The sequence below is a fragment of the Mycolicibacterium rhodesiae genome (assembly GCF_002086695.1).
Lineage (GTDB): Bacteria > Actinomycetota > Actinomycetes > Mycobacteriales > Mycobacteriaceae > Mycobacterium > Mycobacterium rhodesiae.
Map to the genome: position 1 here is coordinate 1 of NZ_MVIH01000018.1, position 56837 is coordinate 56837.

General features: G+C 67.5%; 56 protein-coding genes and 1 tRNA gene (1 of these 57 running past the window's edge). 30 read left to right on the forward strand and 27 right to left on the reverse strand.

Annotation, left to right across the window (positions count from 1 at the left end; all coding sequences use genetic code 11):
- Nucleotides 1–132: 132 nt before the first annotated feature.
- The 3 genes from BST42_RS24690 to BST42_RS24700 form a co-directional block, all read right to left on the reverse strand.
- A complete protein-coding gene (locus tag BST42_RS24690) occupies nucleotides 133–630 on the reverse strand; it encodes a methylated-DNA--[protein]-cysteine S-methyltransferase (RefSeq protein WP_083122144.1) in 498 nt (165 codons plus the stop codon).
- Between the two features lie 8 nt (nucleotides 631–638).
- Nucleotides 639–2129, reverse strand: a complete 1491-nt coding sequence (locus tag BST42_RS24695; protein WP_083121966.1) for a DNA-3-methyladenine glycosylase 2 family protein — start codon at nucleotides 2127–2129, stop codon at nucleotides 639–641.
- Between the two features lie 75 nt (nucleotides 2130–2204).
- A complete protein-coding gene (locus BST42_RS24700) occupies nucleotides 2205–3809 on the reverse strand; it encodes an adenylate/guanylate cyclase domain-containing protein (RefSeq protein WP_083121968.1) in 1605 nt (534 codons plus the stop codon).
- 49 nt (nucleotides 3810–3858) lie between these two features.
- Here BST42_RS24700 and nucS point away from each other — a divergent pair, with 49 nt between their 5' ends.
- Nucleotides 3859–4533 carry an endonuclease NucS gene (nucS, locus tag BST42_RS24705; RefSeq protein ID WP_083121970.1) on the forward strand — a complete coding sequence of 225 codons (675 nt, stop codon included), beginning with the start codon at nucleotides 3859–3861 and terminating at the stop codon, nucleotides 4531–4533.
- Nucleotides 4533–4829 (forward strand): Rv1322 family protein, encoded by a 297-nt coding sequence (locus BST42_RS30190; RefSeq protein WP_083121972.1) that lies wholly within the window; start codon nucleotides 4533–4535, stop codon nucleotides 4827–4829. Before nucS ends, BST42_RS30190 begins: the two co-directional genes overlap by 1 nt.
- 3 nt (nucleotides 4830–4832) lie before the next feature.
- On the opposite strand, the gene mce is transcribed toward BST42_RS30190, so the two are convergent.
- Nucleotides 4833–5303 carry a methylmalonyl-CoA epimerase gene (mce, locus tag BST42_RS24715; RefSeq protein ID WP_083121974.1) on the reverse strand — a complete coding sequence of 157 codons (471 nt, stop codon included), beginning with the start codon at nucleotides 5301–5303 and terminating at the stop codon, nucleotides 4833–4835.
- Nucleotides 5304–5395: 92 nt separating this feature from the next.
- Here mce and BST42_RS24720 point away from each other — a divergent pair, with 92 nt between their 5' ends.
- The 3 genes from BST42_RS24720 (at nucleotide 5396) to BST42_RS24730 (ending at nucleotide 8048) form a co-directional block, all read left to right on the forward strand.
- The gene (locus tag BST42_RS24720) at nucleotides 5396–6577 is read left to right on the forward strand and encodes an acetyl-CoA C-acetyltransferase (RefSeq protein ID WP_083121976.1); all 1182 of its coding nucleotides are present in this window, start codon (nucleotides 5396–5398) and stop codon (nucleotides 6575–6577) included.
- 189 nt (nucleotides 6578–6766) lie between these two features.
- On the forward strand, nucleotides 6767–7141 hold the full coding sequence (locus BST42_RS24725; RefSeq protein WP_083121978.1) for a DUF3817 domain-containing protein: 375 nt from the start codon (nucleotides 6767–6769) through the stop codon (nucleotides 7139–7141).
- Nucleotides 7142–7154: 13 nt separating this feature from the next.
- Nucleotides 7155–8048 carry a tetratricopeptide repeat protein gene (locus BST42_RS24730; protein WP_083121980.1) on the forward strand — a complete coding sequence of 298 codons (894 nt, stop codon included), beginning with the start codon at nucleotides 7155–7157 and terminating at the stop codon, nucleotides 8046–8048.
- Here BST42_RS24730 and glgB read toward each other — a convergent pair.
- Together glgB and BST42_RS24740 are read right to left on the reverse strand one after the other, a co-directional pair.
- Nucleotides 8045–10252, reverse strand: coding sequence for a 1,4-alpha-glucan branching protein GlgB (gene glgB / locus BST42_RS24735; RefSeq protein WP_083121982.1), 2208 nt, complete (start codon nucleotides 10250–10252; stop codon nucleotides 8045–8047). The genes BST42_RS24730 and glgB overlap by 4 nt on opposite strands.
- 25 nt (nucleotides 10253–10277) lie before the next feature.
- Nucleotides 10278–12365 (reverse strand): alpha-1,4-glucan--maltose-1-phosphate maltosyltransferase, encoded by a 2088-nt coding sequence (locus BST42_RS24740; protein ID WP_083121984.1) that lies wholly within the window; start codon nucleotides 12363–12365, stop codon nucleotides 10278–10280.
- Between the two features lie 231 nt (nucleotides 12366–12596).
- Between BST42_RS24740 and BST42_RS24745 the strand changes: the two genes are divergently transcribed.
- Nucleotides 12597–15185 carry a glycosyltransferase family 1 protein gene (locus BST42_RS24745; protein WP_083121986.1) on the forward strand — a complete coding sequence of 863 codons (2589 nt, stop codon included), beginning with the start codon at nucleotides 12597–12599 and terminating at the stop codon, nucleotides 15183–15185.
- Nucleotides 15186–15303: 118 nt separating this feature from the next.
- Nucleotides 15304–16026 carry an MspA family porin gene (locus tag BST42_RS24750; RefSeq protein ID WP_083122148.1) on the forward strand — a complete coding sequence of 241 codons (723 nt, stop codon included), beginning with the start codon at nucleotides 15304–15306 and terminating at the stop codon, nucleotides 16024–16026.
- Nucleotides 16027–16102: 76 nt separating this feature from the next.
- Here the strand turns inward: BST42_RS24750 and BST42_RS24755 are convergent, their stop codons facing one another.
- From BST42_RS24755 to BST42_RS24765, 3 genes are all read right to left on the reverse strand, one after another.
- The gene (locus BST42_RS24755; protein WP_083121987.1) at nucleotides 16103–17545 is read right to left on the reverse strand and encodes a neutral zinc metallopeptidase; all 1443 of its coding nucleotides are present in this window, start codon (nucleotides 17543–17545) and stop codon (nucleotides 16103–16105) included.
- 74 nt (nucleotides 17546–17619) lie between these two features.
- Nucleotides 17620–19608, reverse strand: a complete 1989-nt coding sequence (locus tag BST42_RS24760; protein WP_237159586.1) for an ATP-dependent DNA helicase — start codon at nucleotides 19606–19608, stop codon at nucleotides 17620–17622.
- A complete protein-coding gene (locus BST42_RS24765; protein ID WP_083121989.1) occupies nucleotides 19605–20900 on the reverse strand; it encodes a nicotinate phosphoribosyltransferase in 1296 nt (431 codons plus the stop codon). The genes BST42_RS24760 and BST42_RS24765 overlap by 4 nt, the downstream gene beginning before the upstream one ends.
- 66 nt (nucleotides 20901–20966) lie before the next feature.
- Between BST42_RS24765 and clpS the strand changes: the two genes are divergently transcribed.
- The 9 genes from clpS to BST42_RS24810 all read left to right on the forward strand — a co-directional run bounded on the left by clpS (nucleotide 20967) and on the right by BST42_RS24810 (nucleotide 28266).
- Nucleotides 20967–21272, forward strand: coding sequence for an ATP-dependent Clp protease adapter ClpS (gene clpS, locus BST42_RS24770; RefSeq protein ID WP_083121990.1), 306 nt, complete (start codon nucleotides 20967–20969; stop codon nucleotides 21270–21272).
- A 4-nt stretch (nucleotides 21273–21276) separates the two neighbouring features.
- Complete coding sequence (gene aosR / locus BST42_RS24775) at nucleotides 21277–21864, forward strand: oxidative stress transcriptional regulator AosR (RefSeq protein ID WP_083121991.1); 588 nt, start codon at nucleotides 21277–21279, stop codon at nucleotides 21862–21864.
- Nucleotides 21865–21889: 25 nt separating this feature from the next.
- Nucleotides 21890–22918: a P1 family peptidase gene (locus BST42_RS24780; RefSeq protein ID WP_083122156.1), complete on the forward strand. Its 1029-nt coding sequence runs from the start codon at nucleotides 21890–21892 to the stop codon at nucleotides 22916–22918.
- Between the two features lie 102 nt (nucleotides 22919–23020).
- Nucleotides 23021–23689, forward strand: a complete 669-nt coding sequence (locus BST42_RS24785; protein WP_083121993.1) for a rhomboid family intramembrane serine protease — start codon at nucleotides 23021–23023, stop codon at nucleotides 23687–23689.
- The gene (gene murI, locus BST42_RS24790; protein ID WP_083121995.1) at nucleotides 23686–24507 is read left to right on the forward strand and encodes a glutamate racemase; all 822 of its coding nucleotides are present in this window, start codon (nucleotides 23686–23688) and stop codon (nucleotides 24505–24507) included. The genes BST42_RS24785 and murI overlap by 4 nt, the downstream gene beginning before the upstream one ends.
- A gap of 57 nt (nucleotides 24508–24564) precedes the next feature.
- Nucleotides 24565–25338: a cyclic nucleotide-degrading phosphodiesterase gene (locus BST42_RS24795; protein ID WP_083122159.1), complete on the forward strand. Its 774-nt coding sequence runs from the start codon at nucleotides 24565–24567 to the stop codon at nucleotides 25336–25338.
- Between the two features lie 29 nt (nucleotides 25339–25367).
- On the forward strand, nucleotides 25368–26147 hold the full coding sequence (rph, locus tag BST42_RS24800; RefSeq protein ID WP_083121997.1) for a ribonuclease PH: 780 nt from the start codon (nucleotides 25368–25370) through the stop codon (nucleotides 26145–26147).
- 1 nt (nucleotide 26148) lies between these two features.
- Nucleotides 26149–26760 (forward strand): RdgB/HAM1 family non-canonical purine NTP pyrophosphatase, encoded by a 612-nt coding sequence (gene rdgB / locus BST42_RS24805; RefSeq protein ID WP_083122162.1) that lies wholly within the window; start codon nucleotides 26149–26151, stop codon nucleotides 26758–26760.
- 48 nt (nucleotides 26761–26808) lie between these two features.
- Nucleotides 26809–28266, forward strand: coding sequence for an MFS transporter (locus BST42_RS24810; protein WP_083121999.1), 1458 nt, complete (start codon nucleotides 26809–26811; stop codon nucleotides 28264–28266).
- On the opposite strand, the gene BST42_RS24815 is transcribed toward BST42_RS24810, so the two are convergent.
- Nucleotides 28256–28615, reverse strand: coding sequence for a DUF3817 domain-containing protein (locus tag BST42_RS24815; RefSeq protein WP_083122001.1), 360 nt, complete (start codon nucleotides 28613–28615; stop codon nucleotides 28256–28258). The two genes, BST42_RS24810 and BST42_RS24815, sit on opposite strands and share 11 nt — an antisense overlap.
- The gene (locus tag BST42_RS24820) at nucleotides 28612–29007 is read right to left on the reverse strand and encodes a hypothetical protein (protein ID WP_083122003.1); all 396 of its coding nucleotides are present in this window, start codon (nucleotides 29005–29007) and stop codon (nucleotides 28612–28614) included. The genes BST42_RS24815 and BST42_RS24820 overlap by 4 nt, the downstream gene beginning before the upstream one ends.
- A gap of 118 nt (nucleotides 29008–29125) precedes the next feature.
- On the opposite strand from BST42_RS24820, the gene BST42_RS24825 reads away from it, so the two are divergent.
- Both BST42_RS24825 and BST42_RS29715 read left to right on the forward strand, forming a co-directional pair.
- Nucleotides 29126–29208: transfer RNA gene (locus BST42_RS24825), tRNA-Leu, on the forward strand.
- Nucleotides 29209–29452: 244 nt separating this feature from the next.
- Nucleotides 29453–29617, forward strand: a complete 165-nt coding sequence (locus tag BST42_RS29715) for a hypothetical protein (RefSeq protein WP_165760920.1) — start codon at nucleotides 29453–29455, stop codon at nucleotides 29615–29617.
- A 97-nt stretch (nucleotides 29618–29714) separates the two neighbouring features.
- Here the strand turns inward: BST42_RS29715 and BST42_RS24830 are convergent, their stop codons facing one another.
- The 9 genes from BST42_RS24830 to BST42_RS24870 form a co-directional block, all read right to left on the reverse strand.
- Nucleotides 29715–31442 (reverse strand): CocE/NonD family hydrolase, encoded by a 1728-nt coding sequence (locus BST42_RS24830; RefSeq protein ID WP_110918767.1) that lies wholly within the window; start codon nucleotides 31440–31442, stop codon nucleotides 29715–29717.
- 179 nt (nucleotides 31443–31621) lie between these two features.
- Nucleotides 31622–33994 (reverse strand): lysylphosphatidylglycerol synthase transmembrane domain-containing protein, encoded by a 2373-nt coding sequence (locus BST42_RS24835; protein ID WP_083122007.1) that lies wholly within the window; start codon nucleotides 33992–33994, stop codon nucleotides 31622–31624.
- Between the two features lie 49 nt (nucleotides 33995–34043).
- Complete coding sequence (locus BST42_RS24840) at nucleotides 34044–34589, reverse strand: chromate transporter (protein WP_083122009.1); 546 nt, start codon at nucleotides 34587–34589, stop codon at nucleotides 34044–34046.
- The gene (locus tag BST42_RS24845) at nucleotides 34586–35161 is read right to left on the reverse strand and encodes a chromate transporter (RefSeq protein WP_083122011.1); all 576 of its coding nucleotides are present in this window, start codon (nucleotides 35159–35161) and stop codon (nucleotides 34586–34588) included. The genes BST42_RS24840 and BST42_RS24845 overlap by 4 nt, the downstream gene beginning before the upstream one ends.
- The gene (locus BST42_RS24850) at nucleotides 35154–36143 is read right to left on the reverse strand and encodes a phospholipase D-like domain-containing protein (RefSeq protein WP_083122013.1); all 990 of its coding nucleotides are present in this window, start codon (nucleotides 36141–36143) and stop codon (nucleotides 35154–35156) included. Before BST42_RS24850 ends, BST42_RS24845 begins: the two co-directional genes overlap by 8 nt.
- Before the next feature lie 91 nt (nucleotides 36144–36234).
- On the reverse strand, nucleotides 36235–36825 hold the full coding sequence (locus BST42_RS29430) for a hypothetical protein (protein ID WP_083122015.1): 591 nt from the start codon (nucleotides 36823–36825) through the stop codon (nucleotides 36235–36237).
- Nucleotides 36826–36911: 86 nt separating this feature from the next.
- Complete coding sequence (locus tag BST42_RS29435) at nucleotides 36912–37550, reverse strand: hypothetical protein (protein ID WP_083122017.1); 639 nt, start codon at nucleotides 37548–37550, stop codon at nucleotides 36912–36914.
- Nucleotides 37551–37564: 14 nt separating this feature from the next.
- The gene (locus BST42_RS24865) at nucleotides 37565–38251 is read right to left on the reverse strand and encodes an MspA family porin (RefSeq protein WP_083122019.1); all 687 of its coding nucleotides are present in this window, start codon (nucleotides 38249–38251) and stop codon (nucleotides 37565–37567) included.
- Nucleotides 38252–38408: 157 nt separating this feature from the next.
- The gene (locus tag BST42_RS24870) at nucleotides 38409–39107 is read right to left on the reverse strand and encodes an MspA family porin (protein ID WP_083122165.1); all 699 of its coding nucleotides are present in this window, start codon (nucleotides 39105–39107) and stop codon (nucleotides 38409–38411) included.
- Between the two features lie 385 nt (nucleotides 39108–39492).
- On the opposite strand from BST42_RS24870, the gene BST42_RS24875 reads away from it, so the two are divergent.
- Nucleotides 39493–40062 carry an Rv2240c family protein gene (locus tag BST42_RS24875; RefSeq protein WP_083122021.1) on the forward strand — a complete coding sequence of 190 codons (570 nt, stop codon included), beginning with the start codon at nucleotides 39493–39495 and terminating at the stop codon, nucleotides 40060–40062.
- Nucleotides 40063–40134: 72 nt separating this feature from the next.
- Here the strand turns inward: BST42_RS24875 and BST42_RS29720 are convergent, their stop codons facing one another.
- Together BST42_RS29720 and BST42_RS24885 are read right to left on the reverse strand one after the other, a co-directional pair.
- Complete coding sequence (locus tag BST42_RS29720) at nucleotides 40135–41598, reverse strand: hypothetical protein (RefSeq protein WP_165760921.1); 1464 nt, start codon at nucleotides 41596–41598, stop codon at nucleotides 40135–40137.
- A gap of 198 nt (nucleotides 41599–41796) precedes the next feature.
- Nucleotides 41797–42315: a hypothetical protein gene (locus BST42_RS24885; protein WP_083122023.1), complete on the reverse strand. Its 519-nt coding sequence runs from the start codon at nucleotides 42313–42315 to the stop codon at nucleotides 41797–41799.
- A 78-nt stretch (nucleotides 42316–42393) separates the two neighbouring features.
- Here BST42_RS24885 and BST42_RS24890 point away from each other — a divergent pair, with 78 nt between their 5' ends.
- Nucleotides 42394–42657, forward strand: coding sequence for a hypothetical protein (locus BST42_RS24890; RefSeq protein WP_133057513.1), 264 nt, complete (start codon nucleotides 42394–42396; stop codon nucleotides 42655–42657).
- On the opposite strand, the gene BST42_RS24895 is transcribed toward BST42_RS24890, so the two are convergent.
- From BST42_RS24895 to BST42_RS24905, 3 genes are all read right to left on the reverse strand, one after another.
- The gene (locus BST42_RS24895; protein ID WP_083122030.1) at nucleotides 42654–43436 is read right to left on the reverse strand and encodes an SDR family oxidoreductase; all 783 of its coding nucleotides are present in this window, start codon (nucleotides 43434–43436) and stop codon (nucleotides 42654–42656) included. The genes BST42_RS24890 and BST42_RS24895 overlap by 4 nt on opposite strands.
- Nucleotide 43437: 1 nt before the next feature.
- Nucleotides 43438–43698: a hypothetical protein gene (locus BST42_RS24900; protein ID WP_083122032.1), complete on the reverse strand. Its 261-nt coding sequence runs from the start codon at nucleotides 43696–43698 to the stop codon at nucleotides 43438–43440.
- Nucleotides 43699–43762: 64 nt separating this feature from the next.
- A complete protein-coding gene (locus BST42_RS24905) occupies nucleotides 43763–45247 on the reverse strand; it encodes an aldehyde dehydrogenase family protein (protein ID WP_083122034.1) in 1485 nt (494 codons plus the stop codon).
- A 74-nt stretch (nucleotides 45248–45321) separates the two neighbouring features.
- On the opposite strand from BST42_RS24905, the gene BST42_RS24910 reads away from it, so the two are divergent.
- On the forward strand, nucleotides 45322–45615 hold the full coding sequence (locus BST42_RS24910; RefSeq protein ID WP_165760925.1) for a DUF1330 domain-containing protein: 294 nt from the start codon (nucleotides 45322–45324) through the stop codon (nucleotides 45613–45615).
- Here BST42_RS24910 and BST42_RS24915 read toward each other — a convergent pair.
- Nucleotides 45612–47531, reverse strand: coding sequence for an acetoacetate--CoA ligase (locus tag BST42_RS24915; RefSeq protein WP_083122038.1), 1920 nt, complete (start codon nucleotides 47529–47531; stop codon nucleotides 45612–45614). The genes BST42_RS24910 and BST42_RS24915 overlap by 4 nt on opposite strands.
- Nucleotides 47532–47696: 165 nt before the next feature.
- On the opposite strand from BST42_RS24915, the gene BST42_RS24920 reads away from it, so the two are divergent.
- The 5 genes from BST42_RS24920 (at nucleotide 47697) to BST42_RS24940 (ending at nucleotide 52527) form a co-directional block, all read left to right on the forward strand.
- Nucleotides 47697–48455, forward strand: coding sequence for an IclR family transcriptional regulator (locus BST42_RS24920; RefSeq protein WP_083122040.1), 759 nt, complete (start codon nucleotides 47697–47699; stop codon nucleotides 48453–48455).
- A gap of 96 nt (nucleotides 48456–48551) precedes the next feature.
- The gene (locus BST42_RS24925) at nucleotides 48552–50129 is read left to right on the forward strand and encodes a methylmalonyl-CoA mutase family protein (protein WP_083122042.1); all 1578 of its coding nucleotides are present in this window, start codon (nucleotides 48552–48554) and stop codon (nucleotides 50127–50129) included.
- A complete protein-coding gene (locus BST42_RS24930) occupies nucleotides 50129–50527 on the forward strand; it encodes a cobalamin B12-binding domain-containing protein (RefSeq protein WP_083122044.1) in 399 nt (132 codons plus the stop codon). Before BST42_RS24925 ends, BST42_RS24930 begins: the two co-directional genes overlap by 1 nt.
- Before the next feature lie 3 nt (nucleotides 50528–50530).
- Nucleotides 50531–51487, forward strand: a complete 957-nt coding sequence (locus BST42_RS24935) for an LLM class F420-dependent oxidoreductase (protein ID WP_083122046.1) — start codon at nucleotides 50531–50533, stop codon at nucleotides 51485–51487.
- Nucleotides 51484–52527, forward strand: a complete 1044-nt coding sequence (locus tag BST42_RS24940) for a CaiB/BaiF CoA transferase family protein (protein ID WP_083122048.1) — start codon at nucleotides 51484–51486, stop codon at nucleotides 52525–52527. The genes BST42_RS24935 and BST42_RS24940 overlap by 4 nt, the downstream gene beginning before the upstream one ends.
- On the opposite strand, the gene BST42_RS24945 is transcribed toward BST42_RS24940, so the two are convergent.
- The gene (locus BST42_RS24945; protein WP_083122050.1) at nucleotides 52515–52787 is read right to left on the reverse strand and encodes a 2Fe-2S iron-sulfur cluster-binding protein; all 273 of its coding nucleotides are present in this window, start codon (nucleotides 52785–52787) and stop codon (nucleotides 52515–52517) included. The two genes, BST42_RS24940 and BST42_RS24945, sit on opposite strands and share 13 nt — an antisense overlap.
- Before the next feature lie 130 nt (nucleotides 52788–52917).
- On the opposite strand from BST42_RS24945, the gene BST42_RS24950 reads away from it, so the two are divergent.
- The 4 genes in view from BST42_RS24950 to BST42_RS24965 are tightly spaced (at most 4 nt apart) and all read left to right on the forward strand, a layout consistent with a single transcriptional unit that may run on beyond the window.
- Nucleotides 52918–54312, forward strand: coding sequence for a class I adenylate-forming enzyme family protein (locus BST42_RS24950; protein ID WP_083122168.1), 1395 nt, complete (start codon nucleotides 52918–52920; stop codon nucleotides 54310–54312).
- Complete coding sequence (locus BST42_RS24955; RefSeq protein ID WP_083122052.1) at nucleotides 54290–55195, forward strand: acyl-CoA dehydrogenase family protein; 906 nt, start codon at nucleotides 54290–54292, stop codon at nucleotides 55193–55195. Before BST42_RS24950 ends, BST42_RS24955 begins: the two co-directional genes overlap by 23 nt.
- Entirely contained in the window at nucleotides 55182–56270 is a 1089-nt protein-coding gene (locus tag BST42_RS24960; RefSeq protein ID WP_083122054.1) for an acyl-CoA dehydrogenase family protein, read from the forward strand. Before BST42_RS24955 ends, BST42_RS24960 begins: the two co-directional genes overlap by 14 nt.
- A 4-nt stretch (nucleotides 56271–56274) precedes the next feature.
- A protein-coding gene (locus BST42_RS24965) for an enoyl-CoA hydratase/isomerase family protein (RefSeq protein ID WP_083122056.1) crosses the window boundary here: on the forward strand, nucleotides 56275–56837 show its 5' portion. It continues 202 nt past the right edge of the window; only the first 563 of its 765 coding nucleotides appear in the window; it begins with the start codon at nucleotides 56275–56277; its stop codon lies beyond the right edge, outside the window.

A 56837-nucleotide genomic window follows, 5' to 3' on the forward strand; every position in this document is an offset into this window, starting at 1 on the left:
CCCGGAAGCTAAGCCTACCAGCGCCGATGATACTACCCAACAGGGTGGAAAAGTAGGACACCGCCGAACACAATTTAAGTCCTGTGCCCCCTAATTTCGATTAGGGGGCACAGGCATTTGTGTATGTGGAGATCAATCGAATAGCGAGAGATCGGCCGGCATTCGGCTTTTCTCTAGCGCCAGTAGTGCGCGCTTTCGATCAATTCCTCCGCCATATCCGGTCAATCCGCCGGTAGAACCGATTACGCGATGGCACGGCACGATTATGCCGATCGGATTCCGGCCATTCGCCAGTCCCACCGCACGCGATGCTCCCGGAGATCCGATTTGCATCGCAATTTCGCCATAGGAACGCGTCTCGCCGTACGGAATGGTGCGCAACGCCGACCAGACTTTGCGTTGGAATTCGGTTCCGCCGAGATCCAGATCCAGGTCGAATTCCGTGAGTTCACCGGCGAAGTAGGCCGCCAGCTGCTCGACCGCGTCGGCGAATATCTCGTCGTCGGACTGCGCCCAGTCGGACCGATCCGGCTCATGGGTCTGGTCCACCATCCGCAGATGTCGCAACGTCGATCCCGTGCCGGCCAGCGTGAGTGGCCCTACCGGGCTGTCGATGATTCGGTACCGCATGGTCGTCGTCACGGTGTCTCCTTCGGTGGCCAGTGATTCACGGAATGGTCCAGGGTCGTCCACAGGTGCTGCACGGCATATGACCGCCATGGTCGCCAGCGTGCACTGTGGGCGGTCAGCGCCCGTACATCGGCGGGCAGACCGAGTTTTTCGGCCGCAAGCCGCACACCGAGATCGCTGGCCGGAAAGGCATCGGGATCCCCGAGCCCCCGCATCGCGACGATCTCCGCCGTCCACGGCCCGATTCCGGGCAGCGCCAGCAGCTGCTGACGGGCCCGCTGCCAGTCACAGCCGGGATTGAGTGTCAGCTCACCGTCACCCAGGGCCGCGATCAGCGTGGCTATCGAGCGTCGGCGGGTGGCCGGCACGGCAAGGTACGCCGGGTCGATATCGGCCAGCTGGGCAGTGCTGGGAAAGGTGTGCGTCAGCCCGCCGTGCGGATCGGCAACCGGTGTGCCGTACGCGGCGACAAGCCGGCCCGCGTGGGTTCGTGCCGCTTTGGTCGACACCTGCTGCCCGAGTACGGCACGCACTGTCAGTTCTTCTTCGTCGACCGTGCGCGGAATCCGCTGGCCGGGCGCCTTGCTCACCACTGCGCTCAGGTCGGCATCAGCACCCAGCACATCGAGGACAGCTTCCGGGTCGGCGTCGAGGTCCAACAATCGCCGGCAGCGGGCGATCGCCGTCGCCAGATCCCTGACATGCTCGAGCACCAGCGTGCAGCGCACGTGGTCGGGCTGCGGCGTCAGGCTCACCACGCCGTAGCCCGAGGGCAGGCGAAGGGTGCGGCGGAAGGCACCGTCGCGCACCTCTTCACAGCCGGGGACAGCAGTGCCCGCCAGGTGCCCGAACACGCCTTCGTAGGCGAACGGGGTGCGTACCGGCAGCCGCAGTGACAATGCTTGTCCGTCAGGCGCGCCGGCCGCCCAGTCTCGGCGGGAGGCCTTGGCCCGCAACGCTGTTGGTGTGCTGTCGCAGGCCGCCCGCAGGGTGTCGTTGAACTGGCGGATGCTCGCGAAACACGCCGCGAACGCGATATCACTGAACGGCATGTCGGTGGTCTCGATGAGCACCCGCGCCGTCTGCACCCGCTGCGCCCGGGCCAGTGCCAAGGGTCCGGCACCGACCTCGGCCTGCAGCATCCGCTCGAGCTGGCGCGCGGTGTAGCCGACCCGTCTGGCCAGCCCGGTCACGCCCTCGCGGTCCACGGCGCCGTCGCCGATCAAACGCATCGCCCGCGCCACCGCGTCACTGCGAATGTTCCATTCCGGCGAACCAGGCGAGGCATCCGGTCGGCAGCGTTTGCAGGCCCGGAAGCCCGCTCGCTGCGCGGCGGCCGAGCTGGGGTAGAAGCGCACGTTGCGGGCCAGCGGCAGCCGTACCGGGCAGCTGGGGCGGCAGTAGATGCCGGTGGTCTTGACCGCGGTGACGAACCAACCGTCGAACCGCGAGTCCTTGGACTGGACGGCGCGGTAGCAGCGGTCGAAATCGTCATGCACGTCTTGACTTTTACACGTCGGGACTGACAGCACTAGCGGAAAACCGACATCGTGGTCGAGCCCCGGCGAGCCGATTCAGGCGGGAACGGCCAGCCGAGTCGGCTCGTCATGGCCGCGCAGCGTCACCGCGTCGGTCAGGACCCAGTGGGCGCGCTCGGAATCGCCGGCCCGCTCGACGGTCGATGCGGTCACCAGCAGGCGGCTCTCGGTGGACTTCGCGAGCTCGGACAGGCGCGCGGCCTCATTGACCGGTCCGCCGATCACCGTGTATTCGAATCGCTCGTTGGCGCCGACGTTGCCGGCCACCACCTCACCGGCGGCCACTCCGAGGCCGGCGGGGCATTCGGGTACCTCTCGTGCGAGCCGCCGCATGATCGTGCGGGCTGCGGCGAGCGCGTCGTCTTCGGGGTTGTCGAGGGTGACCGGCGCACCGAACACCGCGAGCGTGGCGTCGCCTTCGAACTTGTTGAGCAGACCGTTGTGCCGGTTGACCTCTTCGACGATCACGGCGAAGAACCGGTTGAGCAGGTCGACCACCTCGATCGGGGGCAGCGTCGCGACCAATTGCGTGGAGCCGACTATGTCGACGAAAAGCACTGCCACGTGGCGCTCTTCACCGCCGAGCTGCGGCTTCTGCATCTCGGCGGCCGCAGCTACCTCGCGGCCGACGTGCCGGCCGAACAAGTCGCGCACCCGTTCGCGCTCCCGCAGGCCGGCGACCATCGAGTTGAATCCCCGTTGTAGCTCCCCGAGTTCGGTGCCGTCGAACACCACGACGCTGGCCTTGAGGTCGCCGTCCTCGACGCGTTTGAGCGCCGAGCGCACCACCCGCACCGGAGTCGCGGTGATCCAGGCCAGCACCCACATCAAGGCGAACCCGAACACCAGCGTGGCCGACGAGGTGATCAGGATGGCGACCTCGAGCTGCGTCTTGGTCATGTTGTCCAAAACCAGCGAGATCAGGGCGCTGAGCCCGATGCCGATCACCGGCACGCCGGAGCCCAGCATCCAGACCGTCATCGTGCGGCCCATGATCCCCGGCGCCAGCCGGTGCGGCGGCGGCCCGGCCGCCAGCGCCAGCGCCGCCACGGGCCGCAGCGCGAACTCGGTGGCCAGGTAGGCGCCGGTGGAGACCATCACCCCGGCGAAGCCCGTCACGAGCAGGATGCGGGGAATGAAGTCGGTGTCGAACAGCCCGTAGAGCACGGTGAACACCACTGTGCCGACCACCCAGAGCGACAGCTGGGCCAGCGCGACGCGCCACGGGGTGAAGAACGCGTTGCGCTGGTCGACGCGGGTCGGCACCCGCCCCTCGGCTGCCCACCGGAGGTGCTTGACCGTGCGCGTGGTGATCCACCAGCTGCCGAACGCGAGCGCGGCGGCCGCATACGCGGGGGCCACTCCAAAGGTGAGCCACGCCGGCACATCGGTGAACACACTGGGTACCGGATAGGCCACGCTGACCAACAGGGCCGCGACCACAATGCCCAGGACGTTCACCGCCAGCAGCGAGACCGTGACCAACGTCTGGATCCGGACTCGGCGGCGCGCCGGGCTTTCGTTGACCCGCCCCAGGATCAACGAGCCGTAGGCCGGTGTGCCGGCCAGCCGGCCGCTCTGGCGCGTGACCCGTTCCAGAACCCGGCCCAACCGCTGCGCGAGGCTCGGAGGGGACGTCATGGTGGTGTCAGCCTAATTCGCCGGGACCCCCAGACCCTAAGCTTGTGCGGTGCGCCTCGTGATCGCCCAATGCACCGTCGACTACCTCGGTCGCCTCACCGCCCACCTGCCGTCAGCTCGCCGGCTGCTGCTGATCAAGGCCGACGGCTCGGTCAGCATCCACGCCGACGACCGTGCCTACAAGCCGTTGAACTGGATGAGCCCGCCGTGCTGGCTGACCGAGGAGGCAAAGGACGACGCGTTGCCGGTGTGGGTGGTGGAGAACAAGGCCGGAGAGCAGTTACGGATCACCATCGAAAGCGTCGAGCACGACTCCAGCCACGAACTCGGGATCGATCCCGGACTGGTGAAGGACGGCGTCGAAGCGCACCTGCAGAAGCTGCTGGCCGAGCACATCGAGCTGCTGGGTGACGGCTACACCCTGGTTCGCCGGGAGTTCATGACCGCCATCGGCCCGGTGGACATCCTCTGCCGCGACGACGAGGGCCGCACGGTGGCGGTGGAGATCAAGCGCCGCGGGGAGATCGACGGTGTCGAGCAGCTGACGCGCTACCTCGAGTTGCTCAACCGGGACAGTCTGCTGGCGCCGGTGACCGGCGTGTTCGCCGCGCAGCAAATCAAGCCGCAGGCCAGAACATTGGCTACCGACCGCGGAATTCGTTGTCTGACTTTGGATTACGACGTCATGCGGGGGATGGACAGCGACGAGTTCCGGCTCTTCTGATGCCGCGGCGCCGGCCACCTCGCCGTAAGGACAGTGGCATTGCGCCGCTACCCCTGCAGCGCCGCGTCGAGTCGGGCGCCGACGGATTCGACTACGAAGTGCAATCGATACCCGGAGCGCGGGCGGTCAAGACCTACCGGTGCCCCGGCTGCGATCACGAAATCCGCCCGGGCACAGCCCATGTCGCTGTCTGGCGAGCCGACGATGGCGAAGCCGCCGTCGACGATCGCCGGCACTGGCACACTGCCTGCTGGGCCAACCGCGCCAATCGCGGCCCGACCCGGAAGTGGTCGTAAAACCTAGTGCGCCGCGGCCGGTTCGACGAGTTCCACCAGGACGCCGCCGGCATCCTTCGGGTGGATGAAGTTGATCCGCGAGTTCGCGGTTCCGCGGCGCGGTGCGTCGTAGATCAACCGGACACCCTGGTTGCGCAACTGTTCGGAGATGGCGTCCAGGTCGCTGACCCGATAAGCCATCTGCTGGATGCCGGGGCCGCGCTTGTCGATGAACTTGGCGATCGTCGAGGTCTCGTCCAGGGGGGCCATCAACTGGATCTGGGCGCAGTCCGGGGCCGCGTTCTTCAGCGACAGCATGGCCTCACGAATGCCCTGGTCGGTGTTGATTTCCTCGTGCACCAGGATCATCCCGAGGTGCTCGTGGTACCACTGGATGGCCGCATCGAGATCCGGCACCGCGATGCCGACATGGTCGACAGCGGTGACGAGAGCACTGGCCAGGACTGGACGGGCGTCAACTTGCTCAGCGGTCATAACGCAAAGGTAACCTAACCACATCGGATTCAACACTGGGGGATCCGTGGATAGCCGCCTCGGGGCGGCGCGAAACGCTCTTGGAGGCAGGTATGACGACGTCGGTGATCGTTGCTGGGGCACGCACTCCCATCGGCAAGCTGATGGGCTCGCTCAAGGATTTCTCGGGCAGCGATCTGGGCGGGATCGCGATCAAGGGCGCACTGGAGAAGGCCGGAGTCCCGGCCTCGCTGGTCGACTACGTGATCATGGGTCAGGTGCTGACCGCCGGCGCCGGCCAGATGCCGGCCCGCCAGGCCGCCGTGGCCGGCGGTATCGGGTGGGACGTGCCCGCGCTGAGCATCAACAAGATGTGCCTGTCCGGGATCGATTCGATCGCCCTGGCCGATCAGCTGATCCGGGCCGGCGAGTTCGACGTGGTGGTGGCCGGCGGCCAGGAGTCCATGACCAAGGCCCCGCACCTGTTGATGAACAGCCGTGAGGGCTACAAGTACGGCGACGTCACCGTGCTGGACTCAATGGCGTACGACGGCCTGCACGACGTCTTCACCGACCAGCCGATGGGTGCGCTCACCGAGCAGCGCAACGACACCGACAAGTTCACCCGCGCCGAACAGGACGAGTTCGCCGCCCTGTCGCATCAGAAGGCGGCCGCGGCCTGGAAGGACGGGGTGTTCGCCGACGAGGTGGTGCCGGTGGCGATCCCGCAGCGCAAGGGCGACCCGATCGAGTTCAGCGAGGACGAGGGCATTCGGGCCAACACCACGGCCGAATCGCTGTCCGGGCTGCGGCCCGCGTTCCGCAAGGACGGCACCATTACCGCCGGTTCGGCGTCCCAGATCTCTGACGGCGGTTGCGCCGTCGTGGTGATGAATAAGGCCAAGGCCCAGGAACTCGGCTTGACGTGGCTCTGTGAAATCGGCGCACACGGCGTCGTCGCGGGCCCGGATTCCACGTTGCAGTCGCAGCCGGCCAATGCGATCAAGAAGGCCATCGCCCGCGAGGGCATCACCCTGGACCAGCTGGACGTGATCGAGATCAACGAGGCGTTCTCCGCCGTCGCGCTGGCCTCGACCAAGGAACTGGGCGTGGACCCCGAGCGGGTCAACCGCAACGGCGGCGCTATCGCGGTCGGCCATCCGATCGGTATGTCGGGTGCGCGGATCACGCTGCACGCGGCTCTGGAGCTTTCGCGGCGCGGATCGGGCTACGCCGTGGCCGCGCTCTGCGGAGCGGGCGGCCAGGGTGACGCGTTGGTCCTGCGCGCCGGCTGAGGCGGGTAGCCGAGTCGACCGATGCCGCCGAGGGACGAGGCGGAGGAGGAGCGAGGCAGTCGGGCGTAGCCGAGTCGACCGATGCCGCCGAGGGACGAGGCGGAGGAGGAGCGAGGCAGTCGGGCGTAGCCCGGGCCGCGTCAACGACGAGGCGTAGTAGCTGGCCTGCCGCTGCGGCACAATGGCTGCATGACGAGCACTTTTGACATCCGAAGCACGGCGGGCCGGTTCCGGTTGGTGGCGCTGGCCGAAGCGGTGAGCTGGGTCGGACTGCTGGTCGGGATGTACTTCAAGTACCTGGGGAGTCCGCGCACCGAGATCGGCGTCAAGGTTTTCGGCATGGCCCACGGGCTGGTGTTCATCGCGTTCGTGATCACTGCTCTCATGGCGGGCCTCGCCTACAAGTGGGGCGTGATCACGTGGTTGCTGGCGTTGCTGGGCAGCATCGTGCCGCTCGGCAGTGTGATTTTCCTCATATGGGCTGATCGGACGGCGAAACTGGGACCGGCCGCGGCTTCAGCGGCTTCTGGTCAGCCACTCGATTCGGCACCGTCGACGACGTGACAGACTTGGGAACGTGACGCGTCCACGCCCCCAGATCGGCCCGGCTCTGGCCGGCGCCGTCGACCTGTCCGGCCTCAAACAGCGGGCTCAGCAGCCCGCGGACGGTGCGACCACCCCCAGTGGTGGTGTCGAGGTCACCGAGGTCAATTTCGAAGCTGAAGTCCTGGTCCGCTCCGGCCAACTGCCGGTCGTCGTGCTGCTGTGGTCGCCCCGCAGCGACGCCTCGGTGCAGCTGGGTGAAGTCTTGGCCGCACTGGCCGCCGACGACAACGGAAAGTGGTCGTTGGCGACGGTCAATGTGGACGTGGTCCCGCGGGTGGCCCAGATGTTCGGCATCGAAGCGGTGCCGACCGTGGTGGCCCTGGCCGGCGGGCAGCCGCTGGCCAGCTTCCAGGGCATGCAACCCCCCGAGCAGTTGCGGCGGTGGGTGGACTCGCTGCTGCAGGCAACCGCAGGAAAGCTGTCCGGCTCCGGCGATGCCGAGGAAGACGCAGCCGTCGACCCGGCCCTGGAGCAGGCGCGGGAACTGCTCGAGTCCGGCGACTTCGCGGCCGCGGCCGCGGCGTACCAGGCCATCCTCGACGCCGATCCGCAGCACGCGGAGGCCAAGGGGGCGCTGCGGCAGATGACGTTCCTGCAGCGCGCCACCGAGCAGAGCCCGGATGCGGTGGCGGTGGCCGACGCCGCACCCGACGACATCGAGGCGGCCTTCGCCGCAGCCGACGTCCAGATCCTCAATCAGGATGTGGTACCGGCCTTCGATCGACTGATCGCGCTGGTGCGCAAGACATCCGACGATGAGCGCACCAAGGTGCGCACTCGGTTGATCGAACTGTTCGAGCTGTTCGATCCCGCCGACCCCGACGTCATCACCGGCCGGCGGAACCTCGCCAACGCGCTGTACTAGTCCGAGGCCGGCGCAGGTTCCAGCCAGATCGCGGAGTTCGGCGGGAGCACCAACGTCGCCGATGCCGGTCGGCCGTGCCAGGGCTCGTCGGTGGCCTCGACGGCACCGAAGTTGCCCGCGCCCGCGCCGTTGTAGACCGTCGCGTCGCTGTTGAGCACCTCGCGCCAGGTTCCGGTGTGCGGCAGGCCAAGCCGGTAACGGCTGTGCTCCGCTCCGGAGAAGTTGAACACGCACGCCAGCACCGAGCCGTCGCTGCCGTATCGCAGGAAGCTCAGCACGTTGTTGGCCGAGTCGTTGGCGTCGATCCAGGAGTAGCCCTCCGGCTTGGTGTCCTGGCTCCACAGCGAAGGGCGGCTGCGGTAGAGCTCGTTGAGGTCGGCGACGAAACGCTGAATTCCGGTGGAATAGCTGTTCTCGTCGAGCTGGTACCAGTCGACCCCGCGTTCCTCGGACCATTCCGCGCGCTGACCGAACTCCTGGCCCATGAACAGCAGCTGCTTGCCGGGGTGGGCCCACTGGTAAGCCAGCAGGCTGCGCAGCCCGGCCGCCTTGACGTGGTCGTTGCCCGGCATCCGGCCCCACAGCGTGCCCTTGCCGTGCACCACCTCGTCGTGGCTGATCGGCAACACGAAGTTCTCGCTGAACGCGTAGAGCAACGAGAATGTCAACTCGCCGTGGTGGTAGGTGCGATAGATCGGGTCACGGCTGATGTAGTCCAGGGTGTCGTGCATCCACCCCATGTTCCACTTCATCGAAAAGCCAAGTCCGCCAAGGTTGGTGGCTCGGGTCACCCCTGGCCATGAGGTGGACTCCTCGGCGATCGTGACGATGCCGGGATGGCTCTTGTGGACGGTGGCGTTCATCTCCTGCAGGAACTGCACCGCCTCGAGATTCTCGCGGCCGCCGTAGACGTTGGGCGTCCAGCCGCCCTCTGGCCGCGAATAGTCCAGGTAGAGCATGGAGGCGACGGCATCCACCCGCAGACCGTCGATGTGGAACTCCTGCAGCCAGTACAGCGCGTTGGCCACCAGGAAGTTGCGCACCTCGGCGCGACCGAAATCGAAGACGTACGTGCCCCAGTCGAGTTGCTCGCCGCGGCGCGGGTCGGAATGCTCATACAGAGGTGTGCCGTCGAAGCGGCCCAACGCCCACGCATCTTTGGGGAAGTGCGCGGGCACCCAGTCGACGATCACTCCGATGCCGGCCCGGTGCAAGGTGTCCACCAGGTGCCGGAACTCGTCGGGGGTGCCGAACCGTGACGTCGGCGCGTAGTAGGACGTCACCTGGTAACCCCACGATCCACCGAACGGGTGCTCGGCGACCGGAAGGAATTCGATGTGGGTGAATCCTTGGGCCAGAACGTATTCGGTGAGTTGCTCGGCAAGCTCGCGATAGCCCAGGCCGGGCCGCCAGGAGCCCAGGTGTACTTCGATGGTGCTCATCGGCTCGAACACCGGGTTCTGCGCGGCCCGCTGCGTCAGCCAGTCGGCGTCGTCCCAGGTGTAGTCCGAGGTGAACACGCGCGACGCGGTGTGCGGCGGGACCTCCGTCGCGAACGCGAACGGATCGGCACGATCGGCCACCGACCCGTCGACCCCGTGAACCCGGAACTTGTAGAGCCCGTCGGTGGGGAAGCCGGGCCAGAACAGCTCCCAGACGCCGGAGGAGCCCAGCACTCGCATCGGGGCGTCGTTGCCGTCCCAGTGATTGAACTCGCCGATCAGGTTGATGCCCTTGGCATTCGGAGCCCAGACCGCGAAGGACACCCCCTCCACGACGCCGTCGGCGGTCTCGAAGGACCGCGGGTGCGCACCCAGAATCTCCCACAGCTGCTCGTGGCGTCCCTCGCCGAACAGGTAGAGGTCCATCTCGCCGAGCGTGGGCAGGAAGCGGTAGCCGTCGGCGACGGTGATGGTGTGCCCACCCGGGTAGGAGATCTCGAGCCGGTAGTCGACCAGGTCGGTGAACGGCAACGCTACCGCGAAGACCCCGGAGTCGATGTGCGCCATGGGGTGTCGCTCGCCGCCGACGAGGGCGACCACCTGCTCCGCGTGCGGCTTGAGGGCCCGGATCACCGTGTGGTCGTCGTACTCGTGCGCGCCAAGAATGCTGTGCGGGCTGTGGTGGACTCCGGACACCAACCGGGCCAGCTCGCCGGGATCCGGTGCCAGATGCGGACTGGCGAGTTTGTTGGTTCTCGTCATAGCGAAGGCTCCTTGTTCGTTCCCGTCATTCCCGGCGCAGCAGAACTGCCCTCTGCTCCTGCGGGACCAACGGCATGTTCAGGATGTGCGCGACGGCCCGGGCCGGTTCCAGTCGCACATAGTTCGACTGCCCCCATTGGTATTCCTCCCCGGTGATCTCGTCGCGCACCCAGAAACGGTCATAGGGCTGCATACCCAAAGCGGCCATGTCTAGCCACAAGGTGCCTTCCTCAGGGCCGAATGGGTTCAACGTCACCACCACCAGCACGGTGTCACCGGATACCGGGTCGAACTTGCTGTAGGCCAGCAGCGCATCGTTGTCGATGTGATGGAACGTGATGGTGCGCATCTCGCAGAGCGCGGGGTGGAGGTGACGAATCTCGTTGAGCCGCCTCAGGAATGGCTCCAGCGATTGGCCGTTGGCCAGCGCCGCTTCGAAGTCACGGGGCCGCAGCTCGTATTTCTCGGAGTCCAGGTACTCCTCGCTGCCCTCTCGCACCGGCAGATGCTCGAAGAGTTCGAAGCCGGAGTACACGCCCCACGAGCTGCCCATCGTCGAGGCCAGCACGGCCCGGATCGCGAACATGCCCGGCCCGCCGTGTTGCAGACTCTCGTGCAGGATGTCGGGGGTGTTCACGAACAGGTTCGGCCGGGTGTAGTCGGCGTGTTCGGCGATCTGGCGGCCGAATTCCTCGATCTCCCACTTGGCGGTACGCCAGGTGAAGTACGAATACGACTGTGTGAAGCCAAGTTTCGCGAGCCCGTTCAGTCGCGCCGGGCGGGTGAACGCCTCGGCGAGGAACAGCACGTCGGGATCGATGGCCTTGACCTGACTGATCAGCCACGCCCAGAAGTTCGGCGGCTTGGTGTGCGGGTTGTCGACCCGAAAGATCTTGATGCCGTGGTCCATCCAGTGCCGCACCACCCGCAGCACCTCGTCGTAGAGGCCGCCGGGATCATTGTCGAAGTTCAGCGGATAGATGTCCTGGTACTTCTTCGGCGGGTTCTCCGCGTACGCGATGGTGCCGTCGGGCAGCTCGGTGAACCATTCCCGGTGATTCTTCGCCCACGGGTGATCAGGGGCGCACTGCAGTGCCAGGTCCAGTGCCACCTCAAGCCCGTTGTCACGGGCCGCGGCGACGAATCGGTCGAAGTCCTCGATCGTGCCGAGCTCGGGGTGGATGGCGTCGTGGCCACCCTCGTCGCTGCCGATGGCCCACGGTGAGCCCACATCGCCCGGTTCGGCTGTCACGGTGTTGTTGCGGCCCTTGCGGTGGACCTTGCCGATCGGGTGGATCGGCGGGAGATAGACGACGTTGAAGCCCATCGACGCAACCCGGGGCAGCGCCGCGGCCGCCGTCTCGAAGGTGCCGTGTACCGGGCGGCCTTCCTCGTCGCGCCCCCCGGTGGACCGGGGGAACAACTCGTACCAGGCGCTGCAGCGGGCCAGCGGTCGATCCACCCAGATTCCGTAGGTGGACCCTCGGGTGACCAGTTCGCGAAGCGGATACTTCGCCAGCAGATCGGTGACCTCGTGCGACAGTGCCAGGGACGCCCGGGTCAGCGGATCCCCGGGCTCGCGCAGAGCCGCCGCGGCCTGCAGCAGCGGCGCGCGGCGGTCACGCGGCACTCCGGTGGCGGCGCGGGCCAGCAGATTGCCTCCGACGATCAGATCGTTGTTGAGTTCCGATTCGCCCTGCCCGGCGTTGAGTTTGACGGTGACGTTGTGCCGCCACGTGGTGAGTGGATCGCCCCAGCCGTCGATCCGGAATGTCCACAGCCCCACCCGGTCGGGCACGAACTGGCCGTGGAAGAGATCGGGGGTGCGGCCCATCTCCATCGGGTACAGCTGGGGCTTGACCCGGCTGACCGCGGGGGAGGCCTCGGTCAGTTCAGCACCCTCGAGAGCTTTGACGCGCCGGGCCGGATTCTGCCCGAGCTGAGGGTGAGCAGTTCCGAGGTAGCGCACCACCAACGTCGCCGCCACCGCGTCATGCCCCTCGCGCCACACTGTCGCGGCGACCGGCACGACTTCGCCGACGACCGCCTTGGCCGGATAGGTACCGCAGGACACAACGGGCGCGACGTCATCGATCTCGATACGACCGGGCACCCAACCACTCCATTCCTGACCTGTGCGACGTGGTCTGCCCCGCGTCGGCTTGAGTCGGTTTCTCGTTGTCGTGGCGCAGCGACGCTCGCCGCCGCACCGGTCGTGAGTCTTCTTGACCCTCGGGGTAACCGCATCGCGCCCTCTTCACACCGTAGTGCGAAGAATGACCGGCTGGGGAAGAAGCGCATGCTCGCGCCAATTGCACCGGCGTTCTCAGTAAGGTGGGAACGCGTGAAGGCCCTCCGCAGGTTCACGGTCCGTGCCCATTTGCCCGAGCGGCTCGCAGCCCTCGGCCGGTTGTCCACCAACCTGCGCTGGTCGTGGGACAAGCCGACACAGGATCTCTTCGCCTCGATCGATCCACGGCTGTGGCTGCAGACCGGCCAGGATCCGGTGGCGCTGCTCGGCGCGGTTGCCCCGGCGCGGCTCGACGAATTGGCCGAGGACGAGCAGTTCCTCAACGTTCTCGATCAGCTCGCGGCCGATCTGGACGACTACCTGAGCCGGCCGATGTGGTTTCAGGAGCAGGAGCAGGGTTCCTCGGTCATGCCGACGGGCATCGCGTACTTCTCGATGGAGTTCGGCGTGGCCGAAGTGTTGCCGAACTATTCGGGCGGCCTGGGCATTCTGGCCGGCGACCATCTGAAGTCGGCATCGGATCTGGGTCTGCCGCTGATCGCTGTCGGCTTGTACTACCGGTCCGGGTATTTCCGGCAGTCATTGACTGCCGACGGCTGGCAACACGAGAACTATCCCTCGCTGGACCCGCAGGGGCTGCCGCTCCGGTTGCTCGCCGACGCCGCGGGCGCGCCGGTGCTCGTCGAGCTGGCGATGCCGGAGGCGAAGGTGCTGCGCGCCAGGGTGTGGGTGGCGCAGGTGGGCCGGATCCCGCTGCTGCTCTTGGATTCCGACATCCCCGAGAACGAGCACGACTTGCGCAACGTCACCGACCGGCTCTACGGCGGCGACCAGGAGCACCGCATCAAGCAGGAGTTGCTCGCCGGCATCGGCGGCATTCGGGCCATCCGTGCGTTCACCGCGATCGAGGGCCGGCCCGCCCCGGACGTGTACCACATGAACGAGGGCCACGCTGGGTTCCTGGGGGTGGAACGGATCCGCGAATACATCTCCGAGCAGAAGCTGGATTTCGACACCGCGCTGACGCTCGTGCGGGCCAGCACAGTGTTCACCACCCACACGCCGGTACCGGCGGGAATCGACCGCTTCCCGGTGGACATGGTGCAGAGGTACTTCGGTGACGATTCGAAAGATGGCTTGCTGCCCGAGGTTCCGGTCGGACGGGTGCTGGCGTTCGGCGCCGAGGACGACCCGTCGAAGTTCAACATGGCGCACATGGGCCTACGGCTGGCGCAGCGCGCAAACGGGGTGTCCCTGCTGCACGGGCGCGTCAGCCGCACGATGTTCGACGAGCTGTGGCCTGGTTTCGACCCGGCCGAGGTGCCGATCGGCTCGATCACCAATGGTGTGCACGGCCCCACCTGGGCGGCCCCGCAGTGGTTGGAGCTCGGCAGGGAACTCGCCGGTTCCACCGAGGCGCTGCGCGAGCCCAACATCTGGGCGCGGCTGCAACAGGTCGACACCGGTCACATCTGGTGGATCCGCTCTCAGCTGCGCGCGCTGCTGGTCGAAGACGTGCGCCAGCGGCTGCGCCGGTCGTGGTTGGAGCGCGGCGCGTCCGAGGCCGAACTCGGCTGGATTGCAACGGCTTTCGACCCTGAGGTACTAACCATCGGTTTCGCGCGCCGGGTGCCCACCTACAAGCGCCTGACCCTGATGCTGCGTGATCCGCAGCGCCTCGAGGCGTTGCTGCTCGATAAAGACAAGCCGTTGCAGCTGATCGTCGCAGGCAAGTCACACCCCGCCGACGATGCGGGCAAGGCCCTGATCCAGCAGATCGTGAAGTTCGCCGACCGGCCGGAAGTGCGCCACCGCATCGCCTTCCTGCCCGACTACGACATGTCGATGGCCCGCCAGTTGTACTGGGGCTGCGATGTGTGGCTGAACAACCCGCTTCGTCCGCTGGAAGCCTGCGGCACGTCAGGCATGAAGAGTGCGCTGAACGGCGGGCTGAACCTGTCCATCCGTGACGGATGGTGGGACGAGTGGTATGACGGCGAAAACGGTTGGGAGATACCGACAGCCGACGGGCTGGCCGACGAGAGCCGCCGCGACGACATCGAGTCCTCGGCGCTCTACAACCTGCTCGAGCAGTCGGTGACGCCGACGTTCTACGACCGGGACGACAAGGGTGTGCCGACCCGCTGGGTGGAGATGGTTCGGCACACCCTGCAGGGGCTCGGGCCCAAGGTGCTGGCGTCCCGGATGGTGCGCGACTACACCGAGAAGTACTACGCGCCTGCCGCCCAGTCGTTCCGCCGCACCAGTGCTCCGATCGACGGCCTGCCGTTCGGGGCGGCACGTGAGCTGTCGGCCTACCGGCAGCGCGTCCGGGAGGCCTGGCCGCAGATCGAGATCACCGACGTCGACAGCACCGGGCTGCCCGACACCCCGCTGCTCGGGTCGGAGCTGACCCTGACCGCGACGGTCGCGCTGGCCGGGCTGAAACCGGACGAGGTCGACGTGCAGGCTGTGCTCGGCCGGGTCGATGCCGCCGACGCCCTGCAGGACCCCGTCACCGTGGACATGGTGCACTCGGGTTCGGGCGACGGAGGTACCGACATCTTCTCGACGACGACCCCGCTGCCGGTGGCAGGTTCGGTGGGCTACACCGTTCGCGTGCTGCCGCATCATCCGCTGCTGGCCGGTGACAACGAGCTCGGTCTCGTCACGCTGGCGTAACGCCGGGACTTGCCCAACCGGTTAGCAGGGCAGGGGAGCCACCTGTAGGTTCCCAACAGGATGTCGAGGGGTGCCGCATCGGGGCGGACCGTCGGGATCCGGGAAGGTGTTCGGGGCAGTGTTCGTTCGTCGCGCAGCGCTGATGGCGCTGGTGGGCACCTTGTTGGCCGCGCCGGTGCCGGCATCCGCCGATCCTGATCCCGGCGGCCCCGAGCTGGGTCAGCCCGTCGCCGCCGCCGACCCGGCCGCCCCGCCGGTCGATGACGGGAAGGTGGCCTCGACGCCGCCGGCCATCACGACATCGCCGGATGGATGGACGCTGACGATCTCGGCGAAGGACGAGGTGCAGATGCCGATCGCACCGCTGACCACCGCCATCTCCTCACGGGAGTACTCCGTCAGCGGTGTCTTCAACGGCGCGCTCGACGGCCCCGGCGAGAACCCGAGGGGTGTGTTCGAGGTGGGCTACCAGATCGGCTGCGGCATCGACATGAGCACCTCCAACGGCGTCGCCCTTGGCGGCACGATCGGGGTGAACTCATCGATCGGAATCATCGGGCTGGACTTCCCGAACAACGCGGCCGAGGGCCTGCTGCCGGGTGTCGGCGGCAATATCGGCGGGGCGATCACCGTGGGCCTCAAGCCCGGCATCATCAACATCGTCCCGGTGACCAAGAAGCAGTACAAGGGCGACCGGCCGTGGGTGTCGATCAGTAACTTCCACGTGAAAATCGATGGTTGCGTTGGGGAGTCGTTCATCCGCTCCTATGCGACGCTGAGCAAGTCCACCGACGAAGGTGACGCGATCCTGTCCTGGTACGGAGTGACCAAAAAGATCTAATTCACCTCATCGAGTGTGCGCTCAGATCGCGAATGCCGTCCACATCACGATCTCCACGCACACTCGGCGGGCCGTCTTACGGGAAGCGTTTGATGCAGCGGTCCTGATCGCCGAGTACCCCGATGCGGAACGCGTCGATGCGGTTGAAGCCGGCAGGCACCGACTCACCGTTGACGTCGCCGGCGACCAGACCGTTGGTCAGTAGGCCTGACACCGCCTCGTCGATGTCGCCTGCCGTCAGCGCCACGGTGTTGCCGTCGGGGGTGGTCACCTCTTTGGACAGCTTGGTGGTCGCGACGCCGGTCAGGCACGCGGTGCGCAAGCCGGCTTCGGCGTTGTCGAGCACCAGTCCGCCCCGCTCGTGCTGCAGCGCCAGCATGTAGCGCGATACCAGCACGGAGTAGGCGGTGTTGTCGCCGGTGACCAGGACGTTGTCCTGACCTTCGTTGGAGGCGCCCATCTTTTCCAGTCCGGGCAGGTCGATGGCGATCGTGTTGCTGGCCGGGCAGTAGGACACCGGCGGGCTGGGCCGGGCGTCGGGGCACGTCGACCCTGACGCGGCGTCCAGGTTCAGGGTGGGTGGGTTCTTCGGCGTGAACAGGATGTTCATCGCCTCGATGATCGAGCGGACCGACTCCTCGGTGACCGGCCACTCACCGGTCTGGTCGCGCTGCAGTTCGATCGGCAAGTCTCCGCGTCGCTGGCCGATCTCCTGGGCGTCGATGGTCGCACAGGAGGACGGTCCGTCGGTGAAGCCGAACTGGAAGGCCGAGATCCGCTCGAACGCCGACCCGTGCTCGTCGCCGCTGTCGGCGTAGTCGTCCTGACTCAGCAGCGGGTCGCGAAACGAAATCATCGCGGCCAGAAGGTTGTTCAGCCCGTCACCGGTGCTCAGAGTGAACCGCTTCGAGTTGCCTTCGGCCACCCAACGCATGTAAGCGCCTGCGAGGCAGTCGGCCTGCTGCTCGGCCACCAGCGTGGGGGTCCCCTTCTTGTTGAGCTTGGCCATCTTCTGAATGGCGTGCCCGTACTCGTGGGCCAGCACCATCGTGATCGCCATGTCGCCGTTGGCCTGTCGCAGTGCGGGCAGCAGTACGCCGCGATCCCAGCCGATGGTGTTGTCGTCCTCGCAGAAGCCGGCGTTGATCAGGTCGGAGGTGGTGTCGCCGCAGAATTCGCCGTCGTATTCGTTGGAGTCCCAGGAGATCAGGTCCTTGACGGGCCGGAACTCCCCGTCGAACGAGGCCTTGTAGTTGTCCTTCCAGAACGACTCCAGATCGCTGATCGACTGCGCGCCGATCTCGTCGTCCTTGCCGCCGTCAGTGTGGGAGACCTTGCGCGTGGGCTTCTCCGCATCCGAACGCAAGCCGCTGGGACCGTCCACCGCCTGCAGGCCGCCGACCTTGAACGGATCGTCGAAGACCGACACGGCCTTTCCGGAGATGGTGGTGCCGCAGCCGGCCAGCACCGCAGCGGCGCTCGCGACCGCGAGCAGGCGTGCGAGGTGTCGTCGGCGCATGGGGGCCACCCTCTCCGAGGCATCGAAATTTGCTCTCACCATTGTGCCGCCCGCCTGCCGCTACCGATGCCAACTCACGGCGAGGCCCCGTCGCGTAGCCGCTGAAGTGCTTGTTTGACGCGCTCGGGGTCGGTGGTCGGCCAGAACGGCGGCAACGACGCGCGCAGGTAGCCGCCGTACCGCGCGGTCGCCATCCGCGAGTCCAGCACTGCGACGACGCCCCGATCGTCGGCTCGGCGCAGGAGCCGGCCCGCTCCCTGAGCGAGGAGCAGCGCGGCGTGGGCGGCGGCGACCGTCATGAACCCGTTGCCGCCCCGCGCGGCGACCGCTCGCTGCCGCGCCGTCAGCAGCGGGTCGTCGGGGCGGGGGAACGGGATGCGGTCGATGAGCACCAGCGACAGCGACGGCCCCGGCACGTCCACGCCCTGCCACAGCGACAGCGTGCCGAACAGCGATGTCTCGGCGTCGCCGGCGAACTTCTCGACCAGCGCCGCGGTGTTGTCGTCGCCCTGACACAGGATCGGGGTGTCGATCCGGGCCCGCAACGCCTCGGTCGCCGCCTTGGCGGCCCGCATCGACGAGAACAGCCCCAGGGTGCGTCCGCCGGCTGCCTCGATGAGCCCGGCGATCTCGTCGACCTGTTCGGGGGAGCCTGCGGAGTCCCGGCCCGGCGGTGGCAGATGCGCGGCGACGTACAGGATGCCGGACTTGGCGTGCTCGAACGGGGAGCCGACGTCCAGTCCGGTCCACTTCGGCCCGCCGCCAAGACCCCAGGCGCCGGCCATCGCGTCGAACGAGCCGCCGACGGTCAGCGTCGCTGAGGTCAAAATCGTTGTCGCACTGTCGAACAGGCGGGTGCGCAGCAGGCCGGCCACCGACAGCGGCGCCACCCGCAACACCGGCCGTCGATTCCCGCGAATCTCCTCGTGGTCGAGCCACACCACTTCGGTGCGGTCCGGGATGGCCGGGACGAACGAGTCCAGCACCCGCGAGGCCGCGTCGCCGATCTCGGTCAGCGCCGCGATCGCCTCGTTGCGGGCCGCGGCGGCCTTCGGGTCCTTGGGCGCCGGGTCGATGTCGCCTCGGGCGGCGGTGGCAGCATCCCGCAATGCGGTCAGGTAGGTGGCCAGCTCGTCGTCGAGGTAATCGAGCCGGCCCGGCTGCGCGTCATGGATCGCCGAGGAGAACGTCGCCACCGCCGCCTCCATTCGCTGAACCAGCGCCGGGCTGACCAGGCGGGAGATCCGCCGGACGGCCACCCCCAGCGGGGCGGGGGTCAGTTCACCGGTGGCCACCGACGTCACCCGGTCCACCAGTTCATGGGCCTCGTCGACCACCAGATACTCGTGTTCGGGCAGCACCGCGGCGTCGGCGATCGCGTCGATCGCCAGCAGCGCGTGGTTGGTGACGATGACCTCGGCGCGGCCGGCCTCGCCGCGCGCCCGTTCGGAGAAGCAGTCGGTGCCGTACGGGCAGCGCGCCATGCCGAGGCATTCCCGGGCCGAGACGCTGACCTGCGACCAGGACCGGTCGGGCACACCCGGCGTCAGCTCGTCACGATCGCCGGTCTCGGTGGACGACGCCCATGCCGTCAGCCGGGCGACGTCACGGCCCAGCGCGCTCGCCGCGACCGGCTCGAACAGTTCCTCCTGCGATGCGTCACCGGACTCGTCTGCGCTTCCGTTGTGAATCTTGTTCAGGCACAGATAATTTCGCCGCCCTTTGAGCAACGCGAACTTGGGCCGCCGAGGCAGGGCGGGTGCCAGCGCGTCGACCAGCCTGGGCAGATCGCGGTCGACGAGCTGGCGTTGCAGTGCGATCGTCGCCGTGGACACCACAACGGGCGACCCCTCCGACACCGCCCGGGCGATCGACGGGATCAGGTAGGCCAGCGACTTGCCGGTTCCGGTGCCGGCCTGCACCGCCAGATGCTCGCCCTCGGCGAAGGCGTTCGCGACCGCCTCGGCCATCTGCACCTGGCCGGGACGCTCGGCACCGCCCAGCGCGGACACCGCCAACGCCAGCAACTCGGTGACCGGCGGCACCTCGCTGTCGTCGCTCACCGTGACCGCACCGGCACCTGTCGGGTCGGGATCGCCGGCTCGCCCTGCGAGAGCGCCAGGCCTTCCCAGGGCAGGCTGCGCAGCCCGCGCACCACCAACTCACGTGCGGCGGCCAGATCGGCTGATGCCAGCGGCCGGCCGGCGCGCACCAGCGGCACGGTCAGCACCCGCGCCGGCTCGGTCACCTCGGGTGCGGCGGCCACCGGATGAATCACTTCCTCGGTGATCGTGCCCGTCGGCCGGGACAGCCGCAGCGCCGCCTTGCGTCCGCCGTGAGACTCCTTGCGGCTGCTGCGTTTCTGAACGGGGATGCCGTCGACCTCGACGAGCTTGTAGACCATGCTCGCGGTCGGGGCACCCGAGCCGGTGACCACCGAGGTCCCGACACCGTAGGTGTTGACCGGGTCGGCGCGCAGCGCGGCGATCGAGAATTCGTCGAGGTCACCCGACACCACGATCTCGGTGCCGGTGGCGCCCAGGTCGTCGAGCTGTGCGCGCACCCGGCGGGCCAGCACCCCCAGGTCGCCGGAGTCGACGCGCACCGCGCCGAGGCCCGTTCCGGCGACCTCGATCGCGTTGGCCACGCCCGCCGTCACGTCGTAGGTGTCGACCAGCAGGGTCGTCCCGACGCCCAGCGCGTCGACCTGCGCCCGGAACGCGGCCTTCTCGTCCGGTCCGCCGGCCGTCGTGTGCAGCATCGTGAACGCGTGCGCGCTGGTGCCCATCGCCGGGATGCCGTAGCGGCGGTTGGCTTCGAGGTTGGACGTGCCGGCAAAGCCGGCGATGTAGGCCGCACGGGCCGCCGCCACCGCCGCCTGCTCGTGGGTACGGCGCGATCCCATCTCGATCAGCGTGCGGCCGGCCGCCGCGCTGACCATCCGCGCGGCCGCCGAGGCGATAGCGGTGTCGTGGTTGAAGATCGACAGCGCCAGCGTCTCCAGCAACACGCACTCGGCGAAGGTGCCGGTGACCGACAGCACCGGGGAGCCGGGGAAGTACAGCTCGCCCTCGGCATAGCCGTCGACATCACCGGTGAACCGGAAATCCCGCAGATACGCCAGTGTCGCGTCATCGAGGAACGACCGCAGGGGGGCCAGGGCGTCGTCGTCGAAGACAAACTCGCCCAACGCTTCCAGGAACCGCCCGGTACCCGCGACCACGCCGTACCGGCGGCCGTCCGGCAAGCGACGGGCAAACACCTCGAAGGTGGTCCGGCGGTCGGCGGAGCCGTCGCGCAGCGCGGCGGCGAGCATCGTCAACTCGTACTTGTCCGTCAGCAGGGCGGCTGTCACAGCGCAACCGTATCGGCCACCCGGCGGGCTGGATAGCCGTGTAGGCGGCTCGCTATCCTTGGTCGCATGGGTTCGCAAGCAGCTCCGACCCGGCCGGACGCCAGCGGAGCGCAACGCACTGAATCCGTCGCTGCTGTCGACACCCCCTGGGTGACGATCGTGTGGGATGACCCGGTGAACCTGATGAACTATGTGACCTACGTGTTCCAGAAGCTGTTCGGCTACAGCGAACCGCACGCCACCAAGCTCATGCTGCAGGTTCACAACGAAGGCAAGGCGGTGGTCTCCGCCGGGAGCCGCGAATCCATGGAGGTCGACGTGTCCAAACTGCATGCCGCCGGTTTGTGGGCGACCATGCAGCAGGACCGCTGACCGCGTGCGCAAATGGAAGCGGGTCGACACCGCTGAGGGCCCACGGTTCCGCTCGGCGCTGGCCCCGCACGAGGCGGCGCTGTTGAAGAACATGGTCGCCTCGGTGCAGGGCATGCTCGACGAGCGGGAGGCCGCGACGCCGTCGGATCCGTTGGAACAGATCACCGGAATCCGGGCAGGCAACCCGCAGGCTCCCGACGACACGACGATGCGGCGCCTGTTGCCCGACTTCTTCAAGCCCCAGCGTGATCACCCGGCCGGGTCCGCAGCCGCCGAAAGCCTCAACGGTGCGCTGCGCAGCCTGCACGAGCCGGACATCATCGATGCCAAAAGATCTGCGGCGCAACGCCTTTTGGACACCCTTCCGGATGGCGGGGGAAGGTTCGAGATCACCGAAGACGACGCAAACGCGTGGGTCTCCGCGGTGAACGACGTCCGGCTGGCGTTGGGCGCCATGCTCGAGATCGGCCCGGAGGGTCCCGACCGTCTGCCGACCGACCATCCACTGGCGGGTCACCTCGACGTCTATCAGTGGCTCACGGTGCTGCAGGAGTATCTGGTGCTCGGCCTGATGGGCAAGCCCATCCGATGACAGAGGGCAAGCCCATCCGATGAACATCGGGTCGATCACCGACGTCGCAGGCATCCTGGTCGGGCACCACCACCGCCTGGACGACGATGCGAGCCTCGGCTCCGGCTGGGCCTGCGGCACCACCGTGATCGTCACGCCACCGGGCACGGTGGGCGCCGTCGACGTTCGCGGCGGCGCGCCAGGCAGCCGCGAGACCGACCTGCTCGACCCGGCCAACAGCGTCCGCCACGTCGACGCCGTCGTGCTCACCGGCGGCAGTGCCTACGGTCTGGCCGCCGCCGACGGCGTGATGACCTGGCTGGAGGAGCAGGGCCGCGGGGTGGCGATGGACGGCGGCGTCGTCCCGATCGTTCCGGCAGCGGTGATCTTCGATCTCCCGGTCGGCGCCTGGGCATGCAGGCCCAACGCCGAGTTCGGGTACGCGGCGGCAAGCTCAGCCGGTGCGGAGGTGGCGGTGGGCACCGTCGGAGCCGGTGTCGGTGCCCGTGCCGCCGTGCTCAAGGGCGGCGTCGGCACCGCGTCGATCACCCTCGAATCCGGGGTGACCGTCGGGGCGATCGTCGTCGTCAACAGTGCGGGCAACGTCGTCGACCCGGCCACCGGGCTGCCGTGGATGAGCCACCTCGTCGCGGAGTTCGGGCTGGCTGCGCCGCCCGCCGAGCAGATCGCCGCACTCGCCGCGCTCGACGCGGAGTCCAGCCCGCTCAACACCACCATCGCCGTCGTCGCCACCGACGCGGCGCTGTCGCCGGCCGGCTGCCGACGCTTCGCGGTCGCTGCCCAGGACGGCCTGGCGCACACCATTCGTCCCGCGCACACCCCGCTGGACGGCGACACCGTCTTCGCGCTGGCCACCGGCGCCATTGAGCTGGCGCCCGATCCCGAGACGCCGGTGTCGATGGCGCCGGAGACCAAGGCGCTCGCGGCGCTCGGCGCGGCCGGGGCGGATTGTCTGGCGCGCGCCGTGCTGGTCGCGGTGCTGGCAGCTGAGTCGGCCGCCGGTGTGCCGACCTACCGCGACGTGGTGCCCGGGGCGTTCGGCTCCGGTGCGTAGCCCGCGCTCAACCCCCGCCGGAGTGCTCCACCGGTAGCCTGGACGAAGCCGCAGAGGCGCTGGCAAGGCCAGCGCTGGGCGTAGAAGAGGTATGAGGCACAGATGAACCAGCCGTTGGGTTACTCGGCGACTCCGCCGCAGCCCAAGAAGCCCCCGGCGTGGAAGGTCGGCGGCGCCACCATCTTGTCGTTCGTTGCGCTGCTCTACGTCATCGAGATCGTCGATCAGCTCTCGGGGCATTCGCTGGATCGCAACGGCATCCGGCCGCTGGAAACCGACGGCCTGTTGGGCATCGTGTTCTCGCCGCTGCTGCACGCCAATTGGCAGCACCTGGCCGCCAACACCGTGCCGGCCCTGGTGCTCGGCTTCCTGGTGACGCTGACCGGCATGGCCCGATTCGTCTGGGCCACCGCGATCATCTGGATCGTCGGCGGATTCGGAACCTGGCTGATCGGAAACGTCGGCTGCGGGTTGGAGACCAACCACATCGGCGCCTCCGGGCTGATCTTCGGGTGGCTGACCTTTCTGTTGGTCTTCGGCTTCTTCACCCGGCACATCTGGTGGATCGTCACCGGCATCGTGGTGCTGTTCGTCTACGGCGGCGTGCTGTGGGGGGCGCTGCCCGAGTTGACCACCTGCGGCGGGGTGTCCTGGCAGGGCCACCTGTGCGGCGCGGTCGCCGGGGTGCTGGCCGCCTACTGGCTGTCCGGTCCGGAACGCAAAGCGCGGGAACGCAAGAAGGCCGGCCAGTTTCCCGGCCTGACGTCATGAGCGACCGCTTAGCGCCGGTCGGCATCTTCGATTCGGGCGTGGGCGGTCTGACCGTCGCCCGCTCGATCATCGATCAGCTGCCCGACGAGGACATCATCTACGTCGGTGACACCGGCAACGGTCCGTACGGTCCGCTGACCATTCCCGAGGTTCGGGCGCACGCACTGGCGATCGGCGACGACCTCGTCGAGCGCGGGGTCAAAGCCCTCGTCATCGCCTGCAACACCGCGTCGTCGGCCTGCCTTCGTGACGCGCGGGAACGCTACGACGTTCCGGTCGTCGAGGTGATTCTGCCCGCCGTGCGCCGTGCGGTGGCCACCACACGCACGGGACGCATCGGGGTCATCGGAACCCAGGCGACGATCGCGTCCGGGGCCTACCAGGACGCATTCGCGGCGGCGCGCGACGTCGAGGTCGCGGCAGTCGCATGCCCGCGGTTCGTCGACTTCGTCGAGCGCGGTGTCACCAGCGGCCGCCAGGTGCTCAACCTGGCCGAGGGATATCTGGAGCCGCTCCAACGCGCACAGGTCGACACCTTGGTGTTGGGCTGCACGCACTATCCGTTGCTGTCCGGGCTGATCCAGCTGGCGATGGGGGATTCGGTCACGCTGGTGTCCAGTGCCGAGGAGACCGCCAAAGACTTGCTGAAAGTTCTGACCGAGCGCGATCTGCTGCGGCCGCACGAGGCGCCGGCGGCGACCCGGCTGTTCGAGGCGACGGGTGATCCCGAGGCGTTCACCGCTCTGGCGGCGCGCTTCCTGGGGCCGGCGATCACCGGCGTCCATCCAGTTCACCGTCACGTCTCGGCGACAACGTGATTCTCTCTGACAAACCCGTCATGTTTTCCTCTTGTGGCAACCGGGCATGGCAAGCTGGTGGCTGTGCGAATCACCGTCCTCGGTTGCTCCGGCAGTGTTGTCGGGCCTGATTCGCCGGCGTCCGGCTACCTGCTGACGGCACCGGATACACCGCCTCTCGTCCTCGACTTCGGTGGCGGGGTGCTCGGCGCGCTGCAGCGCTACGCCGATCCCAACGAGGTGCACGTGCTGCTGTCGCACCTGCACGCCGACCACTGCCTGGATCTGCCCGGCCTGTTCGTGTGGCGTCGCTACCACCCGAGTCCGGCTCAGGGCCGCGGCATCATGTACGGCCCGAGCGACACCTGGACGCGGCTGGCGGCGGCGTCGTCGCCGCTCGGGGGCGAGCTCGACGACTTCTCCGACATCTTCGACATCCGCCACTGGCAGGACAACCAGCCCGTGCAATTCGGTGCCCTGACCGTGCTTCCGCGGCTGGTGACCCATCCGACGGAGTCGTTCGGTATGCGGATCACCGACCCGTCCGGCGCCACCCTGGTCTACAGCGGCGACACCGGCGTGTGCGAGTCACTGGTCGAATTGGCAAGGGGTGCGGACGTTTTCCTGTGCGAGGCATCGTGGACGCACGCACCGGAGCGGCCGCCGCATCTCCATCTGTCGGGTACCGAGGCGGGCCGGATGGCCAAGCGCGCCGGCGTCGGCGAGCTGCTGCTCACCCACATCCCGCCGTGGACGTCGCGTGAGGACGTGATCTCGGAGGCCAAGGCGGAGTTCGACGGACCGGTGCACGCCGTGGTGTGCGGGGAGGCCATCGAGGTCCGTCGGCACTGACGCCTTGGCGCGCCCGTTAGGGTTGCCTCGTGTCCCGACGACAAGACGGCAGGCTTGACGACGAGCTGCGCCCAGTCACGATCACCCGTGGCTTCACCTCCCATCCGGCCGGCTCGGTGCTCGTCGCCTTCGGCGAAACCCGGGTCATGTGCACGGCCAGCGTCACCGACGGTGTGCCGCGCTGGCGCAAGGGCTCCGGTCTCGGCTGGCTGACCGCGGAGTACGCGATGTTGCCCGGGGCCACGCATACCAGGTCGGATCGCGAATCGGTGAAAGGTCGCGTAGGCGGACGCACCCAGGAGATCAGCCGGCTGGTCGGGCGCTCGCTGCGGGCGTGCATCGATCTGGCCGCGCTCGGCGAGAACACCATCGCCATCGACTGTGACGTGTTGCAGGCCGACGGCGGAACCCGCACTGCCGCGATCACCGGCGCCTACGTCGCGCTCTCCGATGCCGTCACGTACCTGGCTGCGGCAGGCAAACTGTCCGACCCGCGCCCGCTGTCGTGTGCCATCGCCGCGGTCAGCGTCGGGGTGGTCGACGGCCGGGTGCGCGTCGACCTTCCCTACGAGGAGGATTCGCGCGCCGAGGTCGACATGAACATCGTCGCGACCGACACCGGAACACTGGTCGAGGTCCAGGGGACCGGGGAAGGTGCGACGTTCCCGCGTTCCACGCTGGACAAGATGCTCGACGCCGCCCTCGGCGCGTGCGAGACCTTGTTCGCCGTGCAGCGCGACGCGTTGGCCCTGCCGTATCCCGGTGTGCTGCCCGAGGGTGCACCGTCGAAGAAGGCGTTCGGGAGCTGAGCTGAACCGCGTACTCGTTGCCAGCCGCAACGCCAAGAAGCTGGCCGAATTGCGCCGGGTCCTCGACGCCGCGGGGCTGGCCGGACTGACCCTGGTGTCGCTCGATGATGTCCCGCCCTTCGATGAGGCGCCCGAAACCGGCGCGACCTTCGAGGAGAATGCTCTGGCGAAGGCGCGCGACGGCTACACGGCGACCGGGCTGCCCACCGTCGCCGACGACTCGGGGCTGACGGTCGCCGCCCTCAACGGGATGCCCGGGGTGCTCTCGGCGCGGTGGGCCGGAACGCACGGCGAGGACGCCGCGAACAACGCATTGCTCCTGGCCCAGTTGCGTGACGTGCCCGACGAGCGGCGTTCGGCGGCGTTCGTGTCGGCGTGCGCACTGGTCTACGGTCCCGGCGACGCCGACAGCGCGGTGGTGCGCGGCGAGTGGAACGGGGTGATCGCCCGCGAGCCGCGCGGTGCGGGCGGCTTCGGCTACGACCCGCTGTTCGTCCCTGAGGGGGAGACGCGCAGCGCTGCCGAGCTCAGCCCGGCGGAGAAGGATGCGGCGTCGCATCGCGGCCGGGCGCTGGCGTTGCTGATCCCGGCGCTGAGTGCGCTGCTCAGATGAGTGGAACGAGATTTTCCTAGCGCATCTAACCTGTGTCATGATGCTCGGGTGGGTCGTCACTCGGTCCGGGCGGCGCACCCCGGTGTTCTGATCGCCGTCCTGGCGGCGGCCGGCATCAGCGTGTCCTTGACGCAGACGCTGATGATCCCGCTCATTCCCGAGCTCCCAATGCTGTTGCACACCAACCCGTCCAACGCGTCGTGGACGATCACCGTCACCCTGCTGACCGCGGCGGTGGCCACGCCGGTATTCGGGCGCCTCGGCGATATGCACGGCCCCAAGCCGATGTTGATGATCTGCGCGGGTGCGATGGCTGCCGGCTCCCTGATGGCCGCGGTCACCAGTTCTCTGGTGCCGTTCATCATCGGGCGAGGGTTGCAGGGGCTGGCCTTGCCGATCATTCCGCTCGCCATCAGTGTGCTGCGCTCGGCGCTGCCCGCCGAGCGGGTCGGCCCGGCGATGGGGTTGATCAGTTCATCACTGGGTGTCGGCGGCGCGATGGGCCTTCCGCTGTCGGCGGTGATCGCGCAAAAGGCCGACTGGCACACATTGTTCTGGGGCGCAGGCGTTCTCGGCATTCTGGCGATGCTGCTGTTCGCCTTCCTGGTGCCCAATGTCCCGGCCAGTTCGGCGGACCGGTTCGACCCGCTGGGCACCTTGCTGCTGGCGGTGGGGTTGGTGGCTCTGCTTCTGCCGATCTCCAAGGGGTCGACCTGGGGCTGGACGAGTTCGACGACGCTGTCGCTGTTCGTGCTCTCGGTCGCGGTGTTCGCGGTCTTCGCCCGCTGGCAGTTCCGGACCGCGTCGCCGATCGTGGATCTGCGCACCACCCTGCGGCGGCCGGTCTTGACCACCAACGTCGCCGCGGTCCTGGTGTGCTTCTCGATGTTCGCGCTGTCGCTGGTCGGTCCGCAGGTGCTCGAACTGCCGTCGGGAACCGGGTTCGGCCTGGGCCAGTCGATGCTGCAGGCAGGCCTGTGGATGGCTCCCGGCGGGCTGGCGATGATGTTCGCGGCCCCGCTTGCCGCACGTACCGCGGGCCGCCGCGGGCCCAAGTTCACGTTGGTCTGCGGTTCGGCGATCATCGCGGCCGCCTACCTGGGTGCGGTGTGGCTACTCGGCAGTCCCGCGGCGGTGATGGTGGTCAACGTCGTCGTGAGCTTCGGGGTGGGCTTCGCGTACTCGTCGCTGCCCGCGCTCATCAACGCCGCCGTGCCGGTGTCCGAGACCGCCGCCGCCAACGGAATCAACGCACTCGCCCGGTCTTTGGGCACATCGGTGTCCAGCGCGGTGATCGGTGTCGTGCTCGCGACGATGACGATCACCTATGCCGGGCACGTCGTCCCGTCGTTGCACGGCCTGCGCACGGCGCTGCTGATCGCCGCCGGTGTCGCCGCGCTCGCGGCTGTCGTCGCCATGACGATCCCGACTCGGGCGGACACCGCCGTCGCCGAGTGGTCGGCGGACGAACTCGAGTTGTCCGACGACCCGCTGATCAAAGGTTGAAGCGGGTCTTCAGCTCCCGGGTCTGCACCTGTTCGACGATGATGCCCAGCAGGGGGATGGTGCCGGCCAGCAGGACGCCGATGGTCTTGGCGATCGGCCAGCGCACCTTCACCGCGAGGTTGGCGGTGAAGAGCAGATAGATGAAATAGACCCAGCCGTGCACGACGCCGATCCAGGTGGGCGGGTTGTCGACCTTCACGACGTAACGCAGCACGATCTCGTAGCACAGCGCGATCAGCCAGATGCCGGTCGTCCAGGCCAGAACACGGTATCCGAGAAGGGCTTTGCGGATCGTCTCGTTCGGGACGCCTGTCGGGGTGTGGGCTTCGGGCGACTCGGGTGCGGTCATGCGGTGGTCCTGTTCTGATCGTCGTGGGCCTTGTCGGCCGCGGCCAGTTCGGCCAGATAAGCGTTGTACTCGCGCATTGCGGGGTCGGCGTCGTCGGACGCCGCGCGGGCCGAGGGCCGTTCGGGCAGGAGTCCGGCGGGGATCTCGGTGATGGAATCGGCGTCCGTCGGCGCCTCGGGCGCGCCTTCTTCTTCGTAGCGGATGAACTTGCGGTAGGCGTACACGCAAAATCCGGCGAACATCGGCCATTGCAGGGCATAGCCGAGGTTCTGGAAGGAGCCCGACGTCGACTCGAATCGGCTCCACTGCCACCAGCCCAGGGCCAGGCAGCCGCACGCGGCGATGATCACCAAAAGGATCAGCGCGAACCTGCGGCGGCGGGTCGTGGACACACCACGACGGTACCCTGCCAGCGGTTATGGGATCACCGGTGAGTGGCGCTGCGCACGTAGGGCCGAAGCCTGCGCCGGGCTAATCCGGGGCGATACGCCCGGTAGACTTCGGAGTCCTGCGGGCGTGGCGAAATGGCAGACGCGATGGCTTTAGGTGCCATTGCTCGAAAGAGCGTGTGGGTTCGAGTCCCTCCGCCCGCACAATTCGGCCCTGGTGGCGCGCGTCACAACCCCTTAGGTCTCGAACGGATCTCACGCCGGTCACAAAGCTAATCTGCTAGCTTGACTAACTTTTGAACTCTAAGCTCGGTCTCAGGTACTTGATGAAGAACGGAGCTACGGTGATCGCGTTGGGCAAAGTCGGAGATGTCGTTTTCTTCGCGGCGGCGACACCGCGGCTCTGTCTAACACCCGAAAAGAAAATGGCACCGAGAGTGGAGTACCGGTGAGCGATCCCATGATGACGTCTGTCGATCTGATCCGTTATGCGATCGCCGACCAGGTGCGCGAACTTGGCGGGGACACCGACAAGATCGATCAGATCGCAATGTCCGCCGCCTACGCCATCTTCATCGGCATGGCCGCCGACGCATCCCGCCAGGCGCGCTGATCTGACGTTCGCCAGTGGCTCAGCCGAATAGGCTGCCCAGTCCCTGTTGTCTTCGGCCACAGATGGCCACCATCATCGCCCTTCGCTGATCCGCGCTTCACCCGATCGGGAAGCGGTCCGACCCTGCATCGCCGCCCGGGATCACCGGGATGACGATGGCCGATGGATGAGCGGCATCGTGAAAGATGGTCTGCGTCGCCTGCTGCGTCGCGGCACTCTGCCCGAACGGCTCACCGGTATTCGGGTTCGGCGCGAACTGCGGATAGTCGCTGCTGGAGATCTCCACTCGGATCCGGTCGCCGGCACCGAACTGATAGCTCGTCGGCCAGATCGCGATGTGGTACTCGTAGGGCTGGTTCGCGACACCGGGGTGCGGGTCGGACAACGAGTCGCGGAACGCCGTCCGCACGATCCCGTTGTTGAGGTTGATCGCATCGCCGTCGGGCTTGACCACGATCAGCTTGGCGGTGAAGTCGGTGTCGACGGCCGACGACGACGCCCACAGGTCGACCGTCACCGGCCCGGTCACCTCCGTGTCGGCTGACAACGGATCGCTGCTGTAGACCAACACATCAGAACGCTGTTCGACCGGGATCTGGTCGTAGGGCCCCTGCGGGCCCGACCGGGCACCACAGCAGGAATGCCCACCGACGCTGGGAGCCGGATCGGTCGGGTCGTAGACGTAGCGGTCTGGTGTCTGGCCCACGCCGGCTGCTGCGGTGGTCAATGTGCCTGTGCGCGAATTCATCTGGCCGTCGCCGGACAGGAAGTAGCGAGTCCACCGGGTCTGGGGCAGCGGCCAAGCCTGCGCCGATTTCCAGCGGTTGGCGCCCATCAGGAAGTAGTCCACCCGCGGGGTGTCCGACACATGGTTGTCCGCGCCTTTGAGGAAGTGGTCGTACCACCGCAGCATCAGTTCGTTGATCGGAGTAGCGCCAACGGGGCCGATGTCCTTGAGCAGAGGTGCCGGTTCCGAACCTGGCCGGCCCCAGTCCACGTGGTCCCAGGGACCGATGACGAGGCGTTGGTTCGTCCGCGCTTGCGGCGTGGCCGCCGACTTCACCATCCCGGTGAAGTTCTCGACACCGCCGGCGAGGAATGCGTCGTACCATCCCTCGACGTCGAGAACCGGCACCCGAACCGACGGATAGCGGTCGCGGATGCTCCACGCTCGCCAGAAGTCGTCTCGAGTGGAATGGGCGATCCAGTCGAAATACCACGGCGCCACAGCAGGATTCGCGGGCTGCAGGGGCGGCAGGGCACGATAGGGCAGAAAGTTCAGCCACCGGGTCGAGTCCGCCGCGGCGGCCGTGAGTGCGGCGGCAGTCGGGCCGTCACCCCGGTTCTCGGCCGCGGTGGTGGCCAAACCGAGTGCCCAGGGCTGAACGAACGCCAGCCGGAACTCGCCACCCTCGTACATCCAGCCGTCGTAATAGTCCGAGGCGGTGTTTGCCGGAACGATCGTCACCAGGTGCGGGGGCGCCGCCGTGGCCGCCAGCCACTGGGTCGCGCCGACGTACGACGAGCCATACATGCCCACTTTGCCGTTCGACCCTGGCAGCGCGGCGGCCCATTCCACCGAGTCGTAGCCGTCGTCGCGATCGTGGGTGAACTCGCTGAAGGTGCCGCCGGAGGTGCCCTGCCCCCGAACATCTTGGATGACAACGAGATAGCAGTGCGACGCGAACCAATCGGGTGTCTGGTAGCGCGACGGTTGGACCTGGGCGCCGGACTTGCCGTACTGGGTGCGCATCAGGATCACCGGAACCGGGCCGGAGCGCTCCGGCCGGTACACATCGGCGCGCAGCACGGTTCCGTCGCGCATCCGGGCCGGCACGTCGGTCTGTTTGCTCACCGCGCACGGGCCTCGGCCGGTCGAGGGCGGCCAGGCCGAGTCGGTGACGCGTCGGCCCGTCCCGCCGCACGCCGACAACACCAGCGCCAGCGCCAACGTCACCGCCAGGGCACGTGTCGATCGCACGTCTCCACGCTACGCAGTTGTGCTCAGATCATCTCTCGCGCGGTGAGCCATCGCATGATGGGCCAACCCGCGAACACCGGCAGCCAGCACGTCAGGACGCGATAGAGCAGGACCGCGGGAACGCCGACGGCGGCGGGTACGCCGAACGCGGCGAGTCCACCGATCAGGGCGGCCTCCACCGCGCCGACGCCGCCAGGGGTGGGTGCAGCCGACGCGAGCGTGCCGCCGACCATCGTGACGATGGTGACCGTGACGAACGTGGTGTCACCGCCGAACGCCGAGATGCTGGCCCACAGCACCAGTGCCATTCCCAGAGTGGTTGTGGCACAACCGAGTACGATGATGGCCAGGCGCTTCGGCTCGCGCATCAGGTCCAGCAGCTCGCTACCGACTTCCTGGAGCCGGGGCCGCAATGCCGTGCCGAGCCACCGGCGGGCCTTGGGCACCAGCAGGAACGTGCCCAGAATGCCGAGCGCGACACCGCCGATCAGGTACAGCAGGGTGGTGCTCGGTACGAAGTGAGACAGGTCGGCGGTCGCGCCGGCGGCGACGCTGAACAGGATCAGCAGCGTCACGTGGGTGATCACCTGTACCGCCTGCTGCAGCGCGACCGCGGCGGTGGCCCGCAGCGCACCGAGTCCACCCTTCTGCAGGAAGCGAGTGCTCAGCGCCAGCCCGCCGACACCCGCCGGGGTGGTGGTGGCGGCGAAGGTGTTGGCGAACTGCATGATGACGAGGTTGCGGAAACTGACGAGTCCGGCCGCGCACGCCCACAATGCCGCGGCCGCACCGACATACGTCAGCGCGGACACGGCCAGCCCGAGCAGCGCCCACCACCAGTTCGCGTTGCGCAGTTCGCTGAAGAAGGTGGGCACCGTGCTGATGAACGGGTAGGCGACATAGACCAGTGCGACCAGCAGGACCAGTTGGATGACCTGCTTGCGGGTGAACCTGGTGATGGTCTCGGTCTTGATCTCGTCAGCGCCGGTCTGCCGTTTGACTTCGTCGCGGGCGGCGGCCATGACAGCCTTGGGATCGTTGACCGACTTGCGAATTCGGGCCGGGACCGCGGCTCTGGTCAGGCGCCGCGACGCGGTGAGGACGGTCTCTTTGCCCAGGGTGTCGACGGCGGCCCGCACGGCGGTCTCGGGACTGAACCGGTCTGAGGTCGTCACCAGCAGTGCCGCGATGTCGGACTGGAGCTGCTCGTCGGTCGCGCCGTATTCGGAATTGCCGAACCCGCCGAACAACACCTTCCCGGAGTCGACCGTCATCTCCTTGAAACGCAAGTCGCCGTGCGCGATCTGGTGCCGGTGCAGCACCGCGAGCGACCCCCAGACCGAGGTCACCAGAGCCTCGTCGCTGGACGACCCGATCGGATCTCCGAGGGGCGGGGTATGCGCATACAAGGTCCACCCGCGTTCCAGCGCGGCGACCGCCATCGTGGTGGTGTTGGACACCCCGAGGTCGCAGACGGCGATCGTCATCAGCGCGCGGTGCTCGACCGCGCGTCGCATCGACGCCTGCAACGGCGCGGTCTCGGCGTCGCGCAGAATGAGCCAGCGCCAGAACTGGCGCAGGGCTCCGCCGCTGCGTTGGTTGGGCCCATACATTTCCAGGACCATCCGCGAGCCTGCGTCGTCGGCCGCCGCCAACTCCAGTGGTCCGGACCCGGCCGGCCGCACTACCGTCATAGACGTCACCAGAAACCCGCGGCGAGCGAGCGCCCGCACAGTTCCGTCGAGGGGGACTTCGAGAGCCGGGGTGCCGACCACCCATACCGTCAGGGCACCGACGAACCAGCCGACCGAGAGTCCGAGCAGCGAGCGGGCCGGCACCACCGCGCTGACCACCAGGTGGATCGGCACGAACGCCAGCAGCAGCGTCCACCACCATCGCCGCCACCGGCCCGGCAGCCAGGGTCCGGACACGGTCAGGACAGCGGCCAGCATCGCGATCCAGCGAGGATCGTCGAGGAATTGCGACAGCGTGGTCGACAGCCGCTCGGAAAGGTCGAAATGCCAGCGGGGCGCGGCGATCCCGTTGCCGGTGATCGACAGTGAGATCACGGCGAGGAATCCGGCGGCCACGTACGCGGCGAACAACTTCCACTGCCGCGCGCCGATCAGCCCGATCAGGATCACGAACGGCAGCGCCAGGATCGCGACGCCGTAGCCGAGATACACCAGATTGGACTGGGTGGGGGTGAGCACCCCCACGATCATCGAGACGGATTTCTCGAGTCCGACCCAGTCATTGCGGGTGATCAGCGAGCTGGTGACCACGATCACCAGGACAAGGGTCGCCAGCGAGAGTCGAACGATGTCGTTGGTCCGGCGGGTCAGCGGCAGCAGCACGTCGCCGGAGATGGCAACATCGCGTCCGTCAACTCGCACCGCTGCAACCTATCCCGACTTTCACCGGGGAGGTCTCATTGACCGCCCGTCAGACGAAGCCGACGTAGCCCAGCAGTGCCGCGGCGCCCACCACGACCAGCGGATTGGTCTTCGTCCGCACGAAGATGAGGGTCGCGACGCCGGTGATCAGATACGCCCGCCAGTCGTGGTCGGCGGCTTTGCTCATGACCAGCGAGCTGGCCAGGATCAACCCCACGGTCAGCGGCGCAAAACCTTTTTCCACCGCGTAGCGCAGCTTGGACTTCTGGGCCTTCTGCCAGGACACCGTGATCAGGTACATCAGGCCCGCCGCGGGCACCACCATCGCGATGGTGGCCAGCACGCCGCCGACGATGCCGCCGGCGACGCCGAAACTGCCAAGACCGGCCGCGTATCCGACCAGCGCCACGATCAGGATGCTCGGGCCGGGGGCGGCCTGCGAGATCGAGAAGATATCGGCGAACTGGGAATTCGTCAGCCAGTGGTGCCCGGTCACCGCCTGCAGGTGCATGTCGGGAAGCACTGTGTTGCCCCCGCCGATCGACAGCAGCGACAACGAGCCGAACATGCCGATCAGCGCCAGGAAAGTCTTCATGCGTCGACCGGTTCCGGTGTCTTGCGGGGCCAGGCCCAGATCAGGCTCAGCGGCGCCAGGATCGCCAACGTCAACAGCAGCGGCCAGCGGAGCACGCCGTTGAGCACGAAGCTGGCCAGGAAGAACGCGACCGGCATCAGGCCTTTGAGGCACTTCTGACCGGTCTGGATCACCATGGCCAGGGTCAGCGCGACGGCCGCCGCCGAGGCGCCGTGCAGGGCACCTTTGATCGCAGGCACTTCCTTGAACGTGAAGTAGACGAAGCCGAGCGTCAGCACGATCGCAACGGGCATCAGGCACAGCCCGATCACGGCCGCGATGGCGCCGGCCAGACCCTTCATCTTGGTTCCGACGAATACCGCCAGGTTCACCTGGTTGGCGCCGGGCACGATCCGGCACATCGTCATTGCGCTGAGGAACTCCTCCTCACCCAGCCACTGCTTCTCGACGACGATGACCTCGCGCGACCAGGCGCCCAGGCCGCCGCCGAACGACGCCAGCGCGATGTGGTTGAACGTCCGCGCGACCTCGAAGAGTGAGACCTTCGCCCTGGTCGAACCGGACTCACTCATGGACCAGGTCGTGGTCGTGCGGAAACTCGTCCTCGACGGGACGGTTCTTTTCGAGCGGGTCGGGTGGCTCGTAGTGGCTGGAGACCTGCCAGTCGCTCTTGAAGACCTCTTTGAGTCGAGCCACCACGTCCGGGTCATCGGTGGTGACACCGAGTTCGCGCCGAAGGTCGAAGGCGCTGCGATCGATGTTCATCGATCCGACCAGAACCTCTCTGCCGTCGATGATCAACAGTTTGGCGTGCACCCTCAGGTTCTTCTGTTTGCGCACCTCGACGCCGAACCGGCGCAGTGTGCGCAGCGAGGCGAACGTATCGAGGATGTCCCACTCGCTGATGCCGTGCTTGCCCCCGCACAGGACTCTCACCCTGACGCCGCGGTGGGCGGCCGCCGCGATGTGGTCGAGGATCACGGCGTCCACGTACTTGGGATGCTGGATGTACAGCTTTCGTTCAGCGGAGTCGATGAAGCGAGCCATGTGGTATCGGGAATTGGAGTTACTCCACAACAGTCCTTCGTATCTGGGCGGAGTGAAGTCTCGATGCTCCCAGTCGGCGTTGAAGACCTCGACGATCTGGGCGATGTGCTGGGGATCATGGGTGATGATGCCGTAGTCACGGGTGAGCGTGAAGTACTTGATCATCAGGTTGTAGGTCGCGACCATTGCCGCGCTCTCATCGACGACGATCGACTTCTCGTGCGTCACATAGAATTTCGGGCTGGACCATTGGACGTCGATGCCCGCGCTCTTGAACGCCTCGTAGCTCTCGTCGTTCGCCCGGTCACCGCCCGAGCGCTGCGGGTTCAGCATGATCCGAACGTCGACCCCGGCTTTCTTCCGGTCGATCGCGGCCTCGATCAAACTGGGTTCGGTGAAGGTGAATTGCTTTATCAGAAGCGACTTTTGCGCGCTCATGATGAATTCGCGGACCGGTTCCAAACCGTCGTCTGGCTCGACGATCACGCGCGGGGCGTTAGCAGGCATAGGTTTCGGATGCTAGCACCAGAACCGCCCCGGCACTTTGCCGTTGGGTGAATGTCGGGGGCGCGTCGCGCTCGGTCGGCACCGTCGTGACTCAGGGTGGCGGTGCCGGAACAGCCGGATCTGCCAGCGCAAAGCCGAGTCCGGGTGGCACGTTGACTTCCGGGCCGGGCGCCGTGCCTGGCAGCGGCTCGCCAAGTTGCTCGTAGGGGACCTGGCCGAGCAGCGCGCCGTCGAGGGCGCCCTCGGCATACATCCCGTGCAGCCGGCGCAGGAAGGCCAGTCGGCCGGTCCCGGGCTGCTCGGCAGACGGACCGATGCCGATGTCGGGTTCACCCTGCCCGGGCGCGGCCGGGGCGAGGTTCTGCGGAAGCAGATATTGATTGTTCAGGGCATGCAGATCCGGGGGCGCTGCGGCATTCGACGCACCGGGTGCCGACGGAACCGGGTTCTGCCCCAGCAGAAGTCCCGGTGCGTAGGCGGAGAGATCGGGCAGCCCGAGCGGTCCGGTCGCCGCGGCATCGGTCTGCGCGAGAACGCTGCCCACCGAGGCGTTCGGCGGCACCGGCACCGCAGGATCGCCCGGTGCGGGATCGGCCGCGGCTGTGGTCGGCTCGATGAGGGCGGCCGCGATCGTGGCGGCGAGCAGAAGCGTCGACACCAGCGCCCGGTCGCTTCTGCTCATGCCACCCAGTCCTCCCGGCCTCGATTCTCGTCACACCGTAGTCGGCATTCGGCGCGACGATGCTGCGAACCCTGCCGAAGGCGCGATCAGGGGATCGGAGCCGGTGGCGGAGGTAGCAGTGCCGGGTCCGCCGGAGCGGCCGGAGCCGGCGGAACGCCCGGTGCGCCGGGCGGCGGCGGGGCTGCTGGATCGGGCAGGAATTGCTCTGGCCCGGCCGGGATGTTGACGCCCGGTGGCGGGGCCGTTCCCGGCAGTGGTTGCCCGAGCTGGTCGGCCGGCATGCGCCCCAGCGCCCCGTGGAGGAAGGCGTGCACACCCTTCCACTGATTGACCCGCGCGAACGGGCCGTCCGCGCCCGGTCCCAGCTGATACGGGGACTGCTGGTCCGGGGTGGGCATGCTGTTGTTCTGCGCCATCAACAACTGAGCGCCGTTGAGGATGTCGGCACTCGGCGGCGCCGAGGGCGCGGTGCCCACCAGCGCCGGGGTGGGGGTTTGGCCGAGCATCAACTGGTTGCCTGCCGGGCCGCCGAGGATGCCCGCGAATCCGTTGACCGAATCCGAGATGGTCGACATCGGCGGGACGAAACCCTGCGGCGGCGGCGGCGCCGGCATTGCCGGATCAGCCGGGGGCAGGTCGTCGGCGGCGGCGGTCGCCACGGGGGCGACCGCCGCTCCGACAGCGAGCGCGGCTAGGACGACGCCCTTGACGAACATGCTGTGCATCTGGTGAACCGCTGTCAGAAGACTTTGGTGACGCCGTAGTAGGCGACGATGTCGTCAGCGTCGGTGCCGGAGCTGGTCAGCACCGCGTACGAGCGGAGTGACGATGCGCCGACGCAGTTGTCGATCTTGATGTGGATGTCCTTCAGCGTGACTCGGGCTGAGGTGCCCTTGAAGGACTTCTTGTCGACGACGACGTTGGTGATGGTGCCGGGGCGAGGATCGACTTCGATCTGACCCTGGACCGGGAAGCTGATGGAGCCGGGCAGCGAGAGGCCGCCGGTGCCGAGGCTGGCGTTGCCCAGGCTGGCGCCGACCGAGCCGATCAGCTTGACCTTGTCCATCTCGACGCCGCAGCCGACCTGGTAGCCGGCCTCGAGCGTTCCGCCGGACACCGACCCGGTGGTGGTGCCGGTGAACGTGCCGCCGACAACCCAGTCCCGGGAGGACAGCGACGTCGTCAGCGGTGCCACCGGCAGCTGCGTCTCGTCCTTGGCGACCACCGTCAGGGTGCGGCCGTCGGGCGTCTTGGCGATGCCGGGAACCTCGGAGGCGACGGCACCGTTGTCCGGTGGTGGGGGAGGAGCACCTGCGTCAACGACGGGCGGCGCCGCCGGATCGGCCGGGTCGGCCAACGCGAGCGGGGTCGCTCCCATCGGGATCAGCATGCAAACTGCAGCCGCGGTGGCAAAGCGATGCAACATATCCTGTCGGCGCCTTCCGTCTGTCACTGGTGAAATTTCTGTGGGAAACGATGGATTTTTCTGGGCGTTCTCGCGGGTCGTGCCAGGTAATGCATTTCGGCTGCCCACCACCTCGTCAGTGACGGGCAGCCGAGTGCGAGAACGCAATGTGAAGTTGTTAAACAGCTTTCGTGACGCCGAGGTAGGTGACCACGTCGTCGGTGTTGTCGGTCGAGCTGGTCAGCGTGGCGTACGAGCGGATGAAGGACTGCCCGGCGCAACCGTCGATCTTGATGCGGAACCCGGTGATGGAGATCCGCGGCGCGGTGCCCTTGAACGACTTCTTGCCGACCGGAACGATGTTCACGACGCCGGGCTTGAGGTCGATCTTCATCTGGTAGGACGCCGACAGGCCGAGCGTGACGGGCAACAGCGAGCCGTTCACGATCGGGATGCCCACGCCAGGCGTGGCGCCGGCGCTCGCGATGGACTCGATGTCGTCTTGAATGATGCCGCAACCGATTTGGTAGCCGGCTTCCAAGGTGCCACCCGCCAACTTGGTGCTGCCGCCGCCGGTCACCGATCCGGTGAAGGTGCCATCGACCAAGTACTCGCGCGACCATGGCGAATTGGTCAGGGAGGAAACCGGTTCCATGGACTCGTCCTTGCCCGACACATTGAGCACCCAGCCGTCGGGCGTCTTGAGAACTCCGGGCGCAGCCGACGGCACCGGCCCCGCGGGTCCGCCTGGCGCGGGGGCTGCGTTGGCAACAGGTGCCACGTTGGGATCGGCCGGCGGGTCGGCCAGCGCCAGCGGCGCCGCCCCGATGGGAGCCAGCAGGCAGACTCCAGCCAATGCGGCAAAGCGTTTCAACATGTCGTGTTGGCGCCTCTCGTAGTTGATAACCACTGTGTCGTTCGGAGGAATCATTGAGTTGGCGGGTGACTGAATGGTTAACGCCGCCCCAACAATTCCCGCCCGATTACCGTCTACCGGGCGTCATTTCGCGCAGTCCGCGGTCAGTGCGGTGCGATCGGGTCTCGAGGCGATACCAACTGCGTTTGCGACCGGTGAAGCAGACACCCGATGGATCCTCCAGCGGCCCCGGCTGTTGGTCACCCGTTAACCATCCCGACTTCTATTACGTCGATCATCTCTGTCGTCCTGACCCTGTCGCACCTGACGCAACGGATTCCGGGTTGGGCTGGTTTGGAACTTCCAGCCGGACGGTTCGGGGGAGCCCACGATCCAGGAGGAAGCAATGAGATCACCGCACTACCACCGCATCCTGACAGCCAGTCTGCTGGTGTCGGCCTCGGCACTGCTCAACGCACCTGCCGCGCTCGCCGACCCGGATCCGCAGACCGACCAGCCGGCACCGGGGCCGGGCGTCGTCGCAGCGGTTGTTGCGGCGCCGCCTCTCGACGCTCCGCCGCCGGATGCGGCTCCCTCCAGTGCGGTACCCGACGCCTGTAAGCAGTTCGGGATGGCTCTGGACCATGCGTCGTCGTATTACGAGGACTTTGCCTACGACTCGGCAGGCGGCGGGAACAGCGTCAACTACGACGATCCGAACGTCGCCAACGCAAATGTCTACGGCCGTACCGCATTGCGTGAGTCCGCCGCAGCCGCCATGTCGGCAGCGTCGGCGCCCGGTCTGCCCAATGACATCGCGGCCCCCATGCGGTCGTGGTCGTTGCGCGCCACAAAGCTGTTGATAATCATGGGGATTCGTGGCGGCGGTGACTCGCTGAACTCGACGGCGAATGACATGAACACCGACGCCAACAATGTGCAGATGGCGTGCGCGATGAACGGTGCGCGCGCCTGACCCAAACCTCAACGCGCTGAGCAGAAATCGGCCCCCTCCTTTCGGAGGGGGCCGATTCGCGTATCTGACGGGTTATCCGCCGGCGCCGCCGGTGCCGCCCTTGCCTGCGGTCGGGCCGACCCCACCGGAGCCGAGCTGGCCGCTCTTGCCGGAGGTGGCGCCGCCCTTGCCACCGGTGCCGCCGTTGCCGCCCTTGCCGCCGGAGATCACGCTGCCGCCGCCGGTGGCACCGTTGCCGCCGACACCGCCGGTGCCCGTGGTTGCGCCGTTGCCGCCATTGCCGCCGGCACCGCCGGAGCCACCGCTGAAGCCGCCGAAGCCGCCGAGGCCGCCGTTGGCGCCCTTGCCGCCGGTTGCGCCGGCGCCGCCCTTGCCGCCCGAGCCGCCTGCGCCACCGTTGTTCCCGGCCACGCCACCCTTGCCGCCGGTGCCGCCACTACCGCCGGCTCCCGTCGTGCTGGTGCCGCCGTCGCCGCCGGTCGCGCCTGCGCCACCGTTACCGGCCACGCCACCCGCGCCGCCCGAGCCACCGGTGCCGCCGTTGCCGGCCGCGCCGGTTCCGCCTGCGCCACCGACACCGCCGATGCCGCCGCCGCCGCCGTTGCCCGACCCGAGGCCACCGGTTCCGCCGGTGCCGCCGGCACCACCGTTACCACCGGTCGCGGTGCCCGCACCGCCCGCGCCGCCGGCTCCACCGGCGCCGCCCGTCGCGGAGCCGTAGAAGCCGCCCTTGCCGCCGTTACCGCCTGCACCGCCGTCGGTTCCGGCCGCGCCGCCGCCGTAGCCCGCGCCACCGGCGCCGCCCGCACCCGCGGAGCCGCTGCCGAGGACAGGCATGCTCGCGGCGTCTCCGCCGTTGCCGCCCTTGCCGCCGGCCACACCTGCGGTCGTGCTGGCGCCACCGGCGCCACCGGCGCCGCCGCTACCGGCGAAGGGTCCGGCGCTGCCGCCGTTGCCGCCTGCACCGCCGGCGATGCCCTTGCCGCCGTTGCCGCCGCCGCCGCCGAACAGTGCGCCGCTGGAGGAGCTGCCGGCGATCAGGCCGCCGTTGCCGCCGTTGCCGCCCTTGCCGCCGTTGATGCTGGCGCTGGTGGCGTCGCCGCCGTTGCCGCCGTTTCCGTACAGCCCGGCGCTGCCGCCGTTGCCGCCGTTGTATCCGTTGCCGCCGTTGCCCATCAACAGGCCGCCGCGGCCACCGTTGCAGGACGCGCTGGCGCACTGCGTGTCGGCGGCGCTGTAGCTGTAGCCGTTACCGATGAGCAGGCCGCCGTTGGGGTGCTCGGCGGTGCCGTTGCCGATGAACTGGCCGACCAGGTTGTTGGCGGCGTTGGCCGAGGCGGCGGCCGTCGGGGCGGCCGTCTTGGAGTTGTTGCCTGCCAGGCTGTTACCGAAAAGCAGCAGATCCGACTCGGTTGACGTGAGTTTGTACGCCGGCGACGCCACGGTTGTGGAGGCATCGGTGGTGGCGAACAACACGGCCGCACCCACCATCGCCGCACCGGCGACGCCCGTGGTGACGAAGGCTGGCGCAGCCACCCGGAGCGATTTCTTGCGGTGTTTGGACAAGGTCGAATTCCCTTCGAAGAAGACGTTCAGTCCGGCAAATGCGCCGAGTGGTCCCTGACAGAGAAATCCAAGGAGACAACCCTTACCTCGGACTGGACCCCACTTGGCGCGCTGCCGAACTTCGTGCAAACGCCAGCTGAACTCAACCTGTAAAAGCCGTCGTAATGGCTATTTGCAGAGTTCGGCGATCTTGCTGTTGGTCTTCTCCGCGTCGCTCAGCCGCTCGGCTTGCTTCGGATCGGTGTTGGGGACACCGGCTAACGCGTTCATCGAAATATCCTGCAACCCAGTCGCGAAGCCGCGAATCGCGTCGGCCAGATCGCTCGGTGTGGCCGGGCTCAAGTGGGCGAGAAGGTAGGTCGCGCCGCCCGCCATGGCCAGCCGTGCGTTGGCGGCCACCCCCTGGACTTCGGCGCCCGGGTCGGCGTGGGTCTGCAATGACACCGCCGCACTGACCGTGCGGTAGGCGTCGCAGGCGTTGGTCTTCGGGTCACCGGTCTGCGGTGCGGCGGTCGGCGCCGGATTTGACGGAGTCGGCCGGAACAACGCCCATCCGGCAAGGGCCACCGCGATCAGCGCGATCACGAGTGCGACGGGCGCGAGCCAGCCCACCGAGGATCGCGATTGGCGGGTGGGACGGTGCGATGTCGACGTCGTGGCGTCAATATCGTCGGTCGGCTCCGGCATGCCCACGATCCTAATCACGTGCCGCGGCAAAGCCGCAAAAGCGTATTCTGGCTGCGGAAAGGCCTTGGGAGTATGTCGATGGCGATGCGCTGGGGGCGGCGGCTCGGGTGTTTGGTGGCCGGTGCCGGTCTGGTGGCCGGCGCTGTGGGTGCAGTGCCCGCGGCCGTGGCGCAGGGCTGCCCGGCCGGGCACGTCAACAACCAGTACACCGGCCAGTGCTATCTCGAGGGCAGTGCCCCGACCATCAACGGCGTGCCGTGTGTGGCGAGCAATCTTGGTCTGTGCCAATCATTTCGGCAGAATCAGCAGCCGCCGAAGAAGCCGTACACCGCAATCGGTTAGCTGCGCGTCAACGTCTTCGTCATCAACCGCTGCATCCAGTTGGGCGACACTTGCGACAGTGCGGCCAGCACGGTGGTCTGGCGGCCCACCGGATAGTGCACCCTGGTCAGCCGCCCGCGGCGGTGGGTGGCCGAATAGACCGCGGCGGCCACGTCGTCGGGCTGCAGGTTGACGCCCAGCGACTTGGTGCTGCCGGTCTCGACTCCGTCGGTCATGGCCGTTTTGACGAACAGCGGCCACATCGCCAGCACTCGGATTCCGTATCGACGCCATTCGAGTTCCAGCGCCTCGGTCAGCGCACGCAGCGCGAACTTGGTCGCCGAGTAGGTGGCGAGCTCTGGCTGGCCGTACAGCGCGGACGCCGAACACATGTTGACCACCTGGGCCCCCGGTGTGTCGCGCAGATAGGGGAATGCGGCATGCAAGCCGGTCAGCGCGCCGGTGAAGTTGATGTCCACCATCTTTTGGTGAACGCCGAGCGGGACGTCGGCGAACGGACCTGTGGTCAGCACTCCGGCATTGTTCACCAGCACATCGAGTCTGCCTGTGTTGCTGGTGAATTCACTCAGTCGGGCCGACCAGTGATCGACGTTCGTGACGTCGAGCTCACCGATCGTGACGTCACCTCCGAGCGCGAGGATCTCGTCACGAAGTCCGGCGAGCCCGTCGAGGTCGATATCGTATGCGCCCACCCGGTAACCGTTTCGCGCGAAGGTCACAGCGGTCGCCCGCCCGATACCCGCGGCGGCGCCGGTGATGAAGACGCCAGGCGCCGTCATGTCATACGACCTTCAGGTGCGGGATGTGCACCTCGGGTTCGGAAGCGATGCGGTCGTTGGCCGCGGCCATCGCGGTGTCGACGCGCACGGCTGCGGTCTGGCAGGCTGCGGTGGCCTTGCGGCCGAGCCCTCCCACATCGTCGGCGGCGTTGCGCAGATACGCGGTCAGCGTGACGCGAAGCCGGTCACCGACCAGGGCCAGACGATTGCGGAACCGATCGTCGACCGTCACGGTGACGTAGGGCAGTTCGAGCTTGATCATGAGCGCCTCCAGAGCCGTTCTTGTCGAATGTAGACGACGTCGGCTGCCGGTCGGGCGTGTGCGGTCAGGGCCGCACGCCGATCGTCTTGGAGTTCAGGTACTCCCGGTAGCCCTCATCGCCGTTGCGGTGACCGAGACCGCTCTGCTTGGTGCCGCCGAAGGGGCTGGTGATCCCGAAGAACGAGTGGCCGTTGGTGGTGACGCTGCCGGTGCGCAGCCGCAGCGCGATGTTCAACGCCCGGTCGTCGTCGCCGCTGGTGACGTCGCCGGACAGTCCGTAGATCGTGTTGTTGGAGATTTCGACGGCCTCGTCATCGGTGTCGTACGGCGTCACGGTGATCACCGGCCCGAAGATCTCGGTCTGGGCGATCTCGGAGGTGGGGTCGACGTCGGCGAGCAGGGTCGGTTGCACGTAGTAGCCGGTTGGCAGGCCCTCCGGAACGCCGCCACCGGTGATCAGCCGGGCGCCGTCGGCGATGCCGGACTGGATCAGGCTCAACGTCTTCTGCCGCTGCATGGCGCTGATCTGCGGGCCCTGCATGATGCCCGGCGTCCACGGATCGCCGACCGGAAAGTTCTCCATCGACACCTTGAGGATCTCGAGTCCTTCGTCATAACGACTGCGCGGCAACAGGACTCGGCTGGATAGGATGCAACTCTGGCCCGACATGACACAGGCGAACATCGCTGCCATCGGCAGGCAGGCGGTGAAGTCCGCGTCGTCGCAGACGATGTGGGTCGACTTGCCGCCGAGTTCCAGCAGCGTCTTCTTCACCGTCGAGGCGCCTGCGGCCAGGATCGCCCGGCCGGTGGCGGTCGAGCCGGTGAAGGTGATCATGTCCACCCGCGGGTCGGCCGACAGTGCCGCGCCCACCTCGTTGGCGTTGGAGGTGACGACGTTGAACACCCCGGCCGGGATGTCGGTCTTCTCCGCGATGATGCGACCGAGTTCGGTACCCGACCACGGGGTGAGCTGGGCGGGCTTGAGCACGACGGTGTTGCCGGCCATCAGCGCCGGCACGGTCTCGGCGATGTTGAGGTAGAACGGGACGTTCCACGGCGTGATCGCTCCGACCACGCCGACCGGATCGAATTGGATCTTGCGCCGGGCCGGGCCGAGTTGCGTCTCGTGGATTCCGGTGTCGACCAGGTAGTCGAAGTCGTGACCGTGCTCTGCCCAGTGCTTCACTTCGGCGATCGGGCTCTCGATCTGGGAGCCGCTGACCGAGACCGGACAGCCGACCTCGGTGATCACGATGCGCCGCAACCGTTCCTGTTCTTCGGTGAGCGCCTGGTGCAGCTGGTTGAGGCAGTGGTACCGGAAGTCCAGGTCGCGTGACCAGTTGCCCGCGTCGAAAGCCCGGCGCGCGGCGGCCGTCGCCCGCTCGACGTCGGTGACGGTGCCGTCGGTTGCGTGGCCGACGACTTCCTCGGAGGCGGGATGGATGACGTCGAACGTCGCCCCGGAATCGGTGGACCGGAGCTCTCCGTCGATGAGCATCCGTTGCTCGCCGGCCAGCACGCCCGTGTCAGCGTCGACATTGGTCATTGCACTTACCCCTAGTCACGTGAAAATCTGTCACTCGAAATACGAGAACCTCATTCTCACATGAGAGGAACGCCATCGCTATGGCTTCTAAGGGATACGTCATCTTGACCGAAGAAATCCACGACCCTGAGGGGATGAAGGCTTACGGCCAAGCCGCCCGTGCGGCGATGGATGGCGTCACGGTGCTGGCGGTCGATGCCAAACCGCAAGTGCTCGAGGGCGATTGGCACGGACACCAGACCGTGGTGCTGGAGTTCGAGTCGGTGGAAGCTGCACAGTCCTGGTACGACTCGGATGCTTATCGCGCGGCGCGGGAGTTGCGGCGCGCCGCCGCCGACACCAACGCGGTGATCCTGTCCGGGTTCTAGCCCCAGCTGTGCCGGCTGCCCTGGGCTCGGTACCAGTCGATGAGATCAGGGTTGTCGATGGAGCGCTGGTCCAGTGACACGTCGGTGCGGCCGGCCATGATTGCTGTCACCGGCACCTCCAGCTTCTTGCCGGTGCGCGTGTGCGGAATGCCGGGCGCGGCGATGATGTCGTCGGGCACGTGCCGGGGTGAGAGCTTGGTCCGGATCGCCGAGCGGATGGTGTTGACCAGGTCGTCGTCGAGCACCCGCCCCGCCGCCAGCGTGACGAAAAGCGGCATCCAGTAGGCGCCGTCGGGTCCGTCGATGCCCAGCACAAACCCTTCGGTCACCGCATCGATCGCCTCGACCACTTCGTAGATGTCGGCCGAACCCATCCGAATCCCATGCCGGTTGAGGGTGGCGTCGCTGCGGCCGTGAATGATCAGCGAGCCGCGCTCGGTGACCGTCACCCAGTCGCCGTGCCGCCAGACGTGCGGTGCCGGTCCGTCTGCCCAGTGGTGGTCGAAATAGGCTGCGCGATACCGGGACCCGTCGTCGTCGTTCCAAAACCCGACCGGCATGGACGGCATCGGGGCGGTGATGACCATCTCGCCCACCTGGCCGACGAGTGGCTGACGCTGCGGCGACCAGCTGTACAGGGCCACTCCCAGATACCGCGTGGTGAGTTCGCCGGGCACCACCGGTTCGCCCGCCGTGCCGCCGGCGAACGCGGTGACCACGTCGGTGCCCCCGCTGATCGAGGAGACGGCGACGTTCTCGCCGACCTCCTCGCGCACCCAGTCGAAAAGGTCGGCGGGCAGCGGGGACCCGGTGCTTCCGATGGTCGTCAGGCGGTGCAGATCGTGGTCGGCGCCCGGATGCAATCCGGCCTTGCGCGTGGCCAGTAGATGGCCGGGACTGGTGCCGAAGTAGGTCACCTTCTCGTCTTCGAGGAGCTGCCAGAGCCGGTCGGCGTCCGGGTTCAGCGGATGGCCGCTGTAGCAGACCACCGTAGACCCGCACATCAGACCGGCGATCCGGAAGTTCCACATCATCCAGCTCAGCGCGGTCTGCCAGAAGAACACGTCGTCGGGACCCAGGTCTGCCTGCAGCGCAGTCGCTTTCAGGTGCTCGAGGATGACGCCGCCGTGGCCGTGCACGATGCCTTTGGGCTTGCCGGTGGTGCCGGAACTGAACAGCACCCACAACGGATGGTCGAAGGCGACGGGGGTGACCTCGGGTGTGACCGGGTTTTCGGTCAGCCTGCGGTAGTCGTCGCTGTCGAGAACGACCAGATGAGGTTCACCGAGCAGGTCCACCAATTCCTTGGTGTCAGAGCGCTTGTCGAACCACTTGCCGCCGAGTTGATAGCCGTCGGCGCTGAACAGCACCTTGGGTTCCAGCTGCTCCAACCGGGAGGCCGCGCCATGGGGCGCGTAGTCCTGTCCGCAGGCTGACCACACCGCCCCGATCGCCGCGGTCGCCAGAAAGGCGACCATCGCTTCGGCGATATCCGGGAGATACGCGGCGACACAGTCGCCGGTCTGGACCCCGAGGCGGCGCAGTTCGGCGGCGACGGCCCCGACCCGGCCGGCCAATTCAGTCCAGCTGATCTCGGTGCGGGAACCGTCCTCGTCGATACCGACGATGGCCGCACCGCTGCGTCCGGTGTGCCGCAGGATCTGGTCGACGTAGTTCAGCCGGACACCGGGAAACCACACGGCACCGGGCATCGTCGCGTCAGCGAGTACCGCCTCGTCACCCGAAGCGGGGCCGACCTCGGCGCGTACGTCGAAGTGCTCCCACACTGCGCGCCAGAACCGTGCGGGATGGTCGACCGACCACTGCCAGAGGTCGGCGTAAGTGCCGGCGGGCGCTCCGTGTCGCGCGGCCGTGGTTGCGGCGAACTGTTTCCATTGGGGTTCTGCGCCCGACACTGTGATCCTTGCGTCCACTGGGTAAACGACATCTGCTGTCGGCCACCCACTCAACAACCAGCGCTGTGAGCAGTCAATAACTGACCGCAAACGACCATGAAGGTGTTCGCAGGGCGGTTATCGACCGGCCAGGTGTCCACTCAGTGAACGCTAGGATCAACGCCCGTGACCGACAGGGCCAACGTCGTTTCGCGCGTCGCCGCAGTGCTGGCCGCCGTCGGTGCCGCAGAACCGGCGGGCGCGTCGACGACGGAGGTGGGCCGGGTGACCGGGCTGGCCCGCCCGACCGTGCACCGACTGCTCACCTCGCTGGCCGACGTCGGGCTGATCGACCGGGACGCCAAGACCGGCCGATGGCTGCTGGGGCCGGAGATGTATCTGCTGGGGGCCGTTGCCGCCAGCCGGTACGACGTCACCGACAAGGCCCGGGATGTGGTCACCCGGCTGGCTACCGAAACCGGTGAAAGCGCGTTCTTCTCCGCCCGGCGCGGCGACGAGACGGTGTGCCTGCTCGGTGTCGAGGGCAGCTTTCCGCTGCGGTCGCACGTCCTGCGCGAGGGCATCAGGTTTCCGCTCGGAGTGGCCTCGGCCGGGCTGGCGATCTTGAGTCACCTGCCCGCCGACGAGGTCGACGACTATTTCTCGCGCGCGCTGCCGGCGGCCGACTGGGGCGATGAGCACACCGAGGAGTCGATCCGGGCCAGGATCGAGGCGACCCGCCTCGCGGGATACGCGGTCAATCCGGCGTTGATCGTGGAGGGCAGCTGGGGCATCGCGGCGGCGGTGTTCGACCAGAACGGCAGGCCGGCGTGGGCGCTGAGCCTCACCGGCGTGGAAACCCGGTTCAGACCCGACCGACGCCACGAGCTCGGCACGCTGCTGCTCGAGCAGGCTCACGTGCTCACTGGGCGGCTCTGCTCGTAGGGCCGGGAGCCTCACCAGCGTTTTCAGCGGATTCTGCACACGACTTGCCCAAAGCGGTATTGGCATTCTCATAAACTGCAAGTACGGTATCCACCGATGGACCACCTATCCCACACGTCGTCGGGGATCCCACTGGAGCCGGTGTACGGACCGGCCGACCGCAGTGGTGATCCCCCCGCGCCGGGCGCGTTCCCGTTCACCCGGGGCAACTTCTCCACCGGCTACCGCGGACGGTTGTGGACCTTCCGCCAGTATTCCGGCTTCGGCACCGCCGAGGAGTCGAACGAGCGCTATCGCTATCTGCTCGACCAAGGCGGTACCGGACTGTCGGTCGCCCTGGACCTGCCGACCCAATGTGGCTACGACTCGGACGATCCGGAGTACGGGGAAGAGGTCGGCCGGGTCGGCGTCGCGGTCGACACCCTGGCCGACGCGGAGATCCTGTTCGACAGCATTCCCCTGGACAAGATCAGCACCAGCTTCACGATCAACGGCACGGCCGCGATCCTGTTGGCGTTCTATGTCGCTGCCGCGGAGAAGAAGGGGGTGCCGCGCGAAAAGCTCACCGGCACGATCCAGAACGACATCCTCAAGGAGTACGCCTCCCGGGGAACGTGGATCTGGCCGCCCGAGCCGTCGCTGCGTTTGATCGCCGACACCATCGAATTCTGCGCGGCCGAGGTGCCCCGGTTCAACGCGATCTCGGTCGCGGGCGCGCACTTCCGCGACGCCGGTGCCAACGCCGTGCAGGAGATGGCATTCACTCTCGCCGACGGTGTCACCTACTGCGACACCGTGGTGGAGCGCGGCCGGATGACGATCGACCAGTTCGCGCCACAGATCTCCTTCTTCTTCTATACCCACGGTGACTTCTTCGAGGAGATCGCCAAATACCGTGCTGGACGGCGTCGTTGGGCGACCATCGTGCGGGAGCGATGGGGCGCCAAGACCGACAAGGCCGCGATGTTCCGGTTCGGCTGCGTGTCCGGCGGTGCGTCGTTGTACGCCCCGCAGGCGCAGAACAACCTGGTGCGGGTGGCCTATGAGGCGTTGGCCTCGGTACTCGGTGGCGTGCAGTCGATGTTCACCGCAGCCTGGGACGAGCCGTTCGCGCTGCCCAGCGAGGAGTCCGCGACACTGGCGCTGCGCACCCAGCAGATCCTGGCCTACGAAACCGGGGTGGCTCGGGTGGCCGACCCGCTCGGCGGCTCCTACTTCGTCGAGGCGCTCACCGATGCCACCGAGGAACGCATCATCGAGATCATGGACGACCTCGAAAAGCACGGCGGCATGGTGCAATCCATCGAGGACGGCTACCTGCAGGGGCTGATCGCAGACGAGGCCTACAAGATCCATCAGGAGGTCGAGTCGGGTGAGCGCCCGGTGGTCGGGGTGAACAAGTTCGTCGTCGATGAGCCCGCCCCGGACCTGGCCACCTACGAGCTCGACGCCGAAGGCCGCGACAAGCAGTTGCGGAGGCTGGCGAAGGTGAAAGCCGATCGCGACGGCGTCGCCGTGAAGGAAGCCCTGGCAGCCCTGGCCCGTTCGGCGGAAGGCGACGACAACCTGATGCACAAGCTGATCGACTGCGCGAATGCGTATTGCACGGTGGGGGAGATGGTCTCCACGCTGAAGTCGGTGTGGGGCGAGTTCCAGCAGCCGGTGGTGTTCTAGTGACTGCTCGTATTCTCGTCGCCAAGCCCGGCCTGGACGGCCACGACCGTGGCGCCAAGATTGTGGCCCGCGCGCTGCGCGACGCCGGATTCGAGGTGATCTACACCGGTATCCGCCAGCGCATCGAGGACATCGTGTCGATCGCGCTGCAGGAAGACGTTGCGGTGGTGGGGCTTTCGATCCTCTCTGGTGCGCACCTGGCGTTGACCAAGCGGACCGTCGACGCGCTGCGGGAAGCCGATGCCGGCGACATCGCGGTGATCGTCGGCGGCACGATTCCGCAGAGCGATGTATCCAAGCTGTTGGAAGTCGGTGCGGCGGCGGTGTTCCCGACCGGAACGTCGCTCGAGACGCTGGTGACCGACGTCCGTGCGCTGACCTCTGAACAGGTGGGGTGAGTAATGCGTCTTGGCGTGATGATCGGTGCCGAGCGGGGCGATATGGCTCGCAAGGTGAAGAAGCTCCTCGAGGACATCGAATGGGCCGAGGCCGCCGGGTTCGACACCGCGTGGATGCCGCAGGTGCCGAACGACTATGACGCGCTGACGATGGTCGCGCAGATGGGTGCCCGCACCTCGCGCATCGAGCTGGGTACCGCGGTGGTCCCGCTGCAGGCGCAGCACCCGATCGCACTCGCCCGCCAGGCCCTGTCGGTGCATGCCGGCGCGGGCAACCGGCTCGCGTTGGGTGTGGGCCCGTCGCACCACTGGATCATCCGCGACATGCTGGGCCTGCCGTACGAGAAGCCGGCGTCTTACACCCGCGACTACCTCGAGGTGCTGGGCGCCGCCCTGGCCGGTCCGGGTGACGTGGACGTCGAGAACGACACCTTCACCGTGCACAATCCGACTGTGCTGCAGGCGGACTCCCCACTTCCGGTGCTGCTGGCTGCGCTCGGCCCGGTGATGCTGCAGATCGCGGGTGAACTCACCGACGGCACCGTGCTGTGGATGGCCGACGAGCGGGCGATCGGCGACCACATCGCGCCGCGGATCAACAAGGCCGCCGACAACGCCGGCCGGCCGGCCCCGCGTATCGTCGCCGGCATCCCGGTGTGCCTGTGCGCCAACTCCGAGATCGCGGCGGCCAAGGATCGGGCCAACCGGATCCTTGCCGAGGCCGAGACGTCGCCCAACTATCAGAAGCTGCTCGACCGCGGCGACGCGCGCGATGTCGGTGATCTGTGCGCGGCCGGTGACGAAGAAGCGATCCTGGCGCGGTTCCGCGCGTTCGCCGACGCCGGGGTCACCGACCTGTCGGTGCGGCTGCTGCCGATCGGGGAGACCCGCGACGAGCTGGTGGCGTCGAAATACCGGACCCGCGAGGTGATTGCGCAACTCGGCGCCGAGGTTCGATGAGGTCCGCTGCTCCGCTGTCCGGCGTTCGCATCCTCGAGGTCGGCACCATGCTGGCCGGGCCGTACGCCACCATGCTGCTCGCCGACCTCGGTGCGCAGGTCATCAAGATCGAGCCGCCCGGCGGCGAGATCTCCCGTCAGGTCGGGGACAGCTATTTCGCCAGCCTGAACCGCAACAAGCGCTCCGTATGCCTGGACCTGGCCTCCGACGCCGGGCAGCAGCGACTGGGCGAGCTGGTCGCGGAATCCGATGCGCTGCTGGTCAATATGAAGCCTTCGGTGATCCGGCGGTTCGGACTCACCTATGAGGCGCTGCGCACGCGCAACGAGAAGATCGTGTGTGTCGCGCTGACCGGCTACGGCCTGGACGGCGGCGACGACCCGGCCTTCGACTACGTGATCCAGGCGGCCACCGGTGTGGCCGCGCTGACCGGCGACCCGGACGCGCCGCCGACGCTGCCGGGTTACTCGTCGGCCGACAATTCCACCGGATTGACCGCGGCGCTGGGACTTCTCGCGATGATCGTCTCGGGTGAGGGCGGCCAGGTCGATGTCTCGCTGCGCGACGTGATGTTCTCGCAGCTGAACTACCGAGCTGCGGCCTATCTCAACGACGGTGTACATCCGCGCCGGCATCCGTTCGGTGCGCACTCGTTTTACGTTCCCGCGCAGCTGTTTCCGACCGCGGACGGGTATCTGGCACTGTTCGTCACCCATGACGGCTTCTGGAAGGCCTTCGCCGCCGAGGCCGGCATCGAGGGTTTCCCGACGATGGCCGAGCGATCGGCACGCCGGGACGAGGTGCTCGCGATCGTGACGGGCGCACTGGCCGCCGACACCGCGGCGGGCTGGGAAGCGCGCCTGCGGCCGCTCGGCATCCCCGCGGCAGCGGTGCGTTCACTTCCGGACGCGCTCGATGCGACGCCGGAAGTCGTTGTCACCGCCGGGGATTACCACCTGGTCGGCAGTCCGGTGCGGGTGCTCGGTTATGAGCCCGACTATCTGCCGCCTCCGGCGCTCGACGAATATCAGTCGTCGTAGGTCACGGTCACGTCGGACTCGGGCACGCCCTGGCAGGTCAGGATCAGGCCGTCGTCGATCTCGCTGTCGTCGAGCACCTCGTTGACCCGCATCTTGACCTGACCGTCGGTGAGCGTGGCGATGCACGTTCCGCAGTTGCCGGCTTCGCAGCTGTAGGGCGGGGTCAGTCCGGCTCGGCGGGCGCTCTCCAGCACCGTCTCGCCTTCGTTGACCGGCATGGTCACCGTCTTGCCGTCCAGCGTGATCGTCGCCGTGCTCACTTCTCTCCTCAGCGTTAGCGCAGTATCATTCTACCCAGATGAGAATACAGTTCTCTACTGACGATAGTATGTTCTCGTTTGTTGACCTGTCGATGGGATTGTCACTGACCATGTGCGAGCGGACCGCGCCGTGAGCGACGTGCGAGTGCTTGCCTTCGAGGACCGCATCTACACACGATCTCAGGTCGATGCGCTGTCCGCGGGATTGGCGGGCACCCTCGCGAGCCGTGGCGTGCGGGGCGGCCAGCGCGTCGCGCTGATGTCGTCCAATCGGCCCGAATTCATTTTCGCCGTACAGGCAATCTGGCGCCTCGGTGCGTCCGCGGTGTTGATCAGCCCCGCCTGGAAAGCAGCCGACATCGGCCATGCGCTCGAGGTGTCCGGCGCCGACCATGCGGTCGGTGACAGCCCGCTGCTGGCCGACCTGATGCCGATGCTCAGCCTTGACGAACCGATCAGTCCGGCGGAGCCAACCCCGGTGGAGTACGCGGCTGACTCCGATGCTGTGCTGGTGTTCAGCTCGGGGACCACGGGTATGCCCAAAGCGGTTCGGCACACCCATGGTTCGCTGGCCGCGAGCATTCGGCACTGGCGTCAGGCCCTTGGTCTCACGGCAGTCGACCGCATGCAGATCGTCACACCGCCGTCGCACATCCTCGGCCTGCTGAATATCGCCACCGTGCTCGATGCCGGCGCGTGGATGCGCCTACATCGCCGGTTCGATATCGACACCATGCTGCAGTGCATCCAGGATGACCGCATCACCGTCGAAATGGCCGTCGCACCAATCGCGTTGGCGATCGCATCACACCCGAAGCTCGACACGTTCGACCTGACATCGCTGCGCTACATCATGTGGTGCGCCACCCCGGTAACCACCAGTGTGGCCGAGGCCGTGACCGAACGGACCGGTGTGGGCTGGATCTCGGCGTACGGCACCAGCGAGGTACCGGTGATCGCGTGCTGCCCGCGCGACGCGGCTCGCCTCGACACGGTCGGGCGTCCGATCCCGGCGGTGCGCATCGTGTCGACGGAGACCGGTGAACCGGTCGAGGCAGGCACGATCGGTGAGATCCAGGTGCGCTCGGATTCGGCGATGGCCGGCTACCTGCCCGCCGAGGCCACCGACGAGGCGTTCGACGACGGCTGGTACCGCACCGGGGACCTCGGTTACCTGGACGACGGCTGGCTGCGAATCACCGACCGGCTCAAGGAGATGGTCAAGGTGCGCGGCTTCCAAGTCGCCCCCGCCGAAGTCGAGTCGGTACTGCACGGCCATCACGCCGTGGCTGACTGCGCGGTATTCGGCGTGCCCGACGAGGCGGACGGTGAGGCCGTGATCGCCGCGGTCGCCGTCGCCGAGCCGGTCAGCGCCGAGGACCTGGACGCGCTCGTCGCCGAGAAGCTGGCGTCCTACAAACGTCCCCGCGACATCGTTTTCGTGTCCGAAATCCCGCGCCTGCCATCGGGCAAGGCGTTGCGGCGAATTCTCAAGGAGCAGTATGGATGCACGCCTGACCAGTGAGCAGCAGCAGCTGCGCGACGCCGCCGCCCGCCTTGCCGACGACTTCGGTCCGGACTCCGTCGCGGACCTGGACGACCAGTCGCGCCGAGCGCGGCTGGCCAAGACCGTCGATGCGACCGGTTGGCGGTCGCTGCGCTCCGACGGCGCCAGCGGGGTCGAAGTGGCGTTGGTCGCAGAGGAATTCGCCCGCGGCCTGGTCGACGTGCCGTTCCTCGGACCGGTGCTTGCCGATGATCTGTACCGCATCCTGGCGATCGACCCGGTGCCGGCGACCATCGCGGTCGGTGACACCGTCATCGACGCCGACGGGTCCTCTGCTGCGCTACGACTCGCCGGAACGACCGTCGAGTCGGTCGGTGTCGGCGCGTCCCGCGACGCCGCCGATCTGACCCGCGCCACCGCCACCGTCGCCGGTGTATCGGACACCGTGGGGGAGTTGACCGCCGAGCAGGCGCAGCGCTGGTACGCCCTCGCGCTGGCGGTGACAACGGCCGACCTGGTCGGCGCGGCACGCGGCACCCACACGCTGGCAACCGAATACGCCAAGGTGCGCGAGCAGTACGGCTCGGCCATCGGTTCGTACCAGGCCGTCGCCCACATGCTGGCCGAGGGGCTGGCCCTCATCGAGGGGTCGGTGAGCGTGCTGCGCCACGCCGCCTGGGCTGTCGACGAGCTACCCATCGAGGAAGCTGTGGAAGCCGGCCGGGTCGCCAAGATCTACTGCGCACGAGCCGCACTCGCGGTGTGCGAGATGTCGATCCAGGTGCACGGCGGCATCGGCAATACCTGGGAGTGCCTGGCCCATGTCTATCTGCGCCGGGTGCTGGCCGCCACCGAGGCCTGGCCAGTCAAGTTGGAGGAGTTGACCATTGGACTTTCGTGATTCGCCGGACGAGGCCGCGTTCCGGGAGCGGCTGCGTGGCTGGCTGACAGAACAGAAGGGCAAGTTCCCGACGTCGGGAGATGCCTACTGGGCCAAAGCGGGCGAGTGGCACCAGGCGCTGTACGCCGCCGGGTTCTTCGGCACGTCCTGGCCGAAAGAGTACGGCGGCCAGGGCTTGCCACCCGTGTTCGACGTCATCGTCGACGAGGAGATCGCCAAGGCCGGAGCGCCCGCGCGTCCGAGCCTGGGCTATCTGGTGGTCGGCCTGAGCCATCACGGCAGCGAGGAACTGCGGCAGCGCTTCCTGCCCGGGATGATCGACGGGACCGAGCGCTGGTGCCAAGGCTTTTCGGAGCCCGGGGCCGGATCGGACCTGGCCTCGCTGACCACGACCGCGACCCGCGACGGTGACGAGTACATCATCAACGGTCACAAGATCTGGACCAGTTACTCCGACTGCGCCGACTGGTGCCTGGTCCTGGCCCGGACTGACAAAGAGGTACCCAAACACAAGGGCATCTCGGCGTTCATCGTCACGATGCACCAGCCGGGGATCGTCCAGCGGCCGCTGAAGATGATCAGCGGCGTCACCAAGGAATTCGGCCAGGTCGAACTCGACGGCGCGCGGGTGCCGGCCGCGAACATGGTCGGCGCACCTGGCGACGGGTGGAAGCTTGCGATGACGGTGGTCAGCCACGAGCGTGAGCCGTCGACATTGGGCTTCTCGGCACGGTACGGAAAGTTGGTGCGCCAGATGGCTTCCCGCGTCGAGGGGCCTGCGCCCGACGAGCTGTCGTGGGCGTGGGTGCAGACCGAGATGTTGCGCCTGCACGTGCGTCGGCGTCTGTCCGAGCAACTCGACGGCATCAAGCACGGCCCAGACGGGTCACTGGACAAACTATTGATGACCTGGACCGAGCAGTCGGTCGGGCATGCCGCGCTGGCCACCGTCGGCACCGACGACGAAGAGTTGTTCGGTGCCTACCTCTACAGCCGTGCCCAGAGCGTCATGGGCGGGACGTCGCAGATTCAGAAGAACATCATCGCCGGACGAATCCTTGGACTGGGAGTGTAACGACATGTACGACATGCCTGACGAAATCGACGTCACCGCCGACGGCCCGCTGCGCATCATCACGCTCAATCGGCCCGACGAGCTGAACGCCGTCAACGACAATCTCCATGTCGGACTGGCCAAGATCTGGGCGGCGCTGGGCGAGGATGCCTCCGCGCGGGCGGCGGTGATCACCGGTGCGGGCCGCGCGTTTTCGGCGGGCGGCGACTTCACCTACCTGGACGAGCTGCGCAACGACGAAGCGTTGCGGCAGAAGACGATCAAGCACGGTCGCGATCTGGTGATCGGCATGGTGCGTTGCCGCATCCCGGTGATCGCGGCCGTCAACGGCCCGGCGGTCGGGCTGGGCTGCAGCCTGGCCGCACTGTCCGACGTCGTCTACATGGCCGAGAGCGCGTTCTTCGCCGACCCGCACGTGTCCATCGGGCTGGTCGCCGCCGACGGCGGTCCGTTGGTATGGGGATCGCAAATCAGCCTGTTGCAGGCCAAGGAGTTCGCCCTGACCGGGGTGCGGATCAAGGCGCGGCGCGCGGTCGAACTCGGCCTGGCGAATCATGTTGTCGCCGA

Bases quoted from the DNA above. Each gene is read 5' to 3' on its own strand.
- BST42_RS24690 (WP_083122144.1), bottom strand. From the start codon at position 630: ATGCGGTACCGAATCATCGACAGCCCGGTAGGGCCACTCACGCTGGCC.
- BST42_RS24700 (WP_083121968.1), bottom strand. From the start codon at position 3,809: ATGACGTCCCCTCCGAGCCTCGCGCAGCGGTTGGGCCGGGTTCTGGAA.
- BST42_RS30190 (WP_083121972.1), top strand. From the start codon at position 4,533: ATGCCGCGGCGCCGGCCACCTCGCCGTAAGGACAGTGGCATTGCGCCG.
- mce (WP_083121974.1), bottom strand. From the start codon at position 5,303: ATGACCGCTGAGCAAGTTGACGCCCGTCCAGTCCTGGCCAGTGCTCTC.
- BST42_RS24720 (WP_083121976.1), top strand. From the start codon at position 5,396: ATGACGACGTCGGTGATCGTTGCTGGGGCACGCACTCCCATCGGCAAG.
- BST42_RS24725 (WP_083121978.1), top strand. From the start codon at position 6,767: ATGACGAGCACTTTTGACATCCGAAGCACGGCGGGCCGGTTCCGGTTG.
- glgB (WP_083121982.1), bottom strand. From the start codon at position 10,252: ATGACGAGAACCAACAAACTCGCCAGTCCGCATCTGGCACCGGATCCC.
- BST42_RS24755 (WP_083121987.1), bottom strand. From the start codon at position 17,545: ATGCGCCGACGACACCTCGCACGCCTGCTCGCGGTCGCGAGCGCCGCT.
- clpS (WP_083121990.1), top strand. From the start codon at position 20,967: ATGGGTTCGCAAGCAGCTCCGACCCGGCCGGACGCCAGCGGAGCGCAA.
- BST42_RS24785 (WP_083121993.1), top strand. From the start codon at position 23,021: ATGAACCAGCCGTTGGGTTACTCGGCGACTCCGCCGCAGCCCAAGAAG.
- murI (WP_083121995.1), top strand. From the start codon at position 23,686: ATGAGCGACCGCTTAGCGCCGGTCGGCATCTTCGATTCGGGCGTGGGC.
- BST42_RS24815 (WP_083122001.1), bottom strand. From the start codon at position 28,615: ATGACCGCACCCGAGTCGCCCGAAGCCCACACCCCGACAGGCGTCCCG.
- BST42_RS24830 (WP_110918767.1), bottom strand. From the start codon at position 31,442: ATGCGCGACGGAACCGTGCTGCGCGCCGATGTGTACCGGCCGGAGCGC.
- BST42_RS24840 (WP_083122009.1), bottom strand. From the start codon at position 34,589: ATGAAGACTTTCCTGGCGCTGATCGGCATGTTCGGCTCGTTGTCGCTG.
- BST42_RS24845 (WP_083122011.1), bottom strand. From the start codon at position 35,161: ATGAGTGAGTCCGGTTCGACCAGGGCGAAGGTCTCACTCTTCGAGGTC.
- BST42_RS24850 (WP_083122013.1), bottom strand. From the start codon at position 36,143: ATGCCTGCTAACGCCCCGCGCGTGATCGTCGAGCCAGACGACGGTTTG.
- BST42_RS29430 (WP_083122015.1), bottom strand. From the start codon at position 36,825: ATGAGCAGAAGCGACCGGGCGCTGGTGTCGACGCTTCTGCTCGCCGCC.
- BST42_RS29435 (WP_083122017.1), bottom strand. From the start codon at position 37,550: ATGCACAGCATGTTCGTCAAGGGCGTCGTCCTAGCCGCGCTCGCTGTC.
- BST42_RS24865 (WP_083122019.1), bottom strand. From the start codon at position 38,251: ATGTTGCATCGCTTTGCCACCGCGGCTGCAGTTTGCATGCTGATCCCG.
- BST42_RS24870 (WP_083122165.1), bottom strand. From the start codon at position 39,107: ATGTTGAAACGCTTTGCCGCATTGGCTGGAGTCTGCCTGCTGGCTCCC.
- BST42_RS24875 (WP_083122021.1), top strand. From the start codon at position 39,493: ATGAGATCACCGCACTACCACCGCATCCTGACAGCCAGTCTGCTGGTG.
- BST42_RS24885 (WP_083122023.1), bottom strand. From the start codon at position 42,315: ATGCCGGAGCCGACCGACGATATTGACGCCACGACGTCGACATCGCAC.
- BST42_RS24890 (WP_133057513.1), top strand. From the start codon at position 42,394: ATGGCGATGCGCTGGGGGCGGCGGCTCGGGTGTTTGGTGGCCGGTGCC.
- BST42_RS24895 (WP_083122030.1), bottom strand. From the start codon at position 43,436: ATGACGGCGCCTGGCGTCTTCATCACCGGCGCCGCCGCGGGTATCGGG.
- BST42_RS24900 (WP_083122032.1), bottom strand. From the start codon at position 43,698: ATGATCAAGCTCGAACTGCCCTACGTCACCGTGACGGTCGACGATCGG.
- BST42_RS24905 (WP_083122034.1), bottom strand. From the start codon at position 45,247: ATGACCAATGTCGACGCTGACACGGGCGTGCTGGCCGGCGAGCAACGG.
- BST42_RS24925 (WP_083122042.1), top strand. From the start codon at position 48,552: ATGGACCACCTATCCCACACGTCGTCGGGGATCCCACTGGAGCCGGTG.
- BST42_RS24935 (WP_083122046.1), top strand. From the start codon at position 50,531: ATGCGTCTTGGCGTGATGATCGGTGCCGAGCGGGGCGATATGGCTCGC.
- BST42_RS24940 (WP_083122048.1), top strand. From the start codon at position 51,484: ATGAGGTCCGCTGCTCCGCTGTCCGGCGTTCGCATCCTCGAGGTCGGC.
- BST42_RS24955 (WP_083122052.1), top strand. From the start codon at position 54,290: ATGGATGCACGCCTGACCAGTGAGCAGCAGCAGCTGCGCGACGCCGCC.